37 protein-coding genes and 2 tRNA genes are annotated in these 42,043 nt (G+C 58.7%); 24 read left to right on the forward strand and 15 right to left on the reverse strand.

Features of this window, described 5'->3' with window-relative positions; genetic code table 11:
- Both BJP06_RS12055 and BJP06_RS04425 read left to right on the forward strand, forming a co-directional pair.
- Nucleotides 1–611, forward strand: a 611-nt coding sequence (locus BJP06_RS12055; RefSeq protein WP_177224259.1) for a hypothetical protein, incomplete at its 5' end; no start/stop codon positions are given.
- Nucleotides 612–926: 315 nt separating this feature from the next.
- Complete coding sequence (locus BJP06_RS04425) at nucleotides 927–1,988, forward strand: glycoside hydrolase family 25 protein (protein WP_070479191.1); 1,062 nt, start codon at nucleotides 927–929, stop codon at nucleotides 1,986–1,988.
- Here the strand turns inward: BJP06_RS04425 and BJP06_RS04430 are convergent.
- The 6 genes from BJP06_RS04430 to BJP06_RS04455 all read right to left on the reverse strand — a co-directional run bounded on the left by BJP06_RS04430 (nucleotide 1,985) and on the right by BJP06_RS04455 (nucleotide 7,185).
- Nucleotides 1,985–2,794: a spermidine synthase gene (locus tag BJP06_RS04430; RefSeq protein ID WP_071572952.1), complete on the reverse strand. Its 810-nt coding sequence runs from the start codon at nucleotides 2,792–2,794 to the stop codon at nucleotides 1,985–1,987. The genes BJP06_RS04425 and BJP06_RS04430 overlap by 4 nt on opposite strands.
- A 16-nt stretch (nucleotides 2,795–2,810) precedes the next feature.
- Complete coding sequence (locus BJP06_RS04435) at nucleotides 2,811–3,560, reverse strand: ABC transporter permease (protein ID WP_083433196.1); 750 nt, start codon at nucleotides 3,558–3,560, stop codon at nucleotides 2,811–2,813.
- A gap of 2 nt (nucleotides 3,561–3,562) precedes the next feature.
- Nucleotides 3,563–4,309: an ABC transporter permease gene (locus BJP06_RS04440; RefSeq protein WP_070479188.1), complete on the reverse strand. Its 747-nt coding sequence runs from the start codon at nucleotides 4,307–4,309 to the stop codon at nucleotides 3,563–3,565.
- The gene (locus BJP06_RS04445; protein ID WP_071572953.1) at nucleotides 4,306–5,220 is read right to left on the reverse strand and encodes an ABC transporter ATP-binding protein; all 915 of its coding nucleotides are present in this window, start codon (nucleotides 5,218–5,220) and stop codon (nucleotides 4,306–4,308) included. Before BJP06_RS04445 ends, BJP06_RS04440 begins: the two co-directional genes overlap by 4 nt.
- An 82-nt stretch (nucleotides 5,221–5,302) precedes the next feature.
- Nucleotides 5,303–6,007 (reverse strand): response regulator transcription factor, encoded by a 705-nt coding sequence (locus BJP06_RS04450; protein WP_070362596.1) that lies wholly within the window; start codon nucleotides 6,005–6,007, stop codon nucleotides 5,303–5,305.
- Entirely contained in the window at nucleotides 6,004–7,185 is a 1,182-nt protein-coding gene (locus tag BJP06_RS04455) for a sensor histidine kinase (protein ID WP_143110538.1), read from the reverse strand. Before BJP06_RS04455 ends, BJP06_RS04450 begins: the two co-directional genes overlap by 4 nt.
- 100 nt (nucleotides 7,186–7,285) lie before the next feature.
- Between BJP06_RS04455 and mnmA the strand changes: the two genes are divergently transcribed.
- A complete protein-coding gene (gene mnmA / locus BJP06_RS04460; RefSeq protein ID WP_071572980.1) occupies nucleotides 7,286–8,377 on the forward strand; it encodes a tRNA 2-thiouridine(34) synthase MnmA in 1,092 nt (363 codons plus the stop codon).
- A complete protein-coding gene (locus tag BJP06_RS04465; RefSeq protein ID WP_070362593.1) occupies nucleotides 8,374–9,219 on the forward strand; it encodes a methionine synthase in 846 nt (281 codons plus the stop codon). The genes mnmA and BJP06_RS04465 overlap by 4 nt, the downstream gene beginning before the upstream one ends.
- On the opposite strand, the gene BJP06_RS04470 is transcribed toward BJP06_RS04465, so the two are convergent.
- Nucleotides 9,216–9,899, reverse strand: coding sequence for a 3'-5' exonuclease (locus BJP06_RS04470; protein ID WP_071572955.1), 684 nt, complete (start codon nucleotides 9,897–9,899; stop codon nucleotides 9,216–9,218). The genes BJP06_RS04465 and BJP06_RS04470 overlap by 4 nt on opposite strands.
- Nucleotides 9,900–9,949: 50 nt before the next feature.
- Here BJP06_RS04470 and ligA point away from each other — a divergent pair, with 50 nt between their 5' ends.
- Nucleotides 9,950–11,998, forward strand: a complete 2,049-nt coding sequence (gene ligA / locus BJP06_RS04475; RefSeq protein ID WP_070362592.1) for an NAD-dependent DNA ligase LigA — start codon at nucleotides 9,950–9,952, stop codon at nucleotides 11,996–11,998.
- Here the strand turns inward: ligA and BJP06_RS04480 are convergent.
- Entirely contained in the window at nucleotides 11,995–12,660 is a 666-nt protein-coding gene (locus tag BJP06_RS04480) for an amino acid-binding ACT domain protein (protein WP_071572956.1), read from the reverse strand. The genes ligA and BJP06_RS04480 overlap by 4 nt on opposite strands.
- 189 nt (nucleotides 12,661–12,849) lie before the next feature.
- Here BJP06_RS04480 and gatC point away from each other — a divergent pair, with 189 nt between their 5' ends.
- From gatC to gatB, 5 genes are all read left to right on the forward strand, one after another.
- Entirely contained in the window at nucleotides 12,850–13,149 is a 300-nt protein-coding gene (gatC, locus tag BJP06_RS04485; protein WP_070362590.1) for an Asp-tRNA(Asn)/Glu-tRNA(Gln) amidotransferase subunit GatC, read from the forward strand.
- 2 nt (nucleotides 13,150–13,151) lie between these two features.
- Nucleotides 13,152–14,633, forward strand: coding sequence for an Asp-tRNA(Asn)/Glu-tRNA(Gln) amidotransferase subunit GatA (gene gatA / locus BJP06_RS04490; RefSeq protein WP_070362589.1), 1,482 nt, complete (start codon nucleotides 13,152–13,154; stop codon nucleotides 14,631–14,633).
- A gap of 199 nt (nucleotides 14,634–14,832) precedes the next feature.
- Nucleotides 14,833–15,864 carry a 6-phosphofructokinase gene (locus BJP06_RS04495; protein ID WP_071572957.1) on the forward strand — a complete coding sequence of 344 codons (1,032 nt, stop codon included), beginning with the start codon at nucleotides 14,833–14,835 and terminating at the stop codon, nucleotides 15,862–15,864.
- A gap of 90 nt (nucleotides 15,865–15,954) precedes the next feature.
- Entirely contained in the window at nucleotides 15,955–16,959 is a 1,005-nt protein-coding gene (locus BJP06_RS04500; protein ID WP_071572958.1) for a bile acid:sodium symporter family protein, read from the forward strand.
- A gap of 22 nt (nucleotides 16,960–16,981) precedes the next feature.
- Nucleotides 16,982–18,481: an Asp-tRNA(Asn)/Glu-tRNA(Gln) amidotransferase subunit GatB gene (gene gatB, locus BJP06_RS04505; RefSeq protein WP_071572959.1), complete on the forward strand. Its 1,500-nt coding sequence runs from the start codon at nucleotides 16,982–16,984 to the stop codon at nucleotides 18,479–18,481.
- 78 nt (nucleotides 18,482–18,559) lie between these two features.
- Here the strand turns inward: gatB and BJP06_RS04510 are convergent, their stop codons facing one another.
- Nucleotides 18,560–19,993, reverse strand: coding sequence for a hypothetical protein (locus BJP06_RS04510; RefSeq protein ID WP_071572960.1), 1,434 nt, complete (start codon nucleotides 19,991–19,993; stop codon nucleotides 18,560–18,562).
- A 344-nt stretch (nucleotides 19,994–20,337) separates the two neighbouring features.
- Nucleotides 20,338–20,799, reverse strand: coding sequence for a MarR family winged helix-turn-helix transcriptional regulator (locus tag BJP06_RS04515; protein ID WP_071572961.1), 462 nt, complete (start codon nucleotides 20,797–20,799; stop codon nucleotides 20,338–20,340).
- Between the two features lie 164 nt (nucleotides 20,800–20,963).
- Between BJP06_RS04515 and BJP06_RS04520 the strand changes: the two genes are divergently transcribed.
- Nucleotides 20,964–21,782 (forward strand): DoxX family membrane protein, encoded by an 819-nt coding sequence (locus BJP06_RS04520; protein ID WP_071572962.1) that lies wholly within the window; start codon nucleotides 20,964–20,966, stop codon nucleotides 21,780–21,782.
- 13 nt (nucleotides 21,783–21,795) lie between these two features.
- Here BJP06_RS04520 and ilvD read toward each other — a convergent pair whose 3' ends face one another.
- Genes ilvD through BJP06_RS04535 form a run of 3 tightly spaced genes read right to left on the reverse strand, consistent with a single transcriptional unit; the run spans nucleotide 21,796 to nucleotide 25,619 of the window.
- Nucleotides 21,796–23,634, reverse strand: coding sequence for a dihydroxy-acid dehydratase (gene ilvD, locus BJP06_RS04525; protein ID WP_071572963.1), 1,839 nt, complete (start codon nucleotides 23,632–23,634; stop codon nucleotides 21,796–21,798).
- Nucleotides 23,635–23,637: 3 nt separating this feature from the next.
- Nucleotides 23,638–24,165, reverse strand: coding sequence for a PH domain-containing protein (locus BJP06_RS04530; protein ID WP_071572964.1), 528 nt, complete (start codon nucleotides 24,163–24,165; stop codon nucleotides 23,638–23,640).
- 23 nt (nucleotides 24,166–24,188) lie between these two features.
- Nucleotides 24,189–25,619: a mechanosensitive ion channel family protein gene (locus BJP06_RS04535; RefSeq protein ID WP_071572965.1), complete on the reverse strand. Its 1,431-nt coding sequence runs from the start codon at nucleotides 25,617–25,619 to the stop codon at nucleotides 24,189–24,191.
- Nucleotides 25,620–25,858: 239 nt separating this feature from the next.
- Between BJP06_RS04535 and BJP06_RS04540 the strand changes: the two genes are divergently transcribed.
- The 3 genes from BJP06_RS04540 to ilvC are packed head-to-tail and all read left to right on the forward strand — an operon-like array spanning nucleotide 25,859 to nucleotide 29,327.
- On the forward strand, nucleotides 25,859–27,733 hold the full coding sequence (locus BJP06_RS04540) for an acetolactate synthase large subunit (RefSeq protein WP_071572966.1): 1,875 nt from the start codon (nucleotides 25,859–25,861) through the stop codon (nucleotides 27,731–27,733).
- Between the two features lies 1 nt (nucleotide 27,734).
- A complete protein-coding gene (gene ilvN, locus BJP06_RS04545; RefSeq protein ID WP_071572967.1) occupies nucleotides 27,735–28,253 on the forward strand; it encodes an acetolactate synthase small subunit in 519 nt (172 codons plus the stop codon).
- A 60-nt stretch (nucleotides 28,254–28,313) separates the two neighbouring features.
- A complete protein-coding gene (ilvC, locus tag BJP06_RS04550) occupies nucleotides 28,314–29,327 on the forward strand; it encodes a ketol-acid reductoisomerase (RefSeq protein ID WP_071572968.1) in 1,014 nt (337 codons plus the stop codon).
- Between the two features lie 64 nt (nucleotides 29,328–29,391).
- Here the strand turns inward: ilvC and BJP06_RS04555 are convergent, their stop codons facing one another.
- The gene (locus BJP06_RS04555; RefSeq protein WP_071572969.1) at nucleotides 29,392–29,796 is read right to left on the reverse strand and encodes a hypothetical protein; all 405 of its coding nucleotides are present in this window, start codon (nucleotides 29,794–29,796) and stop codon (nucleotides 29,392–29,394) included.
- A gap of 99 nt (nucleotides 29,797–29,895) precedes the next feature.
- Between BJP06_RS04555 and BJP06_RS04560 the strand changes: the two genes are divergently transcribed.
- From BJP06_RS04560 to BJP06_RS04590, 7 genes are all read left to right on the forward strand, one after another.
- Nucleotides 29,896–30,810 (forward strand): cation diffusion facilitator family transporter, encoded by a 915-nt coding sequence (locus tag BJP06_RS04560; RefSeq protein WP_071572970.1) that lies wholly within the window; start codon nucleotides 29,896–29,898, stop codon nucleotides 30,808–30,810.
- Nucleotides 30,811–30,831: 21 nt separating this feature from the next.
- Nucleotides 30,832–32,715 (forward strand): DUF262 domain-containing protein, encoded by a 1,884-nt coding sequence (locus BJP06_RS04565; protein ID WP_071572971.1) that lies wholly within the window; start codon nucleotides 30,832–30,834, stop codon nucleotides 32,713–32,715.
- Between the two features lie 106 nt (nucleotides 32,716–32,821).
- Nucleotides 32,822–33,595, forward strand: coding sequence for a hypothetical protein (locus tag BJP06_RS04570; RefSeq protein ID WP_255365785.1), 774 nt, complete (start codon nucleotides 32,822–32,824; stop codon nucleotides 33,593–33,595).
- A 56-nt stretch (nucleotides 33,596–33,651) separates the two neighbouring features.
- Nucleotides 33,652–35,238: a phosphoglycerate dehydrogenase gene (serA, locus tag BJP06_RS04575; RefSeq protein ID WP_071572973.1), complete on the forward strand. Its 1,587-nt coding sequence runs from the start codon at nucleotides 33,652–33,654 to the stop codon at nucleotides 35,236–35,238.
- A gap of 72 nt (nucleotides 35,239–35,310) precedes the next feature.
- Nucleotides 35,311–36,327 (forward strand): 3-isopropylmalate dehydrogenase, encoded by a 1,017-nt coding sequence (locus BJP06_RS04580; protein ID WP_071572975.1) that lies wholly within the window; start codon nucleotides 35,311–35,313, stop codon nucleotides 36,325–36,327.
- Between the two features lie 58 nt (nucleotides 36,328–36,385).
- Entirely contained in the window at nucleotides 36,386–37,855 is a 1,470-nt protein-coding gene (locus tag BJP06_RS04585; protein WP_143110539.1) for a cell wall-binding repeat-containing protein, read from the forward strand.
- A 37-nt stretch (nucleotides 37,856–37,892) separates the two neighbouring features.
- A complete protein-coding gene (locus BJP06_RS04590) occupies nucleotides 37,893–38,684 on the forward strand; it encodes a fumarylacetoacetate hydrolase family protein (RefSeq protein WP_071572984.1) in 792 nt (263 codons plus the stop codon).
- Nucleotides 38,685–38,690: 6 nt separating this feature from the next.
- Here the strand turns inward: BJP06_RS04590 and BJP06_RS04595 are convergent, their stop codons facing one another.
- On the reverse strand, nucleotides 38,691–39,806 hold the full coding sequence (locus BJP06_RS04595) for an isochorismate synthase MenF (protein WP_071572977.1): 1,116 nt from the start codon (nucleotides 39,804–39,806) through the stop codon (nucleotides 38,691–38,693).
- A 90-nt stretch (nucleotides 39,807–39,896) separates the two neighbouring features.
- Between BJP06_RS04595 and gltX the strand changes: the two genes are divergently transcribed.
- The 3 genes from gltX to BJP06_RS04610 all read left to right on the forward strand — a co-directional run bounded on the left by gltX (nucleotide 39,897) and on the right by BJP06_RS04610 (nucleotide 41,740).
- Nucleotides 39,897–41,399, forward strand: a complete 1,503-nt coding sequence (gene gltX / locus BJP06_RS04600) for a glutamate--tRNA ligase (protein ID WP_071572979.1) — start codon at nucleotides 39,897–39,899, stop codon at nucleotides 41,397–41,399.
- Nucleotides 41,400–41,567: 168 nt separating this feature from the next.
- A tRNA-Gln gene (locus BJP06_RS04605) sits at nucleotides 41,568–41,639 on the forward strand.
- Between the two features lie 28 nt (nucleotides 41,640–41,667).
- Nucleotides 41,668–41,740, forward strand: a tRNA-Glu gene (locus tag BJP06_RS04610).
- The last annotated feature ends 303 nt before the right edge of the window (nucleotides 41,741–42,043 follow it).

Below are 42,043 nucleotides of genomic sequence, written 5' to 3' on the forward strand. Positions count from 1 at the left end.
TGCAGCAAGCTGAGGCCGCGCAGGGCAGCGCGAAGGTTGCTGTTGTAGGTGACCCTGAGCTTCACCGTGGTGAGAATACGGTGAGCTTGAAGGTTCAAAATCCTGGGTTGGATGCGGCCCGGATGCGTGTTGAGGTTGTCTACCCGTCGGGGAAGGCCGAGCAGGTTGTTACGGTTGCGGGCCAAGGCGAGGCGACGGTTGCGCTGCCAATCAGTGTTGGTGTGGTTAAGACGTCGTCGTTGCCGTTGGATGTGCGTGTGGTCAATGAGGATGGCTCCCAAGCCTTTGCTGGCCGGTTTGATGTTGCCGCGGTCATGGATGCGGATGTTGATGGTGATGCGATGGCTGGTGCAACGCGTGCGCCGAAGCCGGATGCGCAGGCTGCCCCGACGACGGCGAAGGCTGGTAAGCATGAGTCTTCGCAGCAGTTGACGACGGCGCAGCGCCCAGCGGCGAGTGTGCAGGATGATCGTCAGGATGCGGCAAGCAAGGATCGTATCCAGGCGGAGGGTGAGACGAATATCGCGGCGATTGTTGCTCCGATTGTGGTGCTGTTGCTGTTAATTGGTGGTGGTGTTGCTGCGGCGATGGCTGGTGGGCTGCACTTCTAGCCAGACTGTAGGCAGGGCTGTGGGGCTTGTGGTGCCGGGAGTGTTCCTGGTGGCACAGGCCCCTTTTCGTGTGGTGTGGGGTTCAGGATAGTTCCCCGAAGATCGGAACTATTTTTCGGTGGCGTGAGGGGTTGTGGGGCGGCGCACCAGATTCCGGGTTTTGCTCTCGCTGGCAATCGGAATCCCCAGGTCCGTGCCTTTCCGCGATGGGAATGTGGTGCCCAGCCAACATACAGGCAGATAGTACTGAAGCGCCCCATGGTTTGCGTGTGTCGCGTGTGAATAGTGTGACTGGTGTGCGCTAGAGTGTCGCGTATGTATGTAGCCCCTAGACTTCGCTCTGCAACCGCGGCTTTTGTAGCCGCGACGCTTGCCCTTGCGCTTACTGTTTTTGCACCTCAATCTTTGAGCTCCCACGCGGATGCTCAATCGATCCCTGGTCTGATCTCTGGCGTTGATGTGGCTGATCACCAGCGCCCTGGTGGTGCGCCAATCAACTGGAAGATGGCTGGAACAGTCGGTGGGCAGCACTTTGCGTTCGTCAAGGCGACTGAGGGAACGACGTACAAGAACTCGTTTTACGAAGAAGATGTCAAAGCTGCTGCAGATGCAGGTTTGAAGGTCGGTGCATATCACTATGCGCGACCGGGGATGGACCCTATTGCGCAGGCTCGCCACTTCGCAAACGTCATTAACGCTGGCCCTGCGCAGCAGCTGCCACCAGTTCTTGACCTTGAGGTCGATGAGGGGCTTGGTCCAACACAGCTCGCGGCGTGGACGCAGATCTTCCTCACTGAGTTGGAGCGTGCATCGGGCAAGCGGCCGATGCTCTATACCTACCGTTATTTCTGGTACGAGCGGATGAACAACACCAACGCGTTTACTAGCTACCCGCTGTGGCTTGCCGCATACCAGAACCAGCCGCCACGTCCGGTCGGTGGCTGGGACAAGTTGACGTTCTGGCAGCGCAGCGACTCCGGCCGGGTCGCTGGTATTCCGGCGACTGTCGATATGAACTTGTTTAACGGCACCGGTGCACAGTTCGGCGGTTTCGCCGCTGGCAATCTCGGTTCCGCAGGTGGCGTCCTTGAGACGTTCCAGGTGCCGGACTCCGATCAGCTTGAGGTTCTGGAACAGAACAGCACGGCGCTGGTCGTCGCGATCCTCGCGTTGGCTGCCGGTGCCCTGGGTGCATCACAGGTTGCGTCGGAGGCTGCGAAATTCGGCTTCGATATTAAGGACGCAAACAACATCGCTGGCCTTGTCCAGCGCCTGGCTTCTCAGGGCGAACTGCCCGTGGATGACCTGCGTAACATGATGATTGGTGATTACCAGGTTGGCGACCTGCTGATCCTGCTAGATAACGCTGCGCACTAGACGTCGGTAGGCGCGTCGTAGCGAGGGCTCGTAGCAAGGCTACGGGCCCATTTTTCGTGCTTGAACTGCGCAGGCACGGCGCCTTTGAGCAGTTCACGGTTTAGCGAAGGGCTGGCCTCGATTGGGGTGTTTGCACCGATAAGGACGATGTTGCCGTAGCGTCGACCTTTCAGCATTGGTGGGTCCGCGATTGCGGCAACGTGTGGCCACACTTCGAGCATGCCAGCCAGTTCTTCCTTCGCTTCTTTGAGATCCGCGTGGCTGCCGCAGTTTGCCACATATATTCCTGACGGGCTGAGTGATTTCCGCGCTTGCTCGAAGAACTCCACCGTGGTCAGGTTTCGTGGAGTGATCGCTGATGAGAAGACATCGCGAATGATGATGTCGCGGGTGTTGGGTTTGAAGCTGTCGGTGACTTCGCGGGCGTCACCGACTCGTATTTTAACGACCGGTGAACGGGGGATATCGAAAAGTTCGCGGGCGAGCTCGGCAAGTGACATGTCAATTTCCACGACAGTGTTGCGCGAGCCGTTCCACTTAGAAGCAAAGTAGCGGGGCAGTGTGCAGGCAGCGCCACCGAGGTGGGTTAGGCGTGGTTTGGGCCAAAGGGGGACGTCGACAAGCTGTTGGTCGTTCAGAAAATCAGCGATCCACCTCATGTATTCGAAGTCCAGCCGTTCGGGGTCGCCGGGGACGATGTGGGAGCTCGGCACGCCGTTGACGAGGAGCACCATGGAGCCGTCCGGTTCGTGGAGAACCTCCGCGACGCCGGTATCGATTTCATGGAATTCACTTTTTGCTGCCATGCACAGTGACAGTACCTTACGCCTTCACGTCGGCATGGCGCAGGTACACGACGGACGCAAGCCACGCTGTGGCAGTAAGCAGCAGGGTGCTTGCGAGGACGCCGGACACCGCATTCCACTCGAGGATACCCGAGCCCGCGACTGCGTTACCGCCCATCCACAGCATCGTGGCCACGCCGACGGGAGGAAGCAGAAACTGCGCTACTGTGGCGCCGGCAGCAATTGCACCAAAAGCGACGAGGCTGGCCACCACGCCAAGGGCGACTGGCATGGCAAAGTTGCGGACCAGCATTGAAGCGAAGCTTTGCCACGCGGCCACTGCCATCGCAGGAACCACAGCGAGTAAGGACGATGCGAGTAGGGCCATCGGCGGCATGCCTGATAGGCCAGCGACCCAACCACCGATAGTGCTCAAGACGATGAACACGCACTGCATAATTGAGGTCATCGCGATGAGTACAGCAAGTTTTGCGGTGACCAGACTCGCCGCCGATCTGGACGAGGTAAGCAACGTGTTCCAGTTGCCGCCACGGTGCTCAACGCGCCACGTGGAGGACGCGAGAATCGAAATACCCGCCACCATGAAAAGCATGCCGTAAAATAGCGTTGCCTGGGACCAATAGCTCGTCCACCCGGATTCCAAAGTCTCAGAGTTGGCGGCGTAGTTGCCAGCACCGAAGACGACGGAGACGAGTGGGATGGCGACGGCAACGATTGTGATGTAAGTGCGCCGAAGTTTACAAAACTCGTTAACGATCATGTCCATGATTAGATTTCTTTCCTGTCGAGTATTCGCGTTATTGCAACGAACCCTGTAGCGAGCAACACGACGTAGACACACCACGAAGCCCAACCTGGTTGCGTAGGAACTGCGCCTTCGTTAGCGAAGGTGTATGGGAGTAGGACTGCAAAATAGCCGAAGGGGTTCATCTCAGCGAGCCACACAGGGGAAAGCAGCGAGGTGATGCCGAGGAAGCCTCCCGCCACGCCAAATGCCAGCACTCCTACTTGCGATTCAGTGACCGCTGCGAGCACGAACATGGCGCTGGTGATCGCTAGGCTAGTGACAACGGCTGCAACTCCGTACACTGCCCAGGCTCCAGCTGTGCTTCCGCTAGGCAGCGGCGCACCCAGCAATACTGGTAGCGCGATGCACGCCGTGAACTCCATCAGCTTGAGCGTGACGATGAGAGGCGCCACTACTCGGAACTTTCGTCGCAGCAGCGAGCCCTTGCGGACGCCAGCAACCGCGTTGAGCAGCCACCCGCCACTTGCATGCTCGTTATCGACGGCGCGACTGGCAATGAGCGCTAATTGCAGTGGGGTGAGAAATGCGAGCGACATCGCAACCGCAATCAGTTGGCCCGACCATGCTGCCTCCGGGGCAGCGGTGAACGCGTCGATTTGGCCGTCTGAGAACAAGCTCATACAAGCGAACAGTACGATGCCCAGGGAGAGCACGCCGCCCAGTAGCGAGATGTGCGTACGACGCAGCTTCAAGAATTCGATGCTCATGCGCTAAGCCCCTTGCGTCCTGTCATCCCAATAAAAAATTCTTCCAGGCTGCGGTGCTTTCGCAGAACCTGGTAGATCGGGACTCCGTGATGGACGAGCTGCGCGCATGCAGTAGCAACGGCCTCCTCGGTAAGTCCGGGTAGTTCTACGCCCCCGGAAACGATGCGTGGTTGCAAGTCTCGTAGAACTTCGGTGGCAACGGCTGCCTGTGGGGTTTGGACGTAGACGTCGGGGAGGTGGGCGTCGAAAAGCTGCTGCTTCGAGCCTTGAAATATGAGCTTGCCTTGGTTGATAATGCTGAAGCTGGTGGCCATCTTCTCCATTTCGGAGAGCAAGTGACTTGAAACGAGGACAGTACGGCCTTCGTCGCGTGCGAGACTGATGATAAGCTCGCGGATTTCTTCGATACCTGCAGGGTCGAGGCCGTTGGTTGGTTCATCGAGGATGAGCAATTGAGGGTCGCGTACGAGCGCGATTGCGATGCCGAGGCGTTGCTTCATGCCGAGCGAATAGTTCTTGACCTGTTTGTCCATGTGCTTTTCCAAGCGAACAAGTCGTACCGCGCGCTGCGCGTTTGCAGAATCGGCTTTGAATAGACGCGTCACAATCTTCATGTTCTCCGCACCGGTGAGGTGCGGGTATGCCGCTGGCGACTCGATGAGTGAGCCGATGCTAGCGAGTACCTCGCCGCGTGTTGAGCGGGTCATCGGCTGCCCCAGCACGGTGATCTCCCCGGCAGTTGGTGTGGTCAGGCCGAGCAACATTTTCATTGTGGTTGATTTGCCGGAGCCGTTCGGACCCAGGAGCCCGTGCACGGCGCCCTGCGGAACCTCAAGCGAAAGCTTGTCGACGACTGTGTGCGCACCGTAGACCTTCGTCAGGCCCTTCGTAGTAATGATTGGTGAGTTCATGGTGTTCACTATCGCCAAGTGAGGCTCCGAAAGCGTCGGAGCTTGGTACGATCTTGCAGGTCATACCGGGGGATGATGGTGCTTAGCCGTCGAGGAGATCGGAACGATCGACAAGGCCCGTGCGATAGGCGAAGAGCGCCGCATGCACGCGGTCGCGCGACTGGGTCTTGGACAAGATCCTCCCGACATGCGTCTTCACCGTTGGCATGGAAATGAACATGCGCTCAGAGATCTCCGAGTTTGACCAGCCGCGACCGATTGCGATGAGTACTTCGCGCTCGCGGGCAGTGAGCTCGCCAAGCGCCATGCGGTCAGTCGCAGAAATTGAAAGCTCCTCGTCGGCGTGTGCGGCTTGGCGCGTGCTGTGAGAGATCCGAGCAATGATGCGTTTGGTGGCGCGCGGAGAGATGACGGCATCGCCAGCAGCGACGGTACGGATGGCGTCGAGAAGCTCCTCGGGTTGTGTGTCCTTGAGCAAGAACCCACTGGCGCCGGCCCGCAGTGCGTCCACGACGTAATCCTCGTCATCGAACGTGGTGAGGATAATGACCTTGGTTTGCGGGAAACGGCTGGCGTACTCGGCTGTCGCGGCAATGCCGTCGAGGATGGGCATTTGCACATCCATCAGCACTACATCGACCGGGTGGGATGCCTGTTGCTCGAGTGCCTCAGCGCCGTTCGAGGCCAGCCAATCGACGCCCAAATCTGTCTGGGAGTCGATGACGAGCTGGATACCGTGGAGGAAGAGTGCCTGGTCGTCGACGATCCCTAAGCGAATTGTGCTCATGCATGCTCCAGCGTGTCGGGGTGTATCACTCCGGCGAGACCTTGCTCAACGTAGGGGATTCGTACTTGCGTGACCCACTCTGCACGCCCGCTGTTGGTGGGGGTGGGGCCTGCCTGCAAAGTTGCCCCGATAAGAGCGGCGCGCTCCCGCATCCCACGCAAGCCGTGGCCATTGACAAGGCTTGCTGCAGTGCCATCGAATCCATTGTTCACACGGATTACCACTTGTTTTTCCTCCCACGTCACATCAAGCAAAGCAGCGCCGTCGCCGTGTTTGAGCGCATTCGTGAGAGCCTCCTGGACCACGCGTCTGGCCGCAAGGGACGTAGCAAGTGGTAGCTGCTCTGGTGCAGATCCCGTTTGCGAGTAAGTGATATCCAGGCCGCCGAGTCGACTCGTACGAACCAGCTCTTCGAAATCTAGAGACACTGGTGAAGGTTCCACCGACCGCGACTCGGGCGCACGAAGTAGCGCGACCACTTCGCGCATTTGCGCCAGGGATTCCCGTCCGACCTCTCCGATTACTCGAAGGGCTTTGTCGCAGTCCCCGCCGTAGCGTCCGCCATCGGCCTGCGCAACAATCACAGTGAGCGAATGGGTAACCACGTCGTGGATCTCGCGGGCAAGGAACGCGCGTTGCTCAGACATAGCCTGTTGAAGCTCGATCCGTTGCTGCCGCAGCGCCTGCTCGAGCTCGCGGGTTGCGGCTTCTTCGGTCCGCCTGCGTAGCTCGCCGAAGAGTCCAGCCGCCACTAGCAACGTGGCGCTCCACGCGAGGTAGGGAAGCTGCTGCTCAAAGGGCATGCTCCGAGGCACGGGCGATACGAGTGAGAGTGCCACGAGGTCTCCTGTAACGAGCGCAATGGCAGCGAAGTCGCGAAGAACTGGGCGAACATTGCGACGGATGATGTAGGCAGTGAAGACCCCAACGACAATCACCGCTACCGTGAGGTTCGTGCTGAATGCACGCATCCCCAATAGGACGAATGCGGTGAGCACAGTTGCAGTTGGCCATCGCCAGCGGGAAAAAGGGGCGACGATAGCCCACAGCAGGAGAGGTACGACCGCCCATGCAGATCTCGTGGCACTCAGGACACCAAGCGAAGCACACACGCCGAGGACAAAAGCGATGCTTGCGTCACGCATGCGGATCGGCATGCGGGCAGTAAAGGGAGGCATATCCATAACCTAATCGACCTGCGCAGGGCTGTCGTCATGCCACGGTATGATTCGCCGGGCGCTTTCCTTCTCCTTCTACTCGCGGGTACACTTCCGCCACATGCGAGTTTTAGTGGCGATGAGTGGAGGCGTGGACAGCTCGGTGGCCGCAGCACGCCTTGTCCAGGCTGGCCACGACGTTGTGGGAGTGCATCTGGCGCTCTCACAGGACCCGCAGGCCACCAGAGAGTCGGCACGCGGGTGTTGCTCGCTGGAGGATTCTGCGGACGCTCGACGTGTGTGCGACAAACTCGGGATTCCATTTTATGTGTGGGACTTTTCCGATCGCTTTAAAGCCGAGGTTATTGATAATTTCGTGTGGTCGTACGAGCATGGTGAGACCCCGAATCCATGCCTGCGATGCAACGAGAAAATCAAGTTTGCGGCCCTGCTCGAACGCGCAATTGCACTTGGTTTCGACGCCATTGCAACCGGGCATTACGCAACTATCGACGAAGACGGGAACCTGCGGCGCTCGGTGGACCCGCTGAAAGACCAGTCTTATGTGTTGGGAGTGCTGACGCGTGATGAGCTTGACAAGTGCATCTTCCCAGTCGGCGATACGGAAAAACCTCAGATTCGTGAGGAGGCGGCAGCGTTCGGGTTCGCTACCGCGCAGAAGCCGGACTCCTACGATATTTGCTTTATCCCGGACGGCAACACCCAGGCATTTTTGGGTAGGTCCATCGGTATGCGCCCAGGAATCGTGCGCGATCAGGACGGCACCGAGCTCAAAGAGCACGACGGCGCGTTCCAGTACACCATCGGACAGCGCCGCGGCCTCAACCTTCGCGTGCCAGCCCAGGACGGAAAGCCGCGCTACGTCACCGATGTCGACGCCACCACGGGCACAGTAACTGTCGGGCCGCGCGAAGCGCTCAAAGTCTGGCAGATCGACGCAGACCGCCTGAAAGTACTGCATCCGGCGATGCAAGGTGAGTTCGCGGCCAATGTACAGATCCGTGCGCACGGCGGGGTCGTCGCCTGCCACGCACGCGTTGAGGGCAACAGCATGCATCTCGAGTTGGAGACGCCCCTGGAGGGAGTCGCGCGAGGGCAGGCTGCCGTGCTGTACTTGCCTGACCCGGACGGGCGCGGTGACGTGGTGCTGGGGTCCGGCACGATTTGTGGGACTTCGAGCGTGCAACCATGACGGCGTTCGGCCTCGGGGAGTTGCCCGGCACAGACCTCGTCACTGCCGCGGACGTTGTGCTTTCAGAATCACCGCTGCCACACATTCCACAGCTGCCAGAGCGTGGGATCGGGAGTGACCTGATTGGGCGAACAGCCGCGTTGCTCGACATTCCCATCGACCGCGGTCCGCGCGGATGGCGCGTTGGTACCCAGCACCGGGCGGTGCGTGACCAGATGGATCGCGACCTGGATGTCCTGGAATCGCTGTGGGCCGGCAAGCTCGATGCGATCAAAGTCCAGGTTGTCGGTCCTTGGACACTTGCAGCAGAAATTGAGATGCGCAATGGACACCGCATGATCACGGACACTGGTGCGCTGCGGGATGTGACCGAGGCGCTTGCACAGGCTATTGACGATCATCGAGAAGATGTGGGGCGTCGATTAGCTCCGACAGTGCTGCAAATCGACGAGCCAAGCCTCGACGCCGTGATGAGAGGCTCACTGCGTGGTGCGACTGATGCCGAACGCATCCCGGCATACCCAGAACCGGAGGAGCGCCTCGCAGGCTTTGGTAAGTACCTACTCCACGCGCCAATGATGATCAACGTCCCTTGGCAGACCGTAGACCTTGCGGACCTACAATCAACCGCCGAAAAAGACCGCTTTGCGCAACTGCTCGATCGCGGCAGCCGCTTCGCGCTTGCACCCATGCGGCCAAGGGATGTGTGGAACGTGCTCGACGAACTCCAAACCGACCCTGAGGCCTGCAGCTTCGACGTGTGGGCACGACCCGCGGATACGTTGAAACAGGCCGCTGCGAACTACCGTGAAGCCGCTGAAATGGCGGAAGGGCTGCGCTAACTCGCATCCCCGATCATCGGCCACGACGTCGTGAGGTTTGAGACATCACGCCCCTTCGACTCGAAGAACTCCCGCAACTCTGTTTGGAGTTTGTAGTACTCCACGGCCTGAAACTCCATCAACTCGTCCGTGCTCATCTGGGCGAGTTCAGGGTAGGTGGAGCGGACCTGCTTCCACGCAAGACGCGCAGCGGCGGTCGCATCAGCCGTCGCATCGTGAGCGTTGTCGAGCTTCACTCCGTACAGCTCGCACAGAGCGCCGAGGTTGCGTTTCCCCTTCCTGTAGCGGTCCTTCGCCCGGTCGATGACGAGAGGGTCGAAAACCGGGCCGGTTACAGTGAAGTCTCCGGTGAGCTGTCGTAGCACAGAAAGGTCATACGGCGCGTTAAAAACGATGAGAGCGAGGCCGTCCTCCCAACCGCGCTTAATCATGTCAACTGTTTCTTGCAAGACCTCATCGTGCGGGCGGCCGTGCGCGCGGGCGTACTCCGTGGTGATGCCGTGGACCGCGGCAGCCTCTGCGGGGATCTCAACCCCTGGGTCCGCGAGCGCCTCGTGCGCGTTCGCCTGCGCACCGTCGATCGTGACAAGGGAGGACGTCACAATACGAGCAGTGCGTGGGTTCACAGAAGTCGTCTCGAGGTCGAAGGACATCATGCGGGATGCGTCGAAGAAAGCCATGCACATTACCTTACTAACCGTGTCGGACAGAGACGCTAGACTTGCACGTTATGAACGAAAATGTGAACGAATTGCCTGCTAATGACGTCGATGTGCGTCGACTCTGGGATGAGATTGCCAGCCAAGTTCGTCACCATCGGGATCTGTACTACAACAGCCAACCCGTTATTAGTGACGCCGAGTTTGATGAGCTTTTCCAGCGCTTGGTGCGACTTGAGGAAGAGCACCCCGAGCTCGCTGTTCCGGACTCACCGACGATGCAGGTCGGTGCGCCGACCGGCGGTGCGTTCGACGATGTCGAGCACCTCGAACGGATGATGAGCCTAGATAATGTTTTCTCGGAGGCAGAGCTACGAGACTGGCTGGCAAAGGCGCCGGGCCCGTATCTGACAGAGCTCAAGATCGACGGGCTTTCGATCGACCTCGTGTATGAAAACGGCGAGCTGGTTCGCGCTGCTACGCGTGGTGACGGGCGCGTGGGCGAGGACATTACGGCCAATGCAAAGGTCATTGAAGATATTCCGCACCAGCTGCAGGGCGATGCCCCGGCGCTAGTCGAGGTGCGAGGGGAAGTTTTTATCCGGCCCGAGGACTTCCCAGATCTCAACGCTGCTCGCATCGAAGAGGGCGGGAAACCGTTCGCGAATCCGCGCAACGCGGCTGCCGGAGGCTTGCGTCAAAAGGATCCCGAGGATGTGAAAAAGCGCAAACTGCGGATGATTTGCCACGGCATCGGTGCGCGCGAGGGGTTTGCCCCGAAGACCCAGCACGAAGCCTACGAGCAGATGGCAGCCTGGGGGCTGCCAGTGTCTGAATACACAAAGCGCGCAGCAACTGCTGATGCGGTGGTGGATGCCGTTCGCTATTGGGAACAGCACCGCCACGACGCGATCCACGAGATGGATGGGCTCGTTGTAAAAGTCGATGCGGTTGAGGAACAGCGCCAACTAGGAGCGACGTCGCGGGCGCCACGGTGGGCGATCGCGTACAAGTACCCGCCGGAGGAGGTCACGACGAAACTGCTCGATATTGAGGTTTCCGTTGGGCGAACTGGCCGAGTAACACCGTACGCGGTAATGGAGCCGGTTTTCGTGTCTGGTACGACTGTCGCCATGGCGACGTTGCACAATCCGACCGAGGTCCGCCGCAAGGGCGTCCTCATTGGTGACACGGTCGTAGTGCGTAAAGCTGGCGAGATTATCCCTGAGGTGTTGGGTCCCGTCGCAGATCTTCGCACTGGAGAGGAGCGGGAGTTCGTGTTCCCCGCGGAGTGCCCAAGTTGCGGGGCAACGTTGGCGCCTGCGAAGGAAGGGGATGCGGACTGGCGCTGCCCGAATACGCGTTCATGCCCGGCCCAGCTGGCGCAACGTCTGAAGTACCTCGCCAGTCGCGGCGCCTTTGACATTGAGGCGCTGGGCGAAAAGGGCGCGCAGGACATGATTGACACTGGTGTGATCCAAGACGAGGGCGACCTGTTTGATCTCACAGAGGAAGACCTCAAGAAGTCACAGGTCTACACCACGAAGAAAGGTGCGGTAAATGCCTCTGGCCGCAAGCTACTGGAGAACCTCGACACTGCGAAAAATGCCGATTTCTGGAGAGTCCTCGTCGCGCTTTCGATTCGACACGTCGGTCCGACCGCAGCTCGTGCGCTCGCCTCCCGTTACGGCAACATGGAAGCGCTTGTCGACGCCCCACTGGAGGACCTTGCGCAAACAGACGGAGTAGGCGCCATCATTGCGGAATCGTTCCAAGAGTGGTTCCGCGTTGACTGGCACCGCGAGATCGTCGAAAAGTGGACAGCTGCTGGCGTGACGATGGAAGTTGATGCCGCCGACGTTGCTCCGCAAACCCTTGAGGGGATCACCGTGGTGGTGACGGGCACGCTCGAGGAATACACGCGTGATGGCGCGAAAGAAGCGATCGTGTCGCGTGGTGGTAAGGCGTCGGGGTCTGTGTCAAAGAAGACGGACTTTGTGGTCGTCGGCGAAAATGCCGGTTCAAAAGAGCAAAAGGCGCGTGAGCTCGGCCTCAGGATTCTCAACGAGGAAGAGTTCACGCGCCTGCTCGAACAGGGGCCAGAAGGAGTTGAAGACTAGGAAATTATCGAACCGATGATGGTTCCCAAGTCTCCGATCTGAGCTACCTCTGATGCAAGGAAATCAGGGCCACCGATGCGACCGACAACGAGAATGTACTCGGAGGCGCCGAGAGGAGTGATGGCAAGCGCGGTATCGAGTTGCCACCACGACTCTGGTGTCCACGTGTCGTTGTCCGGAACGAGCACCCGCGCATGCTCGAGTGGCGGCATGATTGGGTGGGATTGGTCATCTTCTGGTGCAGCCTGGGAGGCGCACAGGCGGTCGAGTCCTTCGGGGGTGTGCTCCAGCACCACGGCCCAGGAAGAGGTCATGGCCTGGGGGATCATCACGGTTAACTCGTCGAGTGCCTGCTTCGGCTTGTTTGCAAGCTCGGCGATTTTCGCCAGCATCCGGATGTGCCCACTGCGGTCAACGCGCCCAGTGAACGGGCGGATCGAATCAACTTCAACGCCGTCGATGGCTGAAGCTGCTGTAATGAGTACGTCGACCATCGTTCCGGTGGGCAAGCTGACAACAATGTCGTCAGTGACGGTACCGCTTGGATCAGTCTCGACGATGTCGACGGACTGAATATTTGCGTCGATTACGCCGAAGGCTTCTGCGAGTTCGCCAAGACTGCCGGGTAGGTCGGGCAAGGTCACTCGTACGAGGTAAGACATAGGCTCTTTTATAGCACTGCATACGGACAGCATGCTGCCAATTACATGAATATATGCATGCAATTGTAAAAATGAGGCGAAAAGGGATGGGGCGATGGTGTGGTGTTGCCTAGTGCGATGCGGGTTCTGGGGATAACGTAGAATGAACACGTTTTAGTGGCTAACCTACGGTAAAGATTGGACTTCACATTGGCTGAGATTTCACGCGATGAGGTCTCCCGCATCGCACGCCTCGCGCGAATTGCGTTGCAGGAGGATGAGCTTGACCAGATCGCCCAGCAGCTCGACACCATTGTTGACGCTGTTTCGAAGGTGCAACAGGTCGACACTGATGGGGTGGAGCCGATGAGCCACCCCCACTCGATTGACGCTGGCATGAGGCCGGACGTCGAGAAGAAGACGTTGACGCAGGCGCAGGCCCTTGACCAGGCCCCTGAAGTTGATGAAGAGCGCTTCGTAGTTCCACAGATCCTTGGAGAAAGTGAGTAGGCATGACTGAGTACACGCTTCCATCTGAAGGCATTGTGTCGCTTCCAGCTCACGTGCTTGCACAGAAAATCCAATCCGGCGAGCTGACGTCGCGCGAGGTTACCCAGGCATTCCTGGACCGCATTGCGGAGACTGATAACGAGCTCGGGGCATTCCTGCATGTCGGCGCCGAGGAGGCTCTCGCTGCGGCAGACGAGGTGGATGCCCAGGTCGCTGCTGGTAAGCCGCCGGCTTCAAAGCTGGCTGGTGTACCACTGGCACTGAAAGATTTGCTGGTGACGACGGATGCTCCGACCACCGCTGCATCGAAGATGCTTGAGGGATACCGCAGCCCGTACGACGCTACGGTAGTCCGCAAGTTGCGCGAGGCCGGTATCCCAATTCTGGGCAAGACGAACCTCGACGAGTTTGCGATGGGTTCCTCCACTGAGAACTCCGCCTATCAGGTCACCCGTAACCCGCATGACCTCGAGCGTGTTCCGGGTGGATCTGGCGGTGGTACCGCTGCTGCACTTGCCTCTGGCCAGGCACCAATTGGTATTGGCACTGATACCGGTGGCTCTATTCGTCAGCCGGCATCGCTGACAGGCACCGTCGGTGTGAAGCCGACGTACGGCGGTGTTTCCCGCTACGGTGTGATCGCTTGTGCGTCATCGCTGGATCAGGTTGGACCGTGTGCGAACAACGTCCTCGACACCGCGTTGCTGCACGAGATTATTGGCGGCCACGACGAGTTCGACGCCACAAGCGTTGACACTCCGGTACAGGAGCTCGCAGCTGCCGCTGAACAGGGCGCTTCGGGCGATCTGTCTGGTGTGAAGATCGGACGCGTGAAGCAGTTCTCGCGCCCAGGTACCCAGCCAGGCGTCACTGAGCGTATCGACGCCGCCTTTGCACAGTTCGAACGTCAGGGCGCAGAGATCGTCGAAGTGGACTGCCCGAGCTTCGACGACGTCATGGGCGCGTACTACATCATCCAGATGTCCGAGGTTTCGTCGAACCTAGCGCGCTTTGACGGTATGCGCTATGGCCTGCGCACGGGTGACGACGGCAAGCACTCTGCGGAAGAGGTTATGGCGTCGTCCCGTGGTGACGGCTTTGGCCCGGAGGTGAAGCGTCGCATCATCCTCGGCACGTATGCGTTGTCTGTTGGTTACTACGACGCCTACTACCTGCAGGCGCAGCGTGTGCGTACCCTCATCGCACAGGATTTCCGTCGAGCATTTGAGAAAGTGGATGTCATCGCTGGCCCTGCCGTTCCTCAGACTGCGTTCAAGATCGGGGAGAAGGTCGACGATCCGTTGGCAATGTACAACTTTGACCTCTTCACCTTGCCGTTGAACCTGGCAGGCCTCCCGGGCATGAGCGTCCCGGCAGGGACGGCAAGCGATACTGGTCTTCCTGTTGGCCTGCAGATTATTGCTCCTGCTTTTGAAGACGAGCGCCTGTACCGTGTTGGCGCGGCGTTTGAGGCTGGACGCTAACTTTCTCATCTGTCATATCCACCACGACCCCGCAGGTTACTGCCGCGGGGTCGTTTTCATTTTGATAACACCTTAATCGGCTATGTTGTGGATTTGTGTGTGAATGGGAGCATCAATTTGACGCCTGTGACCAGCGGAAATCAGATTTTGGGGCATGCGGAATAAGCCCTTTTGCCTTGAAAGCGCTAGGGTTGTGTGTATGCGACTTGCCACTCTTACCTCCGGCGGCGACTGCCCAGGGCTGAACGCCGTCATTCGCGGAATCGTCCGAACTGCCAGCGCGGAATATGGCTCGACAGTTGTCGGGTACCTCGATGGCTGGGTCGGGCTGATGGAAGACCGCAGGATTGACCTGTACGACGATGCGTTTATCGATTCGATTTTGCTGCGCGGCGGCACCATCCTGGGGACCGGCCGTTTGCACCCCGACAAGTTCAAGGCCGGTATCGACACTATTAAGGCGAATATGGAAGACGCCGGTATCGACGCCCTGATCGCCATTGGCGGCGAAGGTACCCTCAAAGGTGCCAAGTGGTTGTCCGATAATGGCATTCCGGTTGTCGGCGTTCCAAAGACCATTGACAACGACGTTGCCGCAACTGACTACACGTTCGGCTTTGACACCGCAGTATCGGTTGCCACCGACGCGATCGACCGCCTGCATACGACTGCAGAATCACACAACCGCATCCTGATCGTCGAAGTGATGGGCCGCCACGTCGGCTGGATTGCACTCCATGCCGGTATGGCAGGTGGTGCACACTACACGGTCATCCCTGAGGACCCATTCGACATTGCAGATATTTGCAAGGCAATGGAGCGCCGCTTCCAGATGGGAGAGAAGTACGGCATCATCGTTGTCGCCGAAGGTGCTATCCCGAAAGAGGGCACGATGGATGCAGGCCTCGGTGAGGAAGACGAGTTCGGCCACAAGACCTTCAACGGGATGGGGCAGATCATCGCTGACGAGATTAAGCGCCGCCTTGGTTACGATGTCCGAACTACGGTGCTGGGGCACATCCAGCGCGGTGGTACGCCAACGGCGTATGACCGAGTGCTTGCCACCCGTTACGGCGTGCACGCAGCCCGTGCCGCACACGAGGGCAACTTTGATACCTGTGTAGCCCTGCACGGTGAGGATATCGATCTCGTGCCGCTCGAGTCCGCAGTGGCACACCTGAAGACGGTTCCGGAACACCGGTACAAGACTGCACGAAGCATGTTTGGATAAGAAATTTTTGGGTGGAGCGCCCGCGCCAGTGCAAAAGATTTTTGCGGAAACTGGCGCGGGCGCTCCTTTTGTGTGTCTATAGTGTGACCTATGACTGTTTCGGTAGATGAGAAAAGAGAACCATCTAGCGGGACTGCCCAGGACCGCGCTGCATACCTCGCAACGCTGGGCTTCCCAGTGCTAGTACTGATTGGCTTCGCGCTTGGTGCAGCAGCACCTGGCGCGGTCGCCCCAATTTCTGGTTGGACTACGTGGCTCCTGGGCATTGTGATGTTCGGCATGGGGCTTACCTTGCGCCCAGTTGATTTTCGTCTCGTTTTTTCGCGTCCGCTCCCGGTACTCATCGGTGTGGTTGCGCAGTTCGTCATCATGCCTGCAATTGCGGTAGCTATCACTGTGGTGCTCGGTCTGCCGTCTGAAATCGCGGCAGGTGTGATCTTGGTTGGGTGTGCGCCAGGTGGTACGTCATCCAACGTCGTTAGCTACCTTTCCCGTGGTGACGTAGCTTTGTCGGTCACTATGACGTCGATATCGACGCTGCTTGCACCAGTCATGACGCCGCTGTTGACTCTGTGGCTGGCAGGCCAGCACATGCCAGTGAGTGCAGCAGCAATGGCGCTGTCGATCGTCAAGATGGTCATCGTTCCAATCGTGCTCGGTCTCGTCGTGCGCCTCGTGCTGCCTCAGCTTGTTGACGCCATCTTGCCTGCGCTGCCGTGGGTCTCTGTGATTGCGATCTCGATGATCGTGGCGATTGTCGTGCAGGGCTCCCGTGAGAAACTTGCAGAGGCTGGTCTCTTGGTGCTGCTGTGTGTAGCAATCCACAACATCCTGGGGTACCTGCTGGGCTACCTGACTGGAAAGGTCACGCGTCAGCCGGAAACCGCTTCTCGAACAATGGCTGTCGAGGTTGGGATGCAGAACTCCGGCCTAGCCGCCACGCTTGCCGCACAGTACATGAACCCAGTCGCGGCGCTTCCAGCGGCAGTGTTTTCTGTATGGCACAACCTCTCCGGTGCGGTATTTGCGTTCATCTGTCGCTCCGTAGACCAGCGGAAACGTGCTATGGGCGCGCCAAGCGACACGGAAAACTAAGAGAGCACTACACTAGAGCACTATGACTGCGTACGACCTGATGGATTACGACGAAGTACTGGAAAAATTCGACCCCGTGATGGGGTTGGAGGTGCACGTCGAGTTAGCGACTGAGACCAAGATGTTCTCGACATCTTCAGCCCACTTCGGTGCGGCGCCCAACACCAACGTCGACCCAGTGTCGCTCGGGTTGCCTGGCGCGTTGCCCGTCGTGAATGCCAAGGGTGTTGAGTGGGCCATCAAGATTGGCCTTGCGCTGAACTGCAAGATTGCGGAAAGCTCCCGATTTGCTCGTAAGAACTACTTCTACCCGGATCAGCCGAAGAACTACCAGATCTCGCAGTACGACGAGCCGATTGCATACGACGGGTACCTTGATGTCCTGCTCGACGACGGCACTGAGTACCGTGTCGAAATCGAGCGCGCGCACATGGAAGAGGACACCGGCAAGCTGACGCACTTGGGGTCTGCTTCCGGTCGAATTACTGGCGCGACGGCCTCGTTGGTGGATTGCAACCGCGCTGGCGTCCCGCTCATCGAGATCGTGACGAAGCCGATTATCGGTGCGGGGGAGCGCGCTCCTGAGGTTGCTCGTGCATATGTTGGGGCGCTTCGTGAGCTTGTGAAGGCATTGGGGGTTTCTGATGCGCGTATGGACCAGGGCTCCATGCGTTGTGACGCCAACGTCTCACTCCGCCCGATCGGACAAGAGAAGTTCGGCACCCGCACGGAGACGAAGAATATTAACTCGCTGAAGTCTGTAGAGCAGGCTGTGCGCTTCGAGATGATGCGCCAAGCACAAGCTCTTGTGAATGGCGAAGAAATCGTGCAGGAGACTCGCCACTACCAGGAGAAGGACGGTTCGACTTCGAAGGGGCGTCCAAAAGAAGAAGCATCCGAGTACCGCTACTTCAACGATCCTGACCTGCCTCCGGTGATTGCGAAGCCCGAGTGGGTCGAAGAGATCCGTAAGACCCTCCCGGAGCTCCCGTGGGTGCGCCGAGCTCGTATCCAGGACGAGTGGCAGCTGCCTGAAAAGGAGTTCCGCGACCTGGTGAACGCTGGCGCGTTGGATCTGGTTGTGGATACGGTCGAGGAAGGCACCACTCCTGACGAGGCACGTGCGTGGTGGGTGTCGTACATCCAGAGCAAGGCGAACGAGCTCGGCAAGGATCTCGACGCGGTTGGTGTTACTCCGAAGGATGTTGCCCGCGTGGTTGCGCTGGTGAAGGAAGGCAAGCTGACCACCAAGCTGGGCCGCCAGGCCATCGACGGTGTGATCGCTGGTGAAGGCCATGTCGACGAAGTCGTCGCGGCACGCGGTCTCGAGGTTGTTCGTGATGACGGGGCCATCGAGAAGGCCGTCGATGACGCGTTGGCTGCGAACCCGGACATCGTCGAGAAGTACCGTGCCGGCAACAAGAAGGTCACCGGCGCGATCGTTGGGGCGGTCATGAAGGCGACCCAAGGCAAGGCTGACCCGGGGCAGGTGAACCAGCTGATCGCGAAGAAGTTGTCGTAAGCTTCAGCGCACGAAGCAGCCCCCGCACCGTGAATGAATCGGTGCGGGGGCTGCTTTATGTGTTGGAACGAGCCGCGGTTACTTGTCCTTCGATGCCTCTTCGCCATCCTTGTCGGTGACGGCGGGGAAGGTACCAGTCTCGTACATCTCTGAGTAGGCTTCCCAGTCGATTGGGTCGTCGTGGGAGTCGGCGTCGCCTGGTGCGCCTTCGTATTCTTCAGACTCTGGGTCGAGGGCTGGCGCGTCGTCGAGTGAAAATTCGTTTTCGGGGTCCGCATGCAGGTCGGCAGCGACCTCTTCCTGGACGGACTGCCACAGGTGAGTGTCGCCGACGTGGGATTCGGTGACCAGGTCTTCGACCTCCTCGCGCTCCTTGGCGGTCAGTTCGCTCTCAGCAGGGTCAAGGGCGGTTTCTGCGAGCTCGGCAAGGCGTTCGCGACGCTTCGTCTCGGCCGCGATGCGCCCGCGGTCTTTGAACCACGAGATAATCATCACCGCGGAGAGCACCAGCCCAAGGTAACCGACAACAGGGTAGACCCAGCCGACGAGGGCGGAGAAACCGATGAACGACAGCGCGAAGCCGATTCCGACCACAACGAAGTAAATGAGGCGGAACTTTTCCTGGCGACCGTGGGCCAAGCGCCGCGCCATGGCGTAGAACATGCCCACCGCGGTGTTATAGATCATCAGGTAGATCAACAGCGAAACCACGAAGCCGACCGCGGGGTGCATGTTGTCGAACACCATCAGCAGCGGGAAGTCAGCGCCGAACACGCCTTCCATATTCATGAAGATGATGAAGTTGAGGATGACAAGCAGCGCAGCGAAGATGAATCCGCCCAGCAGACCGCCGATGCCTGCCTCGCGTGGGTTCAACTGCGAACCGGCAATGACGAGGATCATCGACACAGCCATGATGATGCAGAGTGTCGCATAGTTGACCGCGGAGAGGAACCAGTTGTTGCCAACGCCCGTCGCTGGAGCGTTTTGCATGGACAGTTCGTTGATCTGGCTGATGTTATCCGGCATGTTGACCAGTGTGATCATCAGTGCAGCAATCACCGCAACGATCAGAAACGGTGTGATAATCGAGATAACGTTGGTGAGCTTGTCGACGTCGAGGAACCCCGACAGGATCAGCAGCACGGTCATAATAGCCGCACCTACCCAGGTTGGAAGTCCGAACTGTTGGTCGAGGTTCGATCCGGCGCCAGCGACCATCACGAAACCGATTGCAAAGAGGGTGAACATCGTGGCGATGTCCATAAACTTTGAGACAATCGGTTTCGATACGTTGTTAAACACAGCGCTGTGATCATCTGCGAGGTAGAAAGAACCGAGCTGGAACAGCGTCGATCCGACGATCACGATGATGATACCTGCCAGGATCGAGCCGACCAGGCCCCAATACCCGTAGGCGAGGAAGTACTGAATCACTTCTTGGCCGGAGGCGAAGCCGGCTCCGACGAGCAGCCCCACGAACGCGAGCGCCACCCGGATAGATTTACGCATAAAAATATGTCCCTAGTAAAAATGTAGAAGTCAATAAAAACTTGCGGTGGTTTCTTGTCGACCGCCACTGAACGGGGGTTGATGGTATCAAAGGCATTTGTGCAGCGCACACCGTAAAAGGGGCAGAGGGGTAGCGTTAATGCAGCTGGATGCGAAGTTTATCGACGTCCAGCCTTGGCAGGCGGGGAGGAGTGTCCTCAGGTAAACCGCCAGGTAATGCGGTGGATGCTGGTGGATGGTCGGGCGACGGTGGCTGTGGAATGCGGGGAGGGGGGATTGGATACCGATGAGCGTAAGGTGTGCTTAAAAGCGTTATAAAACTGTTACCTTTTTGGGGTCCGGACTTAATGGTCTGGGCCAGCTTTTGCCACGATTTTCTTCATGATGTGGTTGAGCTGGTCCGCTTCGTCGGGCGTGATGGAGTCAAATACGAGCTCGCGGAGCTTCTGGAGGTAACCAGGCGTGGACCGCACGATGAACTCAACCCCGTCCTTGGTCAGCGTCGCGATGTTGGTTCGACGGTCTGCAGAGTCCTGACTGCGTGCCACGAGGCCACGAGTTTCAAGACGTGCGACGATGTGTGAGAGGCGAGAAGCTGACATCTGCGTCGCTTTCGCAAGTTGGCTCATTGTGATCCTCTGGTCATCGGCTTGTGCGATCTCTACCAGGGCGAGGTAATCAGAAAGATTCATGCTTTCATTGGCTTTCAGTGCCTCGTCGAGGCGGGCGGGGATCCACGAGATCATCGCCCACATGGTGAGCCAAATTTCAGTGTCGTGTTCATCAAGCCAGCTGAATCGATGCATGTGATGAGATGTTAGTGAATACAACAGTTTTCAACCTAATTTGCTGTGACTCATTCGCTTGCGGGGGTGTGTAGAGGGGGAGCTGCGTCTTTTCGCTCAAGAAGTTTGATGGCGCGCCGGTTCACAGCCTCGGAATTGGGCAGAATTGTTCTAGATTGCTAGGCATGACTGAGAAAAACTTGCGAGATGCTACGCCCGAGGATTTTGGTGGTCTCGATGGCGTTCCCGACTTTCAGGGATCGGCTGGAGATGACTCGACGAAAGGAATCTACTCGATGACGGGGAAGGCCGCCCCGACCGAGGTGTTTCCGAACGCTGACGCTCCAGGCAGCTTCGGCGCTGCTCCCGTGACTGAAACGGTCATCACGAGCAACGTGGTTGACCCAGCGCCCACTACCTACGCGGGCGCGGATCTGGTAGCTGATTCCGCTCAAGAGGAGGAGGCTAAGGTCGTACAGGCAAAGCGTGGCACGCTTGACTTTGGTCTGCTGCTCGTACGCTTGACGGTTGGGCTAATTCTCGTTCTGCAGTCGATCGCAGTGTTCTTCCGTCTCGGTAACTCTGCTGGAATCGGCGGCTTGGAATCGGAGTTTGCTGCGCAGGGCTACGCGTTTACTGACGGCCTGGCAATTGTGCTGCCAACGCTCCAGCTTGCAGCAGGTGTGTTCCTGCTGTTGGGGCTGTTGGCGCCGGCGGCGGCAATGGTGGGGATTGCCGTTACTGGCTTTGCGGTCATCCACAGCATCGTCGTGAGCGGTGTGGGTGTGAACGTGTTTGAGTGGGAGCCCGTAACTGTCTTGGCGGCGGTACTGTTCGGAGTAGTGCTCGCGCTGCAGTTCACTGGCCCTGGCTTGTACGGCGTCGACGCAACCCGTTCGTGGGCACGCCGACCACTGGCAAGTTCCTGGGTCTTCGCGATCCTCGGATTGGCAGCGGCGGGCGCCTTGTGGTGGTTCGGCACCGGGGTGAACCCACTGGCCTAACCACCACTACTCGTTAATCGAGTTGGCGAACGGCGCCTTTATCTGCGGATGTCGCCATCTTGGCGTACACCTTGAGAGCCTTCGACACTTCGCGGACACGATTCGGTGTCCACGGGTGTTCGGAGGCTTCCATTGCTTCACGGCGCTTTTCCAGAACAGCTTCGTCAACATCGAGAGTGAGCTCGCGCCGCGAGACCGAAATCGAGATGGTGTCACCGTTTTCGATCAGTCCGATGAGCCCACCGTGGGCAGCCTCAGGCGAAATATGCCCGATAGACAGGCCTGACGTGCCGCCGGAGAAGCGGCCGTCGGTGATCAGCGCACACTTGGTGCCTAGGCCAGCGCCCTTCAGGAATGACGTTGGGTGGAGCATTTCCTGCATGCCAGGACCGCCCGCAGGGCCTTCGTAACGAATGACGACGACTTCACCCTCGAGCACTTCGTGGGCGAGAATCATCGAAACTGCCTGTTCCTGCGAATCCACGACTCGCGCTGGCCCCGAGAACTCCCAGAGGCCCTCTTCGACGCCCGCGGTCTTGAGGATTGCGCCGTCCGGGGCAAGGTTGCCACGCAGGACGACCAATCCGCCATCGGAAGTAAACGGGTGATCGACATCGTGGATCACACCGCGAACGGCATCGGTATCCAGGCTCGGCCAGCGCGCGGATTGCGAGCACGCCTGCGTGGTTCGTGTACCGCCAGGTGCGGCGTGGAACAGTTCGATAGCTTCGTCGCACGCTCCGGTGCCGCGGATGTCCCATTCGTTGAGCCACTCGTCGAGGGAGGCGTAGACGATTGAGTGGACGTCTTCGTGCAACAGGCCACCGCGGTGGAGTTCGCCCAGGATAGCGGGGATACCCCCGGCGCGGTGCACGTCTTCAACGTGAGCAGTGCCGTTGGGTGCGACTTTAGAGAGGCATGGGATGCGGTGGGAGAGGTCGTCGATATCTGTGAGTGAGAAGTCGACTTCACCTTCCTGCGCGGCGGCCAGGATGTGCAGGATCGTGTTGGTCGACCCGCCCATGGCCATGTCGAGGGACATCGCGTTGCGGAAAGCGTGCACGGTTGCGATCTCACGCGGGAGTACAGAGGTGTCGCCCTTGCCGTAGTAGCGGTTGCACAGGTCAACGATGGTAGTGCCGGCTTTCTCGAAGAGTTCACGCCGTGCGGTGTGCGTCGCCAGGGTGGTGCCGTTGCCAGGCAGCGAAAGCCCGAGGGCTTCGGTGAGGCAGTTCATGGAGTTTGCGGTGAACATGCCCGAGCATGATCCGCAGGTGGGGCAAGCGCCTTCGACGATGGCGTCGAGTTCGCTGTCGGAGACGGCCTCGTTCGCGGAGAGCGCGATGGCGTCAACAAGGTCGGAGGCTGGCTTTTCGACGCCACCAACGTTGATCGGCTTACCGGACTCCATTGGGCCGCCGGAGACAAAGACCGTCGGGATGTTCAGGCGCAGGGATGCGTTGAGCATGCCCGGTGTGATTTTATCGCAGTTGGAAATGCACACCATGGCGTCGACGGTGTGGGCGTTGACCATGTACTCCACTGAATCCGCGATGATTTCACGACTGGGCAGGGAGTAGAGCATGCCGGAATGCCCCATGGCGATGCCGTCGTCGACGGCGATGGTGTTGAATTCCTTTGGCACACCCCCGGCGGCACGTACGGCTTCCGCCACGATTTCTCCGACCTCTTTGAGGTGCACGTGGCCCGGCACGAACTGTGTATACGAGTTGACAATGGCCACGATCGGCTTGCCGAACTCATTTTCTTCCGTACCGGTTGCTCGCCATAGCGCGCGGGCACCTGCAGCTTGCCGGCCAATGGTGGTGACTCGTGAGCGAAGAGGGATCACGGCTTACTCCTTTGTTCGTGGCGCGGGCTCGGGCCGTGGCCCGGGCAGATCGGGGTGTGCCTTGACATATTCGTCGTAGGCTTCTCGCGACATTAGTACTTTATTGCCGTCTTTGTTGATGATTTCGTATTTTCCGTCGGCGGCTTCTTGTGCTTGTGTAATCACGTCCGTGATACGGCCGCGGGATGCCTCGGCGAGTTCCGGCAGCATATTAAAGGTCACACCAGGCATTGTGTAAGATTTTCCGTCCTGGGTTGTGGCCTTCGCCCGAGCCCCCTGAAATGCAATCCCCGACAAATCTGACCACGCGATGGTGACGTTCGGTTTCACTACGTACCGCAGTGCGATGCCCTGTTCGCTGATTGTGGTTGAGGCAGTGAAAATCCAGAGCAGCCACGCGAGCGGAATGAGCAGCAGCCAACCCAGAATGAGCGGGGCCCAGGAAATACCGATCAGTGCGATGCCTGTCATGAGGACAAGCGCGATGACGTGTTGTTTGCTGGGGCGAAAAGTGGTGGACGAGTCAGTCATGCACGTTATGCTAGCCAATCCTCTTACTGCTGCGGGAGTTGCTCCTTATCGACGTCCGCTTCGCCCGTAACCGTTTCCTCCGTTACCGTTGGCGTCGCCGTTGGTGTGGCGCGCTCGTGCGTGGTGGTTTCCGACGTCCATTCAGATGATTCGCTTGTAGTGGTTGTGGTTGTAGGCGTAACCGATTCGGTGGTCTCGGTGAACGTCGGTTCGGCGGTGCTGGTGTCGAGTACGGGACTTTCCTCATGAGGCGCCGGGGTAGGTGTGCTCGAGGTTATCGTCGGCCGGGCAGGCGGTGCCCAGACACCGGAGTTTGCGTTACTTTCCTCCGCTGGCTGCAGCATGAGACCACGAACAATGAGCAAGACGGCGAACCCTGCAAGGAGAAAAGCCGTGGAGAGCCGCATGATGCCACGGAATACGCGTGTTGGCTCCGGCGTATCTTCATCAGCGTCGTTTGAATCGTCGATGGCGGCCGGATCCGGGATCGGAGTGGCTGCGGGCAGTGCTTGCGGCTGTGTGGAAGCGGCGGGTATCCGCTCGGTGGTCGGTTGAGCGTTGAAGTGCTTTGTCGGCTGCTCCAGACTTTGCACGAGCGCGCCCTCGAATGTGGTCGCAGCGCCGTACTCGTTCCAGAATTCGTCGAGGATTGCCATGCGAATCGCGCGCTCGACCATCCACTGCATGAGTGGTTGGGTCCGAACCATCACGCGCATATCAATGGTCCATGAGCTTCCGACTGTGGCCGGGGCATTGACTGCTATTGCAGGTTGTACTACGACGTCGTCGATGGTGGCGTCGGCAATGTCGGGTTGGGCAAGCGCCCGCTGCGCCGCGGTTTGAGTTCTTTGCAGTGCGTCTTCCGCAGACGTTGACCCCAGGAGGGGAACTGGAATGACGACGACCGCGCTTGACCAGTAGTTGGATTGGTTGATGCAGATTCTTGCTGTCGAATTCGGGATAGAGATAGTCGATTGCTCAATCGTGCGGATCTGGGTAGCACGCATCGTGATCTGGATGACATCGCCGGAAACATCGATGCCGTTGCCCTGGAACGCGACATAGTCGCCGACGCCGAACTGCTTTTCAGTGAGGATGAAAAACCCTGCAAGGAAATCCGCGATGATGTTCTGCGCACCAAAACCGATTGCTGCTGAAACGACCGTTGCAGGGATTGCGGCACCCGCGAGCGAGAATCCGAGTTGTTGGAGCGCGAAGACGAAAATCAAGAAGTAGGCAATCATCTGGGCGATGTAGACGCCTACGCCCACGATGGCTAAGCGACTTTTCGCCTCATCGGTTTCGCCGGACTCCTTGACTTGCCGCTCAGCGTGACGGTTCAAGAAACGGCCAGCTCGCGGTACTAAAAATGCGATTGTGAGCAGGAGCGCGAGATTGATTCCTGTCTCAGCGAACCAGCGCCAAATCTGTTCGGCAATGTATGACAACGGCATAATTTTTGAATAATAATCCGAATCCCTCACATTTCGCTGTGGAATGTGTATGATTCAACTCATGATCATTTCGCGCGTACTAGTCATTCTTATTCCGCCCGGCGCTTGCCGTAGCGGACTGCTTGCCTAGACAGTCGCGAACTCAAGCGCCCTCGACAGCCACACGGCTTGGTCGGGGGCTTTTGTTTTAGATCTGATTCGATGGTTGTTGTTAAAGAAACACTAAGGAGCTCGACATCGTGGTTGCTTCACACAAGCCCCCGACGAATGCATCGACGCAGCCTGGTGATGAGCGCACCGTGCCGCTCATCACCGGAGCCGACGCTGTCGTTCGCAGTCTTGAGGAGCTAGGTACCGAGATTGTCTTTGGCCTCCCCGGTGGCGCGGTTCTTCCTCTCTACGACGCACTCTTCGCAGCTGAGAAGCTGCGACACGTGCTGGTTCGCCATGAGCAAGGTGCAGGCCACGCCGCAGAAGGGTACGCGGTTGCTTCCGGAAAGGTAGGCGTGTGCATCGCCACTTCCGGGCCGGGGGCCACAAACCTTGTCACGCCGATCGGTGACGCATACCTGGACTCAGTTCCGATTGTCGCCATCACAGGGCAGGTAGGTTCGTCGATGATTGGAACGGATGCGTTCCAGGAGGCGGATATTCGTGGGATCACCATGCCTATTACGAAACACAACATCATGGTCACGGACGTCAATGAGATTCCGAGCGTGCTTGCAACTGCGTTCCACATCGCGTCCAGTGGCCGCCCGGGGCCGGTGCTCGTGGACATCCCGAAGGATATCCAGGCGCAGCTCATGGAGTTCTCGTGGTCGCCGAAACTGTTGGAAACCGGATACGTTCCGGCCAATGAGCCTCTCAACGAGCAGGTGGTGACGGCTGCGGAGAGGATCTCGCAAGCGAAACGACCGGTGCTGTATATCGGTGGTGGCGTCGTTAAGTCAGCGGCGAATAAGGAACTGCTTGAGCTTGTGGAAGCGACGGGTATTCCGGTGGTGACCACATTGATGGCGCTGGGTGCCTTCCCGCAGGACCATCCGTGCTACATGGGTATGCCGGGTATGCACGGCACCGTGCCAGCTGTGGGTGCGTTGCAAGAAGCCGACCTCTTGATTGCGATCGGTACACGCTTCGACGATCGCGTAACCGGCGATGTTGATACCTTCGCACCACATGCGGACACGATCCATGCGGATATCGATCCTGCTGAGATCGGGAAGATCCGTCCGGTTGATGTGCCAATCGTTGGTGATGCGAAGAAGGTGCTTGCCCAGCTGACGGCGGCGTTTACTGGCTCGCCGAATGTTCCGGCTCCAAAAATGGATGCCTGGTTGGAACGGCTCCAGGATCTCCAGGAGCGGTTCCCGCGTGGCTACGATAAGCAGGAAGACGGGAAGCTTTCCCCGCAGTTCGTGATTGAGACGTTGTCGAAGACCGTCGGTAAGGACGCCATCTACGTGTCAGGCGTTGGTCAGCATCAGATGTGGTCCGCACAGTTCCTGGACTTCGATAAGCCTCGTCATTGGCTGAGCTCTGGTGGCGCGGGAACCATGGGCTACGCGGTGCCTGCAGCAGTGGGCGCGAAGGCCGCGATGCCGGACAAGGAAGTCTGGGCTGTTGATGGCGATGGCTGTTTCCAGATGACGAATCAGGAAATTACCACCGCAGCGATGGAAGGGCTGCCGATCAAGGTTTGCCTGATTAACAACGGCAACCTTGGGATGGTCCGTCAGTGGCAAACGCTGTTTTATGAAGGTAACTACTCGCACACCAAGCTCGGTGGGGAAGAGACCTACGTCCCTGACTTCGTGAGGCTTTCTGAGGCGCTCGGAGCAGAAGCGATTCGCGTTACGAAGGAAGAGGACGTCGTCCCCGCGATTGAGTGGGCGCGTGGCATCAACGATCGGCCTGTTGTTGTCGAGTTCATCGTCGGTGAGGACGCGCAGGTGTGGCCGATGGTCGCCGCGGGTGCATCGAACTCGGACATGCAGTACGCACTCGGGATGCGGCCATTCTTCGACATGGAGGAATCGGCGGCCGAGACCCCAGAGGCAATTCATGAAGTGTTGACGACACTCGAAGATAAGACAGAGGGAGCGAACTAAGATGGCACCAGTGCAAACAATCACCCGGCACAGGTTGTCGGTGCTTGTGCAAGATGTCGATGGCATCATCACGCGCGTATCCGCTCTGTTTACGCGCCGTGGCTACAACATGGTCTCGCTTGTGTCTGCGAGCACAGAGACGGAAGGTATCAACCGGCTGACCATTGTTGTCGACGCCAGCGAGCATTCGGTTGGGCAGATTCAGAAGCAGCTCAACAAGCTCGTCCAGGTGGTGAAAGTCCAGAGGCTTGACGACGATGCCACGGTGGCCCGCTCGATGATGCTGGTCAAGGTGAGTGCAGATAACGGCAACAGGCCACAGGTCGTGGATGCCGCCAATATTTTCCGCGCTCGCGTCGTCGACGTCTCACCCGAATCCCTCGTGATTGAGGCGACGGGTACGCCGGCGAAGCTCCGGGCGCTGCTCGACGTGCTTGAGCCGTTCGGAATTCGCGAACTGGCGAGTTCCGGTGACGTCGCGCTTTCGCGCGGCGCCGAAACAATGGCATCGCAATCCTAAGTGCGACGCCACCAACTCCGATATATTTCTCCATACGCATACAGAAAGGTGAGCCGACCAATGGCTATTGAAGTGTTTTACGACCAGGATGCAGACCTGTCCATCATCCAGGGAAAGAAGGTTGCAGTAATCGGCTACGGATCGCAGGGGCACGCGCACGCGCAGAACCTGCGTGAGTCCGGCGTCGAGGTTGTCATCGGCCTGCGTGAAGGCTCGAAGAGTGCAGAGAAGGCGAAGGAAGCCGGGTTCGAGGTCAAGAGCAACGCTGACGCTACCGCATGGGCGGACGTCATCATGCTGCTGGCTCCGGATACCTCCCAGGCGGAGATCTTCCGCAACGATATTGAGCCAAACCTGAAAGCTGGCAACGCGCTGTTCTTCGGCCACGGTCTGAACATCCACTTTGACCTGATTCAGCCGGCAGATGACATTATCGTCGGCATGGTTGCGCCGAAGGGGCCAGGGCACCTGGTTCGTCGCACCTTTATTGAGGGCAAGGGCGTCCCCTGTCTGATCGCCGTCGATCAGGATCCTGAGGGCAACGGTCGCGACCTGGCGCTCTCGTACGCTGCTGCAATCGGCGGTGCACGCGCGGGTGTCATCCCAACGACCTTCGAGGCGGAGACCGTCACCGACCTGTTCGGCGAGCAGGCGGTGCTGTGCGGTGGTCTGGAGGACCTCATCATGACTGGGTTCGACGTGCTGGTTGAGGCTGGCTACGAGCCGGAGATGGCGTACTTCGAGTGCTTGCATGAGATGAAGCTGATCGTGGACCTGATCTACGAAGGTGGAATCGCGAACATGAATTACTCCATCTCTGACACCGCTGAATTTGGCGGCTACCTGTCAGGGCCACGCCTCATCGACGAGAGCGTCAAGGAGCGCATGCGTGACGTGCTGCGTGATATCCAGGACGGCACCTTTACCAAGCGCCTTGTTGAAAACGTGAAGCACGGCAACAAGAAGCTGGAGGATCTGCGTGCCAAGGCCTCCTCGCACCCAATCGAGAAGACTGGTGCGGAGCTGCGCTCGATGATGAGCTGGGTACAGAACCCACTCAACGAGACCGCTTAAGATCTCGTAGATGAAAAACTGGGAGGGACCTGCAGAAGGTTCCTCCCAGTTTTTCGGTTCTGGGTTATTGCGCCGGTGTTGCCTCGGACTCAGGCGATTCGCTGATGATGTCGTTGAGATTTACTGTCGTAGTGATTTCTTCCTGCGCCGTCGGCTCTGCGCCCTCCGAGCTTGGCGAAGTTGCAGGCTCAACCGTTTCCGTGGTGTCTTCGGTCATCGTGGTGGTGACGTCAACGGTTTCGGTCGCCGTAACACTCGGGGTGGTGTTGTTGAATTCTTCTTCAGTCTGGCCACCTTCGAACAGCGACCAGAGCAGCCAGGCGAGAATGAGGAAAACAACGATACCGAGGAGCCATTTCCACCAGCTACCGTTGCTTGGTGTTGGCTCGGATGGGGCAGGGAGGTGGCGTCGCTCCTCCGGAATCTCGAGTGGGGGATTGTTCGGGGTTTCGTGCGGTTGCTGAGTCACGTGATTCCTTTCTTTTTCGTCAAGGCTAGCAAATAATGTTTTGGTTGCTTCCGATGCTGTCCGCTTGGCCGATATTCAAACGTGAACTAGAATCACGGCATGTTGCATAGCCACGAACACGCCCACGATCACGATCACGACCATGATCATGTAGGCGATGCGCCGTTACACGCCCTGCTGATTGCGTTGGGAGTTACCAGTGTAGTTTTCTTCGCGGAGCTCATTGGCGGCTGGCTTACCGGCTCGATGGCGCTGATGGCAGACGCTATGCACATGCTGTCGGACGCAGCGGGACTGATCATCGCGGTGATCGCTGTGGTAATAGGTAAGCGTGCTGCCTCAGTCAAGGCCACCTACGGTTACCGTCGTGTTGAAGTGCTTGCGGCTGCGGTAAACGCGCTGACGGTGCTGCTTATTTCGATCTGGATCGTGGTGCAAGCAATTCGGCGTATCTCCACGCCTACTGAAATCGACACGGGCCCGATGATGGTTATCGCCGTGATAGGCCTTGTGGCGAACGCAATTTCAGCTTGGGTGCTGCATAGTCAGCGAGAAAACTCCGTCAACGTCGAAGGGGCGTTTTTACATGTGTTGGTGGATATGCTTGGTTCGGTGGCGGTGCTCGTTGCTGGTTCGGTAATTGCGTTGACGGGCAGCCAGCTGCCGGATGTTATTGCTTCCTTCCTCATTGCGGCGTTGGTGTTGCCGCGCGCGTGGTCGCTGCTACGCCACTCACTGCAGGTGTTGCTGGAGCAGGTCCCTCCTGGGTTCGATGTGGAGAGTGTCGAACCAGCACTGCGTGCTATCGATGGCGTGGTGGATATCCACGATTTGCACTTGTGGTCGCTTGATGGGGTGTCCGTTCTAGCGACAGTCCATGTGGTGAAGCACCCTGGGCAGAAAGCATCACGCATACTTGACAGTGCACAAAAAGTGCTGCGTGAGCTGGGTATTGAGCATTCCACGATCCAGGTTGAACTGCCTGAGCACCGTGGCCACGAGAATGTTTGTTAATTCTGTTCTAAAGTATGACTTATGGGTTTTACTACACCAAGCTATTCACTCAAGGACCTCTTCGCGCGAGCTGAGCGTGGAGAGCTTCAGCTTCCCGATTTTCAGCGCGAATACATCTGGGACGTCGACCGCATTCGTACCCTGGTCACCTCGGTCTTGCGCGGCTATCCAATCGGCTCGTTCCTTGCATTGGACACCCGTGGTACGCCGATGCGCTTCCGTCCACGCCCGCTCGAAGGGCTTGAGCTCAGCGTCAAAGAACCGCACCCAGGGTTGTTGCTTCTCGACGGCCAGCAGCGCCTGACATCGCTGTACCACGCCTTCAAGGGCGACGGCATTGTCCCGACCGTAGACTTCCTCGGTCGCCGCATTCACCGTCGGTTCTTTGTGGATGTGCGTACTGCTGTTTCTGCCGACCCAATGCCGGTAGAAGCGGTCTTCGCCGTCGACGAAGAAGGCCAAATTCGTTCGCACTTCGGCCCAGATATTCCGGAAGGTATTCGGAGCCGTGAAGACATGCTGAAGCACGGGGTCGTGCCTGTGTCGCTGCTGCTCTGGAAAGAGGGCAATGATTTGCTGCTCGACATGGCAGCCGATGCCGAAGACCACGAGATGCGCGCAGCAGTCAAGCAGTTCCTGAACGAAGTTATGCGCTGGATGCCGGCGTACGACGTTCCAGTGATCCGCATTGACCGGGAAACCTCGCAGATCGGCGTTGGACAGATTTTTGCACACGCAAACTCCGCTGGTGTTCAGATGGACGTCTTCGAACTGTTGACGGCTATGTTCGCTACGCAGGATCCAGATTTCCTGCTTGCTGAGCATTGGCGGGGCGTCGAAAAGCAGTTGCGCGAGTACCCAGCCTTGGATGACATCGGGCGCATCGAGTTCCTCCGTGCAATGTCGCTCCTGCTGACCAGCCGTCATGGGCATGCAGTCGGTCACCGCGGCGATATTTTGAACCTCTCGCTCAACGACTATCGCCAGCATGCGCAGGAAATGGCGGATGCGTTCAAGGCAGCGGCCGAGTTTATGGCTGAGCGCTGCATCTTGAGCGTGGACCAGGTGCCGTATACCTCCCAGATCGTTCCATTGGCTACTATCTTGGCGCGTCTGGCGGAGCACCCGCAGTGGGACCACAGCCAGGAGTCGAAGGACCGTCTCAACCGCTGGTACTGGTCGGGTGTCTTCGGCGAGCTCTACGGTGCGCACGCCCCGACTATCCGTGCGGGTCTTGACGTTACCGAGGTCACCCCGTGGGTTCTGCAGGAGACCGACGCGACGCCGCGTACGGTGTCGGACGCGACGTTTGCGGAATCTCGTCTGCTTACCGCGACAGAGGAAAGCGGTGTCTACCGTGGTTTGTACGCATTGTTGATGGCGCGTGGTGCCCTCGACTGGAGGACGGGGAAGCCGTTCAACCGCGAGACGTTCGCGGAGCTTCAGCCATACTTCAATACCGTGTTCCCGCCTGCGTTCTGTGACGATATCGGCGCAGACCCAGTTGTGGCGCAGTCAGTGCTAAACCGCACGCCGATGGGCAAGCGCACGGACGTGCTCATTGAGGATAACCAGCCGAAGCGCTACATTCCGCGACTGCAGTCGAAGTCGCTGATGGATGACGACGAGTTTGATGAAGTCCTCGAAGGCCACGAGATGACGCCGATCTACCTGCTGAATTCGCAGTGGACGGAGTTCTTGGCAGACCGTCGTGAGCGCTTCGTTGGCATCGTTGAGTATGCACTGGATAAAGCAGTGATCCGCGATATCGACGGCAAACTAGAGTCTGAGGTTGACTTCTCCGAAGAACTCGAGTCTGAAGCAGAGCCTGACCCAGTTACCGAGGAACCTGAGGTTGAAGAGCCCGACGTAGAGCAGGAAGAGCCGGAAGGCGAAGAGGATTAACTACGGACGAGTAAAGCAGCGTTGCCTCGCAGTATTGAGCGTGGCAACGCTGCTTGCTGCTTGCTCACCAGAGCAACAACTGGGGCCGCTGGGGGAGGCAAGGAAGGTGAATCAATCGCGCCACGTGTCCGCGATGTTTGAGCAGCATCCGGTGGTGTTAGCGGATCGCACCGGCATTGCATCGCTGCAGCATTTCTTCCGTGTTTCGGAAACACTGGTGGTGTCGGACACGTCGGTGGAAGCGCAGTTGCGAGCCGCCTCGATTGCTGTTGTGGCACACGCCCCGATGCTGGTCTACGACCCAGATCGTCATAATGAGATCCTGCAGGAAACCGAGCGCTTGCACACTTACACGGTGCTCACGGTCGGAGACGTGCCGCTGGCGCAAACCACTGGACGGATGCGTGTGTACCGCGACCCGGGTGGGCGGGGTGCTTTGGGGCCGATGACATCGCTGATGTTTGAGGAACGGTTGATTTCTTCGCCAGGGTCCGCTGCGCGGGAGGTGGCGAAGTTGCGCTCGCGCGAGCCTACATGGCTGCGTGCAGCGTGGGCAGACCCCGTGGTCATGAAGGGGGCCCAGGCAAAGCCGTTCCCGATTCTCTCGCGGAGGGATGCTGATATGGCACCGCTCGTTGTGGCGACGTCGAATACTTCGATTGCAGCGATTGCGAATGCTCGCAGTTTCGGGGCCAAGGTCGTCGTTGTGGATGAACCGGACCCGAGGGCATCCTTTGATACGCTGTTCGCCCTTGCTGGGCTCGCGAATGGTCCGCTCGTCGCACTTGGCACGGATTTCGGGACTAGCGACGAGTTATCGCGCAGGATTTCCCAAGCGGAAGAAAAGTATGAAGCTAACCGCAGGACAACCCGTAGTTGACCGATTAAGGTGTTCGGGGTACCCACACTATTTGATTCTCAGGAGACCCCATTCTTATGTCGAAACCTGTTGTCCTCATCGCCGATAAACTCTCCCAGTCAACCGTTGACGCACTTGGCGAGGCGGTGGATGTCCAATGGGTAGATGGCCCAAACCGTGAGGCGCTGCTAGCAGCAGTCCCCTCCGCGGACGCGCTCCTTGTCCGCTCCGCAACGACGGTTGATCGTGAGGTGATCGAAGCAGGTACAAACCTCAAGATCATCGGACGCGCTGGCGTCGGTCTTGACAACGTTGATATTCCGGCGGCGACCGAGCACGGCGTGATGGTTGCGAACGCCCCAACCTCGAATATTCACTCAGCCTGTGAGCATGCAATCGCACTGTTACTTTCTACCGCCCGCCAGATTCCAGCAGCTGATGCCACGTTGCGTGATGGTGAGTGGAAGCGCTCAGCGTTCAAAGGCACCGAGATCTTTGGCAAGACCGTTGGCATTGTCGGCTTCGGCCACATTGGCCAGCTGTTCGCACACCGTTTGTCTGCGTTCGAGGCCACGATCATTGCGTACGACCCATACGCTAACCCAGCACGTGCTGCGCAAATGGGCGTTGAGCTCGTAGAGCTTGAGGAGTTGATGGCTCGTGCAGATTTTGTGACGATCCACTTGCCGAAGACGAAAGAAACCGCAGGCATGTTCAATGCGGATCTGCTTTCTAAGTCGAAGCCGGGGCAGATCATTATCAATGCGGCACGCGGCGGGCTCGTGGATGAGCAGGCGCTTGCCGACGCCATCAAGTCGGGCCACATCCGTGGCGCTGGTTTTGACGTATATGCAACCGAACCTTGCACGGATTCGCCGTTGTTTGAACTTGAGGAGGTTGTCGTAACGCCTCACCTTGGCGCATCCACGGCTGAGGCGCAGGACCGCGCGGGCACTGATGTTGCGGATTCTGTGTTGAAGGCACTGGCTGGTGAGTTCGTCGCTGATGCTGTCAACGTTGCTGGTGGCAATGCCGGCGAGGAGGTCGCTCGGTGGCTCGAGTTGGCGCGCAAGCTTGGCTTGCTGGCTGGCAAGCTGCTGGAGGAAGCGCCTGTTTCGTTAAAGATCACGGCACGTGGCGAACTGTCTACGGAAGACGTCAGCCTGCTGGGTCTGTCCGCCGTGCGAGGATTGTTCTCCGGGATCGTGGATGAGCAGGTGACATTTGTGAACGCTCCCGCAATCGCGGAGGCACGCGGGCTTGCGTACACGGTCGAGACGGAAACTGAGGCGCTGACGCACCGTAGCGCCCTCGAGGTGCAGGCTGTCGGTGCTGAGGGGCAGACTGCCACTGTGACGGGTGCGCTGACCAGCCTGGAGGGCGTCGAGAAGATTGTCCGCATCAATGGCCGTGGCGTCGACATGCGTGCGGAAGGCCGTAACCTGTTCTTCCGCTACACCGATGTGCCTGGCGCGCTGGGTAAGGTTGGCTCGCAGCTCGGCGCCTACGACATCAATATTGATGCAGCGGCACTGACCCGCACCACGAAGGGTGACGGTGCGGTGCTGATTCTGCGCGTCGATAAGGAAGTCCCAGAGCAGCTCGAAGAGCAGATTGCGCAGTCTATCGACGCCACTTCGATCCAGCTCGATTTAGATTCCTAAAGGAGGTTCCGTCACGGGCGGACAGTGTTACACTAAGCGCACTGTCCGTCTGGTGAGAAAGGAATCCCAAAAATGAAGGTTGCTGTTATTGGCGGGGATGGCATCGGCCCCGAAGTGATGGCAGAGGGGCTCAAGGTCCTGCATGCTGTTCGCTCCGACGTCGAGACCACAGAGTTTGATCTTGGTGCGCGTCGATACTTGCGCAACGGCGAGCTGCTTACCGACGGCGACCTCGAGGCGTTGTGTGAACACGACGCGATTCTGCTTGGTGCAATCGGGGATCCTCGTAAAGTTCCCGCCGGGGTGCTCGAACGTGGGCTGCTGTTGCCATTGCGCTTCAAGCTGGACCACTACGTTAACCTGCGTCCGTCGCGCCTGTATCAGAGCGTGACCTCGCCGCTCGCGCAGCCGGGCGATGTTGATTTCGTTGTTGTTCGTGAGGGGACCGAAGGCCTCTACGCCGGTAATGGCGGCACGCTGCGTGCAGGTACCGAGCACGAGGTTGCATCCGAGGTCTCCCAAAACACCTACTACGGCGTTGCACGTGTCGTGCGGTATGCATTCGAACTCGCACAGCAGCGCCGCAAGAAGCTCACCCTGGTGCACAAAACCAACGTCCTGGTCAATGCGGGTGGCCTGTGGCAGCGGGTTTTCGACCAGGTTGCGCAGGAATTCCCGGACGTCACGACGAACTATCACCACATCGACGCGGCGACCATTTACATGGTCAGCGACCCGGCGCAGTACGACGTCATCGTGACGGACAACTTGTTTGGTGACATCCTGACTGATCTCGCGGGTGCGGTTGCAGGCGGTGTTGGCCTCGCATCTTCTGGCAACATTAACGCGGCAAAGGTCACGCCATCGATGTTTGAGCCTGTCCATGGTTCTGCACCTGATATTGCGGGCAAAGGGATCGCAGATCCGTGCGCGATGATTCTTTCCGTCGCGATGATGCTGCGCTTCCTTGGGGATGAGGGGAACGCCGAGAAGATTGAAGTGGCCGTCGAGAAGGAAGTAGCAAGCCGCGATGGCGCAGCTATCGTGACAACGGAGGTCGGCGACCGGATTGCCGCCACGCTGAAGTAGCCACGTAGGGTTGAGTCCAGATTCAAACAGAACCTCCGTGTAGGAAAGGCGGGAGACATTGAAGACGGCTTCAACCCGGCATCGTGTAAGTAGTGTCCTGGCTGCCCTCGGCGTCGCAATCGCGAGCTTGAGCGCATGCTCATCCGGTGATGCCAGAAACGGGATTCAGGACGCACAAGCCTTAGAGATGTCCGGTGCGGAGGTTGTGCAGGACCCCGACGGCACGGGTGTGGAAGTTTCCAAGCGGTTGTATCCCGCTTCGGAGGCTGTCGTCGTCGCCGACAAAACCAGAGAGTCGCAGCTAATAGGCGCTGCAATTGCGCTGGAACGTGGCGTCCCACTGTTGGTGCGTTGGCCGGGCGCGGAAGAGGCTGTTGACGCGGAAGTTGAACGCCTCGGGGCTACAGAGATCATCACACCATCGCGGGATGCGGGCGTGGATCCGCTAGAAGTCGGAAGCCCAGAGCGCGATATTGCTGCGGTTGCGGCCTCGCAGCCGCAGCAACCTGCAGCCCTCACGCTTCCGCCGATCTTGGTGACGGAGGAGACATCGCTCGGCGCGGCGGTGTCTGCGCGGGCGGCGGGTGCGAACCTCGAGGTTTTGCAGTTTCCGGATCCGCGAGTGAGTTCGGACTCGATGCGCACGGTCCTCGAGCAGGATACGATCGCGCTTGGGCGTCAGTGGGGCAGCACCGATGCCTACCGGGACAAGATCACGCTTGCGACGCACGGTGAACTTCCCGGTGGCGGTGGTCTGGTCTTCCCAGGTCGCCGTATGATCGCGCTGTACGGGCACCCATCGGGTCCAGCCCTCGGCGTCATGGGCGAGCAGCCGCCAGCGGAGGCGGCGCAGCTTGCAAAGGAGTACGCGCAGAAGTATCAACCGTTGGACGGCGAACCGGTCATTCCGGCATTCGAGATCATTGTCACGGTGGCTTCTCAATCGCCAGGCGTGGATGGGGATTACTCCAACGAGACGGCGATTGAAGACCTCGTACCGTACATTGACGCGATTACAGAGGCCGGTGGATACGCGGTGCTCGACCTTCAGCCTGGCCAAGGGGATTTCCTCCACCAAGCTCGACTCTATGAGGAACTCCTGTTTCGGCCCAATGTGGGGTTAGCCCTTGATGCAGAGTGGAAGTTGAATCCCGGCGAGCAGCCGCTGTCCCGAATCGGCTCGGCAACCTCTGGGGAGATTAACGCGGTCGCCGACTGGCTCGCGAACATGGTCCGGGAACATAAACTGCCGCAGAAGATGCTGATTCTGCATCAATTCCGTCTGGACATGTACCCGGACCGCGAGAACATCCGCACCGATCAGCCAGAACTCGCGTGGGTGCTTCATGCGGATGGGCACGGCGTACCTGAGCAGAAGTTCGACACGTGGAACGTACTGCGTCAAGGGCTGAGCCCTGATTTCTTTATGGCGTGGAAGAACTTTATCGACGAAGACACGCCAACCTTCAGCCCGGAGCAGACATATACCGACGTACAGCCAAGGCCGTGGTTCGTCAGCTACCAATGACGTGGCGTGCGGCCGTCGGGGTTGTATGCTCGTCCCTATGCGTTTTGGACGAATTGCTACACCCGAAGGCATGACCTTCGCTGTTATTGATGAAGCTGCAACGACCGCGCGTGCGATTGCAGGCACGCCGTTTACCGATCCCGAGTTCACCGGGAAAGAGTGGAAGCTTGAAGATGTGCGGCTGCTTGCGCCGACGCTACCGTCGAAAATCGTGGCAGTCGGACGTAACTACGCAGACCACGTGAAGGAAGTCTTCCAGCAAACGGCGGATGATCTGCCGCCAACTATCTTTATCAAGCCGTCTACAGCCGTTGTTGGACCGGGCGCGCCGATCCGTATCCCTGAGTTTGCTACCCGCGTCGAGTTCGAGGGAGAGCTTGCTCTTGTGATTGGTGTGCCGTGCAAGAATGTGAAGGCGGATCAGTGGAAATCGGTGGTGCGGGGCGTCACCATCATGAATGATGTCAGTTCTCGCGATTTGCAGTTCTCGGATGGGCAGTGGGCGCGCGCGAAAGGCATGGATTCATTTGCTCCTCTCGGTCCATGGATTGAGACTGATCTTGAGCGATTCGACTTCGATTCGCTCCCGATCAAGGCGCACCTCACGCACGATGGGGAGACTGCGACGAAGCAGGATTCCAACTCGAATCAGATGATTAAGTCGATCGGAGAAATCGTCGAGTGGGTCAGTGAGTCGTTCACGTTGTTGCCGGGCGACGTTATCTCTACCGGATCGCCTGCGGGAACCGCTGAAATGGTGCCAGGTGACGTCATCGAAGTTGAGATCCCCGGCATCGGCTCGTTGGCTAACCCGGTTGCCCGCGCCTAAACAGGGCTAAAGGCCGAGCGCGCGCATGATAGTGCGCAGCTTGGCCGTAGTCTCATCGAGTTCTTCCTGTGGGTGAGAGCTGGCGACGAGTCCACCACCGGCCCACGCACGAGCTTGGGTGCCTGTGGCGTTGACCTCGGCACAGCGGATCGCGACCATGTACTCGCCATCCCCGCTGCTGTCGGTGTAGCCGACAGTGCCCGCGTAGAACCCGCGGTCGGTCTCTGCGGTGGTGATGAGCGCCTCCGCTGCGGCGGGTGGGGTTCCGCATACAGCGGGGGTCGGGTAGAGGCGGAGCGCTAGGTCGAGGGCGGTTGGTGCCGGATCCTTCAACACGCCACGGATTGGGGTGGCAAGATGCCACATCTCTGACGTCTTATCCAGCTGGGGTCCGTCTGGGATCTCGAGTTGAGAGCACAGTGGTGCCAAGATTCCGCGGATGTGCTCGACCACGTATGCATGCTCGTCGCGGTCCTTGGCAGAGTTGTAGAGCGCCTGGCCATTCGCCTCATCTGCTGCTGGATCGTGCGGAACGCGAGCGGCCGAGCCTGCTAGGGGGTACGAGCTTACTATGTTGCCTTTGCGCCGTACCAGGACTTCAGGCGACGAGCCGACGAAGAAGTGCCCGACGCGCCCACTCGGTGTGAGGTCTGCGATGAACCCGTCGTGGGTGTAGGAAAGGTCGATGAGTCTCGCAGCGACGAGGCGAGGGTCGACGGGAGGATCAAACTCGATGTCAACTGCGCGGGCGAGGACCACCTTGTCCAGCATGGAACTCTGGATTGTGGAGACCGCCGCTTCAACTCTTCGAAGGTGCTCTTCCGGGGTGGGGTCGACGTCGATAAGCGACGCGTGGAGCTGCGCACCAGGGCCGACCCGGTAATACGGGTGAGGCTCAAGGGTGCCAGGTTCACGCACAATGGATTCCGGAACTGTCAGCGCCGCAGGCGTATCTTTGTCGAAGGGGAGCGCACCAACCACCATTTTGACGTCGCCGGATTCGAGGGCGGCGATAGCTTTCCACGCATCTGAAAACGTTTGCTGAGCACCTTGGGTGCGCACCGACCCGGTGCTTCGGGAAAGCAAGAAGTCAGGTGCGGTGGAAGGGCGGGCTGAACACATGTGGTCCTATTTTACTAGGTGCAGCCGCGCGGTCCGTATTAAGGCCTGCCATATGCGACTTGATGGTGTAAGGGCGCTACGATTAGGCACATGAATAAACCAGCAACGATGCGAGTCCGATTTTGTCCGTCCCCAACAGGTACACCACATGTAGGCATGGTGCGTACGGCCCTGTTCAACTGGGCGCAGGCACGGCACAGTGGCGGCACGCTGATCTTCCGGATCGAAGATACCGACGCAGCCCGCGACACCGAGGAGTCCTACCAGGCGATCATTGACTCCTTGAAGTGGTTGGGCCTGAGCTGGGATGAGGGTGTCCTTGTCGGTGGCCCGCATGAGCCGTACCGTCAGTCGCGGCGCATGGATATCTACAAAGAGGTCCTGGACAAGCTGATCGAGGCTGGCGAGGTCTACCCGGCCTACTCCACGAACGAAGAGGTGCAGGAGCGTCACAAGGCCGCAGGGCGTGACCCACAGCTTGGCTACGACAACTTTGACCGCGACCTGACAGAAGAGCAGATTGCTGCGTTCGAAGCTGAGGGGCGCAAGCCCGTGTGGCGTCTGCGTATGCCGGACAAAGACTGGACCTGGAACGACCTGGTGCGTGGTGAAGTGACCTTTAAGTCGCAGACACAGCCGGACTACGTGGTTGCTCGCTCAAACGGCGCGCCGCTGTACACGTTGGTCAACCCGGTTGATGATGCTCTGATGCGGGTTACTCACGTGCTGCGTGGCGAGGACTTGCTGTCCTCCACACCACGCCAGCTTGCTCTCTACGAGGCCCTTCAGCGCATTGGTGTCACCGACTTCACACCAGAGTTCGCGCACCTGCCGTTCGTGATGGGACAGGGCAACAAGAAGCTTTCCAAGCGCGACCCGGAATCGAACCTGTTCAACCACCGCGACAATGGCATCATCCCTGAGGGCATGATTAATTACCTCGCACTGCTGGGCTGGTCGTTGTCCTCCGATGAAGACATCTTTAGCGTTGATCAGCTTGTCGAGGCATTTGACGTTTCTGATGTGCTTGGCAACCCCGCACGATTTGACCAGAAGAAGCTGGAAGCGATCAACGCTGACCACATCCGCTTGCTCGAACCGAAAGACTTTGAACAGCGTCTGCGCGACTATCTGACCGAGTTCACAGACTTCCCAGCTGACTACCCGGCGGAGAAATTCGCGCTTGCCGCCGAGCTCGTCCAGACTCGCATCAAAGTGCTGTCCGATGCGTATGGACTGTTGAAGTTCCTTGTAACGGCAGACGAAGACCTTGTGCTCAACGAGAAGGCGGCGAAGAAGAACCTCAAGGACACCGCTGTTGAGCCTCTCGACGCTGGTATCGCTGCCCTAGATGCCGTCGCCGAGGATGACTGGACTACTGAGTCTATTGAGAAGGCTCTGCACACCGCACTGATCGAAGAGCTGGAGTTGAAGCCGCGCGTCGCCTTTGGCGCACTCCGTGTCGGCATTTCCGGTGAGCAAGTATCCCCACCGCTGTTCGAGTCGATGGAGCTGCTGGGGAAGGAGTCGACGATGGCGCGCCTGCGCGCAGCGCGTGAAGTGACCCCGTACACCGCACCTGAAGCTGAATAAGCACAGTCGAATGTGAAGAGGTATCGCATAGTTTGTGATACCTCTTTTTCTATCCTGACCTGGCGATTTGTGCCGTATTGGGCTTTATGGTTATAGTAGTCATCGTTGTTCAGAGCGAGCAAGGCAAAACGAAAGAAATAGTTTAGTCTTGTAAGTGAAGAAAAACAATGGCCTATGGTGTAATTGGCAACACAACGGTTTCTGGTACCGTCATTCTTGGTTCGAGTCCAGGTAGGCCAGCTACAGAACTTCGGTTCTGTGTCCTAATGCCCCGTTCGTCTAGCGGCCTAGGACGTCGCCCTCTCACGGCGGTAACACGGGTTCAAATCCCGTACGGGGTACAAGTAACAGCCAGTGCACTGCACTGGCTGTTTTGCTTTGTTCCCCAGATCCGGACCTCAGTTGAAGCGGGTTAAGCGACAAAATGTGTGCTTTTCTCGGCGTGTCGACTTAAGTGACAAAATGTGTGCTTTTTCAGGGGTTGGGATGGGTGGGTTGTGGGGTGTTGTGCTGGGGCTATGAGCGTCCTGCCCAGCCGTGTCGGATGGCCCAGGAGGGGTTGAAGTCGGTGTCGATGCCGGTGTCGTAGACTTTCGGCCGGCCGTCGGGTGAGTTGGCTTGGTCGCGTTCACGCATGTGTGCCT

The organism is Corynebacterium sp. NML120713 (assembly GCF_001875735.1).
Taxonomy (GTDB): Bacteria; Actinomycetota; Actinomycetes; order Mycobacteriales; family Mycobacteriaceae; genus Corynebacterium; species Corynebacterium pseudogenitalium.

Coding starts and splice junctions, on each gene's coding strand:
- BJP06_RS04425 (WP_070479191.1), top strand. CDS start 927: ATGTATGTAGCCCCTAGACTTCGCTCTGCAACCGCGGCTTTTGTAGCC.
- BJP06_RS04430 (WP_071572952.1), bottom strand. CDS start 2,794: ATGGCAGCAAAAAGTGAATTCCATGAAATCGATACCGGCGTCGCGGAG.
- BJP06_RS04435 (WP_083433196.1), bottom strand. CDS start 3,560: ATGGACATGATCGTTAACGAGTTTTGTAAACTTCGGCGCACTTACATC.
- BJP06_RS04440 (WP_070479188.1), bottom strand. CDS start 4,309: ATGAGCATCGAATTCTTGAAGCTGCGTCGTACGCACATCTCGCTACTG.
- BJP06_RS04445 (WP_071572953.1), bottom strand. CDS start 5,220: ATGAACTCACCAATCATTACTACGAAGGGCCTGACGAAGGTCTACGGT.
- BJP06_RS04450 (WP_070362596.1), bottom strand. CDS start 6,007: ATGAGCACAATTCGCTTAGGGATCGTCGACGACCAGGCACTCTTCCTC.
- BJP06_RS04455 (WP_143110538.1), bottom strand. CDS start 7,185: ATGCCTCCCTTTACTGCCCGCATGCCGATCCGCATGCGTGACGCAAGC.
- mnmA (WP_071572980.1), top strand. CDS start 7,286: ATGCGAGTTTTAGTGGCGATGAGTGGAGGCGTGGACAGCTCGGTGGCC.
- BJP06_RS04465 (WP_070362593.1), top strand. CDS start 8,374: ATGACGGCGTTCGGCCTCGGGGAGTTGCCCGGCACAGACCTCGTCACT.
- BJP06_RS04470 (WP_071572955.1), bottom strand. CDS start 9,899: ATGGCTTTCTTCGACGCATCCCGCATGATGTCCTTCGACCTCGAGACG.
- ligA (WP_070362592.1), top strand. CDS start 9,950: ATGAACGAAAATGTGAACGAATTGCCTGCTAATGACGTCGATGTGCGT.
- BJP06_RS04480 (WP_071572956.1), bottom strand. CDS start 12,660: ATGTCTTACCTCGTACGAGTGACCTTGCCCGACCTACCCGGCAGTCTT.
- gatA (WP_070362589.1), top strand. CDS start 13,152: ATGACTGAGTACACGCTTCCATCTGAAGGCATTGTGTCGCTTCCAGCT.
- BJP06_RS04495 (WP_071572957.1), top strand. CDS start 14,833: ATGCGACTTGCCACTCTTACCTCCGGCGGCGACTGCCCAGGGCTGAAC.
- BJP06_RS04500 (WP_071572958.1), top strand. CDS start 15,955: ATGACTGTTTCGGTAGATGAGAAAAGAGAACCATCTAGCGGGACTGCC.
- gatB (WP_071572959.1), top strand. CDS start 16,982: ATGACTGCGTACGACCTGATGGATTACGACGAAGTACTGGAAAAATTC.
- BJP06_RS04510 (WP_071572960.1), bottom strand. CDS start 19,993: ATGCGTAAATCTATCCGGGTGGCGCTCGCGTTCGTGGGGCTGCTCGTC.
- BJP06_RS04515 (WP_071572961.1), bottom strand. CDS start 20,799: ATGCATCGATTCAGCTGGCTTGATGAACACGACACTGAAATTTGGCTC.
- BJP06_RS04520 (WP_071572962.1), top strand. CDS start 20,964: ATGACTGAGAAAAACTTGCGAGATGCTACGCCCGAGGATTTTGGTGGT.
- BJP06_RS04530 (WP_071572964.1), bottom strand. CDS start 24,165: ATGACTGACTCGTCCACCACTTTTCGCCCCAGCAAACAACACGTCATC.
- BJP06_RS04535 (WP_071572965.1), bottom strand. CDS start 25,619: ATGCCGTTGTCATACATTGCCGAACAGATTTGGCGCTGGTTCGCTGAG.
- ilvN (WP_071572967.1), top strand. CDS start 27,735: ATGGCACCAGTGCAAACAATCACCCGGCACAGGTTGTCGGTGCTTGTG.
- ilvC (WP_071572968.1), top strand. CDS start 28,314: ATGGCTATTGAAGTGTTTTACGACCAGGATGCAGACCTGTCCATCATC.
- BJP06_RS04560 (WP_071572970.1), top strand. CDS start 29,896: ATGTTGCATAGCCACGAACACGCCCACGATCACGATCACGACCATGAT.
- BJP06_RS04565 (WP_071572971.1), top strand. CDS start 30,832: ATGGGTTTTACTACACCAAGCTATTCACTCAAGGACCTCTTCGCGCGA.
- serA (WP_071572973.1), top strand. CDS start 33,652: ATGTCGAAACCTGTTGTCCTCATCGCCGATAAACTCTCCCAGTCAACC.
- BJP06_RS04580 (WP_071572975.1), top strand. CDS start 35,311: ATGAAGGTTGCTGTTATTGGCGGGGATGGCATCGGCCCCGAAGTGATG.
- BJP06_RS04590 (WP_071572984.1), top strand. CDS start 37,893: ATGCGTTTTGGACGAATTGCTACACCCGAAGGCATGACCTTCGCTGTT.
- BJP06_RS04595 (WP_071572977.1), bottom strand. CDS start 39,806: ATGTGTTCAGCCCGCCCTTCCACCGCACCTGACTTCTTGCTTTCCCGA.
- gltX (WP_071572979.1), top strand. CDS start 39,897: ATGAATAAACCAGCAACGATGCGAGTCCGATTTTGTCCGTCCCCAACA.